This window comes from Absiella sp. AM09-50, from assembly GCF_003433845.1.
Classification (GTDB): domain Bacteria; phylum Bacillota_I; class Bacilli_A; order Erysipelotrichales; family Erysipelotrichaceae; genus Hoskinsella; species Hoskinsella hominis.
Window position 1 is genome coordinate 55,570 of the sequence record NZ_QVFI01000008.1, and the last position, 57,671, is coordinate 113,240.

Annotated in this window: 49 protein-coding genes (2 of these 49 only partly in view); 38 read left to right on the forward strand and 11 right to left on the reverse strand. The window is 41.4% G+C overall.

All coding sequences use genetic code 11. From position 1 onward, the window contains the following. Together DW114_RS09010 and DW114_RS09015 are read left to right on the forward strand one after the other, a co-directional pair. Nucleotides 1-3,322: the 3' portion of an LPD28 domain-containing protein gene (locus DW114_RS09010; protein WP_117453437.1), read on the forward strand. It extends 47 nt beyond the left edge of the window; the window shows 3,322 of its 3,369 coding nt (coding positions 48-3,369); its start codon lies beyond the left edge, outside the window; the stop codon is at nt 3,320-3,322. Nucleotide 3,323: 1 nt separating this feature from the next. Then, on the forward strand, nt 3,324-3,539 hold the full coding sequence (locus DW114_RS09015; RefSeq protein ID WP_003526257.1) for a transposon-transfer assisting family protein: 216 nt from the start codon (nt 3,324-3,326) through the stop codon (nt 3,537-3,539). Nucleotides 3,540-3,905: 366 nt separating this feature from the next. Here DW114_RS09015 and DW114_RS21475 read toward each other — a convergent pair whose 3' ends face one another. After that, on the reverse strand, nt 3,906-4,403 hold the full coding sequence (locus DW114_RS21475; RefSeq protein WP_199483553.1) for a hypothetical protein: 498 nt from the start codon (nt 4,401-4,403) through the stop codon (nt 3,906-3,908). On the opposite strand from DW114_RS21475, the gene DW114_RS09025 reads away from it, so the two are divergent. From DW114_RS09025 to DW114_RS09055, 6 genes are all read left to right on the forward strand, one after another. After that, a complete protein-coding gene (locus tag DW114_RS09025; RefSeq protein WP_117453438.1) occupies nt 4,390-4,746 on the forward strand; it encodes a TnpV protein in 357 nt (118 codons plus the stop codon). The two genes, DW114_RS21475 and DW114_RS09025, sit on opposite strands and share 14 nt — an antisense overlap. Then, a complete protein-coding gene (locus tag DW114_RS21635; RefSeq protein ID WP_394336423.1) occupies nt 4,674-12,512 on the forward strand; it encodes an SNF2-related protein in 7,839 nt (2,612 codons plus the stop codon). The genes DW114_RS09025 and DW114_RS21635 overlap by 73 nt, the downstream gene beginning before the upstream one ends. Nucleotide 12,513: 1 nt before the next feature. Next, on the forward strand, nt 12,514-13,320 hold the full coding sequence (locus tag DW114_RS09035) for a DUF3848 domain-containing protein (RefSeq protein ID WP_117453439.1): 807 nt from the start codon (nt 12,514-12,516) through the stop codon (nt 13,318-13,320). 2 nt (nt 13,321-13,322) lie between these two features. Continuing rightward, nucleotides 13,323-13,661 carry a plasmid mobilization protein gene (locus tag DW114_RS09040; RefSeq protein WP_117453440.1) on the forward strand — a complete coding sequence of 113 codons (339 nt, stop codon included), beginning with the start codon at nt 13,323-13,325 and terminating at the stop codon, nt 13,659-13,661. A 151-nt stretch (nt 13,662-13,812) separates the two neighbouring features. Continuing rightward, a complete protein-coding gene (locus tag DW114_RS09050) occupies nt 13,813-14,115 on the forward strand; it encodes a hypothetical protein (RefSeq protein ID WP_015529855.1) in 303 nt (100 codons plus the stop codon). Then, nucleotides 14,112-14,411 carry a CD1845 family protein gene (locus DW114_RS09055; RefSeq protein ID WP_015529856.1) on the forward strand — a complete coding sequence of 100 codons (300 nt, stop codon included), beginning with the start codon at nt 14,112-14,114 and terminating at the stop codon, nt 14,409-14,411. Before DW114_RS09050 ends, DW114_RS09055 begins: the two co-directional genes overlap by 4 nt. Nucleotides 14,412-14,485: 74 nt before the next feature. Here the strand turns inward: DW114_RS09055 and DW114_RS09060 are convergent, their stop codons facing one another. Then, complete coding sequence (locus DW114_RS09060) at nt 14,486-15,898, reverse strand: ATP-binding protein (protein WP_117453442.1); 1,413 nt, start codon at nt 15,896-15,898, stop codon at nt 14,486-14,488. Between the two features lie 121 nt (nt 15,899-16,019). Between DW114_RS09060 and DW114_RS09065 the strand changes: the two genes are divergently transcribed. Both DW114_RS09065 and DW114_RS09070 read left to right on the forward strand, forming a co-directional pair. Continuing rightward, entirely contained in the window at nt 16,020-17,432 is a 1,413-nt protein-coding gene (locus DW114_RS09065; RefSeq protein ID WP_117453443.1) for a relaxase/mobilization nuclease domain-containing protein, read from the forward strand. Beyond that, nucleotides 17,398-17,613, forward strand: a complete 216-nt coding sequence (locus DW114_RS09070) for a hypothetical protein (protein WP_233511358.1) — start codon at nt 17,398-17,400, stop codon at nt 17,611-17,613. Before DW114_RS09065 ends, DW114_RS09070 begins: the two co-directional genes overlap by 35 nt. A gap of 40 nt (nt 17,614-17,653) precedes the next feature. Here the strand turns inward: DW114_RS09070 and DW114_RS09075 are convergent, their stop codons facing one another. Then, entirely contained in the window at nt 17,654-18,010 is a 357-nt protein-coding gene (locus DW114_RS09075) for a helix-turn-helix domain-containing protein (RefSeq protein ID WP_008728409.1), read from the reverse strand. Nucleotides 18,011-18,371: 361 nt separating this feature from the next. On the opposite strand from DW114_RS09075, the gene DW114_RS22090 reads away from it, so the two are divergent. The 9 genes from DW114_RS22090 (at nt 18,372) to DW114_RS09120 (ending at nt 28,357) form a co-directional block, all read left to right on the forward strand. After that, nucleotides 18,372-19,343, forward strand: coding sequence for a helix-turn-helix domain-containing protein (locus DW114_RS22090; RefSeq protein WP_117453444.1), 972 nt, complete (start codon nt 18,372-18,374; stop codon nt 19,341-19,343). A 148-nt stretch (nt 19,344-19,491) separates the two neighbouring features. Next, nucleotides 19,492-20,433, forward strand: coding sequence for an ABC transporter permease (locus DW114_RS09085; RefSeq protein WP_005344243.1), 942 nt, complete (start codon nt 19,492-19,494; stop codon nt 20,431-20,433). Beyond that, nucleotides 20,434-21,234 carry an ABC transporter permease gene (locus DW114_RS09090; protein WP_097772885.1) on the forward strand — a complete coding sequence of 267 codons (801 nt, stop codon included), beginning with the start codon at nt 20,434-20,436 and terminating at the stop codon, nt 21,232-21,234. It begins immediately after the preceding gene. Further along, complete coding sequence (locus DW114_RS09095) at nt 21,234-22,025, forward strand: ATP-binding cassette domain-containing protein (protein ID WP_117453445.1); 792 nt, start codon at nt 21,234-21,236, stop codon at nt 22,023-22,025. The genes DW114_RS09090 and DW114_RS09095 overlap by 1 nt, the downstream gene beginning before the upstream one ends. Then, nucleotides 22,010-22,741, forward strand: a complete 732-nt coding sequence (locus DW114_RS09100; protein WP_049940617.1) for an ATP-binding cassette domain-containing protein — start codon at nt 22,010-22,012, stop codon at nt 22,739-22,741. Before DW114_RS09095 ends, DW114_RS09100 begins: the two co-directional genes overlap by 16 nt. A 1-nt stretch (nt 22,742) precedes the next feature. Then, nucleotides 22,743-24,356, forward strand: coding sequence for a nickel ABC transporter substrate-binding protein (locus DW114_RS09105; RefSeq protein ID WP_199483554.1), 1,614 nt, complete (start codon nt 22,743-22,745; stop codon nt 24,354-24,356). A 131-nt stretch (nt 24,357-24,487) separates the two neighbouring features. Continuing rightward, the gene (locus DW114_RS09110; protein WP_097772884.1) at nt 24,488-26,227 is read left to right on the forward strand and encodes an ABC transporter ATP-binding protein; all 1,740 of its coding nucleotides are present in this window, start codon (nt 24,488-24,490) and stop codon (nt 26,225-26,227) included. 11 nt (nt 26,228-26,238) lie between these two features. After that, complete coding sequence (locus DW114_RS09115) at nt 26,239-27,969, forward strand: ABC transporter ATP-binding protein (RefSeq protein ID WP_117453446.1); 1,731 nt, start codon at nt 26,239-26,241, stop codon at nt 27,967-27,969. A gap of 19 nt (nt 27,970-27,988) precedes the next feature. Then, entirely contained in the window at nt 27,989-28,357 is a 369-nt protein-coding gene (locus DW114_RS09120; protein ID WP_117453447.1) for a metal-dependent transcriptional regulator, read from the forward strand. A 111-nt stretch (nt 28,358-28,468) separates the two neighbouring features. Here the strand turns inward: DW114_RS09120 and DW114_RS21485 are convergent, their stop codons facing one another. Then, entirely contained in the window at nt 28,469-28,630 is a 162-nt protein-coding gene (locus tag DW114_RS21485) for a hypothetical protein (RefSeq protein ID WP_015529866.1), read from the reverse strand. Between the two features lie 218 nt (nt 28,631-28,848). Between DW114_RS21485 and DW114_RS09130 the strand changes: the two genes are divergently transcribed. From DW114_RS09130 to DW114_RS09150, 4 genes are all read left to right on the forward strand, one after another. Then, nucleotides 28,849-29,262 (forward strand): sigma-70 family RNA polymerase sigma factor, encoded by a 414-nt coding sequence (locus DW114_RS09130; protein ID WP_015518833.1) that lies wholly within the window; start codon nt 28,849-28,851, stop codon nt 29,260-29,262. Between the two features lie 537 nt (nt 29,263-29,799). Beyond that, on the forward strand, nt 29,800-30,030 hold the full coding sequence (locus DW114_RS09140; protein WP_008728422.1) for a helix-turn-helix domain-containing protein: 231 nt from the start codon (nt 29,800-29,802) through the stop codon (nt 30,028-30,030). An 84-nt stretch (nt 30,031-30,114) separates the two neighbouring features. Continuing rightward, a complete protein-coding gene (locus DW114_RS09145; RefSeq protein ID WP_055224659.1) occupies nt 30,115-31,332 on the forward strand; it encodes a tyrosine-type recombinase/integrase in 1,218 nt (405 codons plus the stop codon). A gap of 148 nt (nt 31,333-31,480) precedes the next feature. Continuing rightward, nucleotides 31,481-32,692 carry a tyrosine-type recombinase/integrase gene (locus tag DW114_RS09150; protein ID WP_015518835.1) on the forward strand — a complete coding sequence of 404 codons (1,212 nt, stop codon included), beginning with the start codon at nt 31,481-31,483 and terminating at the stop codon, nt 32,690-32,692. A gap of 350 nt (nt 32,693-33,042) precedes the next feature. Here DW114_RS09150 and rhuM read toward each other — a convergent pair whose 3' ends face one another. Together rhuM and DW114_RS09165 are read right to left on the reverse strand one after the other, a co-directional pair. Then, nucleotides 33,043-33,342, reverse strand: a complete 300-nt coding sequence (gene rhuM / locus DW114_RS09160; protein WP_117453449.1) for a RhuM family protein — start codon at nt 33,340-33,342, stop codon at nt 33,043-33,045. A gap of 244 nt (nt 33,343-33,586) precedes the next feature. Then, nucleotides 33,587-33,925, reverse strand: coding sequence for a hypothetical protein (locus DW114_RS09165; protein ID WP_117453450.1), 339 nt, complete (start codon nt 33,923-33,925; stop codon nt 33,587-33,589). Nucleotides 33,926-34,646: 721 nt separating this feature from the next. Between DW114_RS09165 and DW114_RS09170 the strand changes: the two genes are divergently transcribed. From DW114_RS09170 to DW114_RS21255, 10 genes are all read left to right on the forward strand, one after another. Then, nucleotides 34,647-35,096, forward strand: coding sequence for a hypothetical protein (locus DW114_RS09170; protein ID WP_117453451.1), 450 nt, complete (start codon nt 34,647-34,649; stop codon nt 35,094-35,096). 24 nt (nt 35,097-35,120) lie between these two features. Beyond that, the gene (locus DW114_RS09175) at nt 35,121-35,555 is read left to right on the forward strand and encodes an NUDIX hydrolase (RefSeq protein WP_117453452.1); all 435 of its coding nucleotides are present in this window, start codon (nt 35,121-35,123) and stop codon (nt 35,553-35,555) included. A gap of 462 nt (nt 35,556-36,017) precedes the next feature. Continuing rightward, entirely contained in the window at nt 36,018-36,434 is a 417-nt protein-coding gene (locus DW114_RS09180; protein ID WP_117453453.1) for a pyridoxamine 5'-phosphate oxidase family protein, read from the forward strand. 132 nt (nt 36,435-36,566) lie between these two features. Further along, nucleotides 36,567-37,010, forward strand: coding sequence for a hypothetical protein (locus DW114_RS09185; RefSeq protein ID WP_117453454.1), 444 nt, complete (start codon nt 36,567-36,569; stop codon nt 37,008-37,010). A gap of 140 nt (nt 37,011-37,150) precedes the next feature. Beyond that, nucleotides 37,151-37,738 (forward strand): hypothetical protein, encoded by a 588-nt coding sequence (locus DW114_RS09190; RefSeq protein ID WP_117453455.1) that lies wholly within the window; start codon nt 37,151-37,153, stop codon nt 37,736-37,738. Between the two features lie 513 nt (nt 37,739-38,251). After that, complete coding sequence (locus DW114_RS21490) at nt 38,252-38,389, forward strand: hypothetical protein (protein WP_199483556.1); 138 nt, start codon at nt 38,252-38,254, stop codon at nt 38,387-38,389. Between the two features lie 286 nt (nt 38,390-38,675). Further along, on the forward strand, nt 38,676-39,035 hold the full coding sequence (locus DW114_RS09205; protein WP_117453457.1) for a hypothetical protein: 360 nt from the start codon (nt 38,676-38,678) through the stop codon (nt 39,033-39,035). A 145-nt stretch (nt 39,036-39,180) separates the two neighbouring features. Further along, nucleotides 39,181-39,744, forward strand: a complete 564-nt coding sequence (locus DW114_RS09210) for a suppressor of fused domain protein (RefSeq protein ID WP_117453458.1) — start codon at nt 39,181-39,183, stop codon at nt 39,742-39,744. A gap of 82 nt (nt 39,745-39,826) precedes the next feature. After that, the gene (locus tag DW114_RS09215) at nt 39,827-41,368 is read left to right on the forward strand and encodes a hypothetical protein (RefSeq protein ID WP_117453459.1); all 1,542 of its coding nucleotides are present in this window, start codon (nt 39,827-39,829) and stop codon (nt 41,366-41,368) included. A gap of 255 nt (nt 41,369-41,623) precedes the next feature. Continuing rightward, nucleotides 41,624-41,764: a hypothetical protein gene (locus DW114_RS21255; protein WP_158552222.1), complete on the forward strand. Its 141-nt coding sequence runs from the start codon at nt 41,624-41,626 to the stop codon at nt 41,762-41,764. A 13-nt stretch (nt 41,765-41,777) separates the two neighbouring features. Here DW114_RS21255 and DW114_RS09220 read toward each other — a convergent pair whose 3' ends face one another. The 3 genes from DW114_RS09220 to DW114_RS09230 form a co-directional block, all read right to left on the reverse strand. Then, nucleotides 41,778-42,992, reverse strand: coding sequence for a DUF2812 domain-containing protein (locus DW114_RS09220; RefSeq protein WP_158552223.1), 1,215 nt, complete (start codon nt 42,990-42,992; stop codon nt 41,778-41,780). A 112-nt stretch (nt 42,993-43,104) separates the two neighbouring features. Then, nucleotides 43,105-44,325, reverse strand: coding sequence for a tRNA guanosine(34) transglycosylase Tgt (gene tgt / locus DW114_RS09225; RefSeq protein ID WP_117453461.1), 1,221 nt, complete (start codon nt 44,323-44,325; stop codon nt 43,105-43,107). Then, nucleotides 44,312-44,956 carry a queuosine precursor transporter gene (locus DW114_RS09230; RefSeq protein ID WP_117453462.1) on the reverse strand — a complete coding sequence of 215 codons (645 nt, stop codon included), beginning with the start codon at nt 44,954-44,956 and terminating at the stop codon, nt 44,312-44,314. Before DW114_RS09230 ends, tgt begins: the two co-directional genes overlap by 14 nt. Nucleotides 44,957-45,160: 204 nt before the next feature. On the opposite strand from DW114_RS09230, the gene DW114_RS09235 reads away from it, so the two are divergent. After that, nucleotides 45,161-45,541: a hypothetical protein gene (locus tag DW114_RS09235; protein WP_117453463.1), complete on the forward strand. Its 381-nt coding sequence runs from the start codon at nt 45,161-45,163 to the stop codon at nt 45,539-45,541. Then, the gene (locus DW114_RS09240) at nt 45,542-50,350 is read left to right on the forward strand and encodes a DUF4132 domain-containing protein (RefSeq protein ID WP_117453464.1); all 4,809 of its coding nucleotides are present in this window, start codon (nt 45,542-45,544) and stop codon (nt 50,348-50,350) included. Between the two features lie 25 nt (nt 50,351-50,375). Here DW114_RS09240 and DW114_RS09245 read toward each other — a convergent pair whose 3' ends face one another. Continuing rightward, a complete protein-coding gene (locus DW114_RS09245) occupies nt 50,376-52,418 on the reverse strand; it encodes a sensor domain-containing diguanylate cyclase (RefSeq protein ID WP_117453465.1) in 2,043 nt (680 codons plus the stop codon). A 288-nt stretch (nt 52,419-52,706) separates the two neighbouring features. Here DW114_RS09245 and DW114_RS09250 point away from each other — a divergent pair, with 288 nt between their 5' ends. Both DW114_RS09250 and DW114_RS09255 read left to right on the forward strand, forming a co-directional pair. Then, nucleotides 52,707-54,965, forward strand: coding sequence for an EAL domain-containing protein (locus tag DW114_RS09250; protein ID WP_117453466.1), 2,259 nt, complete (start codon nt 52,707-52,709; stop codon nt 54,963-54,965). A 170-nt stretch (nt 54,966-55,135) separates the two neighbouring features. Then, nucleotides 55,136-55,996, forward strand: coding sequence for a sulfite exporter TauE/SafE family protein (locus tag DW114_RS09255; protein ID WP_117453467.1), 861 nt, complete (start codon nt 55,136-55,138; stop codon nt 55,994-55,996). 82 nt (nt 55,997-56,078) lie between these two features. On the opposite strand, the gene DW114_RS09260 is transcribed toward DW114_RS09255, so the two are convergent. After that, nucleotides 56,079-56,798 carry a Crp/Fnr family transcriptional regulator gene (locus tag DW114_RS09260; RefSeq protein WP_117453468.1) on the reverse strand — a complete coding sequence of 240 codons (720 nt, stop codon included), beginning with the start codon at nt 56,796-56,798 and terminating at the stop codon, nt 56,079-56,081. 132 nt (nt 56,799-56,930) lie between these two features. Here DW114_RS09260 and DW114_RS09265 point away from each other — a divergent pair, with 132 nt between their 5' ends. Continuing rightward, on the forward strand, nt 56,931-57,671 hold the 5' portion of the coding sequence (locus tag DW114_RS09265) for a DUF3100 domain-containing protein (protein ID WP_117453469.1). It continues 93 nt past the right edge of the window; only the first 741 of its 834 coding nucleotides appear in the window; the start codon lies at nt 56,931-56,933; its stop codon lies off the right edge, out of view.

Genomic DNA, 57,671 nt, shown 5'->3' on the forward strand with positions numbered 1-57,671 from the left:
AGAAGCGGCAGAGCTTTATGGGATAAAAGTCAGGCGAAATGGCATGGCCTGCTGTCCTTTTCACGATGATAAGAACCCCAGCATGAAGGTAGACCAGCGATTCCACTGCTTTGGCTGCGGTGAAGATGGGGATGTGATCGACTTTACCGCAAAGCTCTTTGACCTCTCCCCAAAAGAAGCGGCGGAGAAACTGGCACAGGACTTTGGCCTGATCTATGACAGTCAGGCCCCTCCCCGTAGGAGATATGTCCGGCAGAAAACAGAGGCACAAAAGTTTCGGGAGGACCGGCAGCGGTGTTATCGCGTACTGTCCGATTACTACTATCTGCTGAAAAAATGGGAGGCCGACAATTCTCCCCGGACACCGGAGGAAGAACCGCACCCCCGTTTTGTGGAAGCAATCCAGAAGAAAACCTATGTAGAGTACCTGTTGGACCTTTTTCTTTATGAAAGTGAAGAAGAACAAAAGGCATGGATTGCAGAACACACAGCAGAAATCACACATTTGGAAAGGAGATTGAAAATCATGGCTGAGAACAAACCCACCAACCGAGAGCGGCTAAGAGAAATCACAGATGGCATCGAGCAGGGGATCAAGGAACTGTTTGAGAGTGAAAAGTATATGCGCTATCTGTCCGTCATGTCCCGCTTCCACCGCTATTCGGTAAACAACACCATGCTCATCTATATGCAGAAGCCGGACGCTACATTGGTAGCCGGATACAATAAGTGGAAAGACCAGTTTGAGCGTCATGTAAAAAAGGGCGAGCATGGCATTACCATCATTGCTCCCACACCATATAAGAAGAAAATCGAGGAGCAGAAACTGGACCCGGATACCAAGGCTCCGATTTTGGATAAAGACGGAAAGATCGTCACAGAGGAAAAAGAAATCGAGATCCCCATGTTTCGCCCGGTCAAGGTCTTTGATGTGAGCCAGACCGACGGGAAACCTTTGCCTGAGCTTGCTTCCTCCCTTTCCGGCAATGTGCCAAATTATGAGGCATTCATGGAGGCTCTGCGCCGCAGCGCACCGGTGCCGATCACTTTTGAAGCAATGGCCGCCGATACGGACGGCTATTTTTCTGCCGATCATCAGAAAATCGCCATTCGCCAGGGCATGAGTGAGGTGCAGACGGTTTCGGCCACAGTACACGAGATTGCCCACAGCAAGCTCCACAATCAGAAAAAGATTCAGATTGCCAATGACGAGCAATATCAGGAGATCGAGCTGTTTGATAAACCCGGTCTGTTCTCCAATGGGCGGATTGTCCGTGATAATCTGCCGGAGGGCGTTTATTGCTATGACCTGCGCGGTTCTGACTACGACCCCGGAGAGCCGGTCTGTGTAGAAGAACAAGTGGTTGTAAACCATGCAGGTTCCGTTCTGCTGACAGAGCCGCTGGAGCTGGCGGAAGATGGACGCCTGATGCTGACCGAGGAAGAAGGGCTGAATTTTGTTGGCGGCTTTTCTACCCTCACCCAGTTTTTGCAAGAACAGAGGAAAGACCGCCACACGGAGGAAGTGGAGGCTGAAAGCATCTCCTATGCGGTCTGCAAATATTTTGGCATTGAGACCGGAGAAAACAGCTTCGGCTATATTGCAAGCTGGAGTCAGGGCAAGGAACTGAAAGAGCTGAGAGCCAGTTTGGAGACCATCAATAAGACCTCCGGCACTTTGATCTCTGACATTGAGCGCCACTATAAGGAAATCTGCAAAGAGCGTGGGATTGATCCCCATGCAAAGGCAGAGCCGGAAACCGCCCCGATAGAGCAGCCAACCGGCAATCTGACTTACTATGTGGCAGAGTGCATGGAGTTTCCAAACCTCGGAGAATACCACGATAACCTGTCTTTGGAGGAGGCGGTCCGCATCTATCAGGAAATTCCGGCAGAGCGAATGAACGGGATCAAAGGAATTGGTTTTGAGCTGAAAGACGGAAGCGACTATGAAGGACCGTTTCCGATTTTGACCGGGCAGACCATTGACCTGGACACTATTCAGGCAATCGACTATTACCGTGACAATCCGCTGGTACAGAAAGCGGTAAAGGAACTGGCTGCGACCATGCCGGAAATGGAGGTACTGGGGGCGGATGCCAACCAGCAGGAGGCTTTGTTTCTGATCAACGATACTACCTATCTTCATATCCAACCTTGTGACAGCGGATGGGACTACACTCTTTACGATGCTGCGTCCATGAAAGAGCTGGATGGTGGTCAGCTGGATATGTCGGAGCTTTCCTGCATGAAGGCAGTTCTCCAGATTTGTGATGATAACGATCTGGACAGCACTTCGCTCAGACGCGCTCCCTTGTCTATGGCTGAGACCTTGCAGGAAGCGGCCTATCAGCAGATGCAGGCAGAGACCAGTCAGATGACTGCCTCTTCCCAGCTGCCGGAAGCGCAGGAGCAGGCACTGGATGAATACCCCATGCCGGATGAGCAGGTATCCACACCGGATATGCAGGAATATGGCTACACCTATGATGGGATGCTCCCTGTTACCAGAGAACGGGCGCTGGAACTGGATGCCGCCGGTTTGACCGTCTATGTGCTGTATGAGGACAATACGGAGAGCATGGTGTTTGACCCGCAGGAAATCATGGATCATGGCGGTCTTTTCGGTGTGGACCATGAGGAATGGGAGAAAAGCCCTCAGTTCCACGAAAAGGTCATGGAGCGTCAGGAACATCAGCAGGAACGCGAACAGGCATTTCTCTCCCAGAACAGAGATTGCTTTGCCATCTATCAGGTAAGTCGTGACGATCCGCAGAATGTGCGCTTTATGAATCTGGACTGGTTAAAGTCCCATAACATTTCCATAGACCGCAGCAATTATGACCTCATTTACACAGCTCCTCTGAGGGAGTCTGGCACTGTGCCGGAGCAGCTGGAAAAACTCTATCAGCAATTCAATCTGGAAAAGCCCGTGGACTTTCACAGTCCCTCCATGAGCGTCAGCGACATCGTTGCGATCAGACAGGACGGTAAGGTATCCTGTCATTACTGTGACAGTGTTGGTTTTACCCAGATCCCCGGATTCCTGCCAGAAAACCCGCTGAAAAATGCGGAAATGATGCTGGAGGACGATTACGGCATGATTGACGGTATCATCAACAATGGCGCAAAAGAACCCACGGTGGCAGAGCTGGAACAGCAGGCCCGAAGCGGTCAGCCCATTTCCCTGATGGAGTTGGCAGCCGCCACCCATCGGGAGGAACGGGAAAAGAAAAAGTCCGTCATGGAGCAGCTGAAAGGCCAGCCCAAGACAGAACACAAAAAGACAGCACCCAAAAAGAGTGCGGAAAGGGAGATTTGATATGGGAAACTTTACTTTTGAGGAAATGAACCTGATGTGCATTTACAATACCGGCAGCCGCACCGGGCTGATTGACAGTCTGCGTGAGATGCGCGGCGAGCTTTCGCCGGAGGAAACAGAGCTGAGAGAGTTGACCGACAGCGCCCTTACGAAGCTCTGTGCGATGACCGATGAGAAGTTTGCCGAACTGGAGCTGTACCCGGATTTTGACCAGTAAACAACATAACCGCAGGGATGGGGTGGCGATCTGCCACCCCACCTTTTTACCCCAAAACTGAAAGGAGGACAGAACACTATGCCAACCAAAGCTGAACTATATGCACAGATGGCGGACAAAGTGGCAACACAGCTCACGGGGAGCTGGCAGGAATGGGCAGAGTTTCTCACCACTGCTTCTCGCCTTTACAAGTACCCGTTCCATGAGCAGCTGATGATCTACGCCCAGCGACCGGACGCTACCGCCTGTGCAGAGTACGATTTGTGGAATGAAAAGATGGGCCGATATGTAAGGCGCGGTTCCAAGGGAATCGCTCTGGTGGATGATTCCGGGGACAGACCTCGCCTGCGTTATGTCTTTGACATTTCAGACACCGGAACCCGTGAACATTCCCGCACTCCCTGGCTGTGGCAGCTGGAGGAGCGCCATCTGGATTCGGTGCAGGCCATGCTGGAGCGCACCTATGATGTTTCCGGTGATGACCTTGCAGGACAGCTTACCGAGGTAGCCGGAAAACTGGCTGAGGAATACTGGACGGAGCATCAGCAGGACTTCTTCTATATCGTTGACGGTTCCTTTTTGGAGGAATATGATGAGTATAACATCGGAGTGCAGTTCAAGGCAGCCGCCACCGTCAGCATCACTTACGCTTTGATGTCCCGCTGTGGACTGGAGCCGGAACGCTACTTCGACCACGAAGATTTCATGGCGATCTTTGATTTCAACACCCCGTCCACCATCGGGGCGCTGGGAACAGCGGTCAGCCAGATCAACCAACAGGTGCTGCGGCAGATCGGCGTCACCGTCCGAAATGCAGAGCGCGAAGCCAACCAAGAAAGGAGCAAACAAGATGAACAATCCCATGACCTATATCCAGAACGGAGACTATCTGATTCCCGACCTGAAGCTGAGCCAGCAGCCGGAGAAACCCCTGGGCAAGTACGGCAGGATGAGGAAAACCTATCTGAAGGAACACCGTCCCATCCTCTACAACCAGATGCTGCTGAGCGAGAAGCTGTACCCGCACCTCATCGAGATCGACGAGACCGCCCAGAACAGACTGGAGCAGATGATACCCCAGCTGGCGAAGGAAGCGGGAGCCACCGAGGAACTGAAAGCCAGCAATCCCATGAAGTGGGTGGGGCTGATGAATACCTGCAAAGCCCAGGCCGAGGAGATCCTGATGGCGGAGCTTATCAACAGCTGACCCTAAACCTGTTCCTCTCCGAAGCGGAACAGATCCAATCCATAGATGAAGCAGAGAATGTAGCGCATACATCCTCTGCTTTTTCTTTTGCCCAGAATGATATTGACCATGTGCTGCGTTTGGGCGGCAATACAGACCGCCAGAGGGAGCGTGTGGTTGCAGCCTTTGAAAAGCAGAAAACCACCGCTGAGATTGCCGAGATACTGAAAACGCTGTACCACGGCGGCAATGGCCTTGGCAGTGTGAGCGCATGGTATGCCGAGGATGGTATCCATCTTTCCCACGGGAAGTCTGTCCGTTATGACAGGTCTGCCCAGGTCATTTCCTGGGAGAGTGCCGCAGAGCGTATCGGGGAGCTTTTGGAGAGCGGCCAGTTTGCCTCCAATGTGGAGCTTGCGGAAGCGGCAGGCTATGAACGCTCCCTCCTTTCAGAAAAGCTCTGGTATCTGTACCACGATTTCAGCGAGGAAGCCAGAGAAGCCGGATATTTGTCCTGCCTGTCGAGTATCCAGCGCAATGTGTTTCCGACAGAAACAGAATGGCTTGCCGAGCAGCTGAACAGCCCGGAGTTTCGTAAGACCCTCAAGGAAGAATACGCTGCCTTCTGGACTGCCTATCAGCAGGACCGTGACCTGTTGCGTTTTCACTATCATAGACCGAGGGAGATCTGGGAGAACCTGAAGGACCTTGACCTGCCCCGCAGGACCTTTTCTTCAGAGCTTTCCAAAGTGCCAACCGTCCAGCACTTTATTACCGAGGATGAGATCGACGCCGCCATGACCGGCGGAAGCAGTTTTGCCGGAGGAAAAGGCCGTATCTATGCGTTCTTCATGGAAAACCATACGGATAAGGAAAAAGTGAGATTCCTTAAAGACGAGTATGGCATTGGCGGACGCTCTCATGCCCTGTCCGGCGCAACACACAGCGGCGAAGATCACGATGGGAAAGGACTGCACTATAAAAAGCAGGACTGCCCGGATGTTCACTTGAACTGGGAAAAGGTTGCCAAGCGCATTACCTCACTTGTCCAGAAAGGCCGCTATCTTACCGAACAGGAACAAGCGCAGTATGACAAGATCCAGGCTGAAAAGGATCTGGCAAAAGAAGATGCCATCCAAGCCCAGCAGCCGGAGGTGGAGGAAGAAACTCCAAAGCCTACCCTTCGGGAGCAGTTTGATCAGTATAAGACTGTGGTGACTGCCGCCATTTCCGAGGATGCCGCATACCGCAATGCCTGCGGGCATTCTGACCGCGAAAATGCTGTCATCGAGGGCAATGCTGCCATCCGCCGTGCCGTTCTCGGCTCCGGTGATTTGGAGCTGATTCGGCTCTATTCCGATGTGCCGGAGTTCCGCCAACGGCTGCACCGGGAAGTAATTGACGAAACCTACCCACGGCTCCATGAAATGCTGCGTCCTCTCTCGCAGGATGACATTGACGATGCCATCCGCGCATGGAACGGCGATATTCAGAGCAAACACGCCGTTGTCCGCTACATGGAACAGCATGGGCGGGAAAAAGATACCGCCGCATGGCTGGCTCAGGAATACGGCGGCAGTAACAGCAACAGCCTGTTCGTTGTCCGTGCCGGCAGCCCGGAGGAAACGCAGCTGCCCTGGCCGAAGGTACAGCGTCGGATTGCCCAGCTCATTCAGGAGGACCGGTTCTATACCGAAGAAGAACAGAACCGTTTTGACGACATCGACCCAATCGCCATCCGGGAAGCTCTGGAAGAAAGAGGGATCGTCAACGGCCAGGTGGCAGACCCGGAAAAACTGGACAATGATCCGTTTATCCAACAGGTGATGTCGGATGTAGAGCAGATCGCAGCTGCTGAGACAGAGCAGACTTCCGAAGTTGCTATTTCCGATGAGGAATATGATGCAGTTCGCCGCCCAACTCCGCAAAGAACATCCTATGACCCTGCTGCCCCGGTCTATGCCGTGGGCGATACCGTGTATATCGAGGATGACGCCTATCAGATCACCGAGCTGCGGGAGGACACCGTACAGCTTCTGCCCACCGGGATGGTATATCCCATCTACCGGGCAGAGCGCAAAGAACAGTTCGAGCAGCTGCTTCGGGCAGACCGCCGCAATGCTTACTATACCGAGTTTCTTCCTATTGCCCCGGACAAGGCAGATCAAGACTTGCGGGATGTATTGGCTCATGGACTGATGGATGAAGCGGATAAAAAGCAGATTTCCACGCTGCTGCAATCCGGCAGGAGTAACAGCGAGATCGCCTACTGGTTGAGCAGAGTCTATTCCGGTGAGATCGAGACACTGAATCTGGAGACCGGCGATATTGCCGATTACCGTACCACGGCACAGGGCATAGAACTGGAAGTCATGGATGCAGAGGAAAAGCGTCTGGCTATGCTGTATTTCCGCTGGGATGAGGTTGCACCTTTGCTGCGCGGACTGTACGCCCGTCAGCAGGACGGCTTTGGACAGGAACAGCCCCAATCGGCTACCGAATCCCCGACCTTCCATTCCGAGACCATGGCCGTCTATCCGGGCGATAAGAACAATCTGCCTTATGATGTGGTGGTGGAACGACTGCATATCGAGGAGCCAGAGCCACCAGCCCCTGTGACTGAGCCGGAGAAAACCTTTGAGGAAGTGCTGGACGAACACCCGGTTTCCATTCAGGTCAATGGCCAGTGGGAGACCTTCTCCAATGCCAAAGCTGCCGAGGAAGCCTCCTATGAGGAATACAAGGCTAACCTGCGCCGCAATGCAAAAAACTTCCGCATTACTGATGAGCATTTGGGCGAAGGCGGTCCGAAAGCCAAGTTCCAGGCAAATGTCAATGCGATTCGTTTGCTGAAAGAGCTGGAAGCTGCCGGACAGCAGGCAAGCCCCGAACAGCAGGAGGTTCTTTCTCGATATGTGGGCTGGGGCGGTCTCTCTGATGCTTTTGACCCGGAGAAACCGGCATGGGCTTTAGAGTATGCCCAGCTAAAAGAACTGCTGACCCCGGAGGAATATGCCGCCGCCAGAAGCTCTACCCTCAACGCCCATTACACCAGCCCTACGGTCATTCAGGCCATCTATGAAGCGGTGGACCGTATGGGATTTGAGACCGGAAATATTCTGGAGCCGTCTATGGGTGTGGGCAATTTCTTTGGTATGCTGCCGGAGAAAATGCGAAACAGCCGTCTGTACGGCGTGGAGCTGGACCCTGTTTCCGGGCGCATCGCAAAGCAGCTCTATCCCAAGGCGGACATCACAGTAGGCGGCTTTGAGACCACCGATAGGCGTGACTTCTTTGACCTTGCCATCGGCAATGTACCTTTCGGTCAGTATCAGGTCAATGACAAAGCCTACAACAAGCTGAGTTTCAGTATTCACAACTACTTTTTTGCCAAAGCACTGGACCAGGTGCGTCCCGGCGGCGTGGTGGCTTTTGTAACCTCCCGCTATACTATGGACGCCAAGGATTCCACCGTGCGCCGCTATCTTGCCCAGCGTGCTGAGCTGCTGGGAGCTATCCGTCTGCCGAATGACGCGTTCAAAAAGAATGCCGGTGCCGAGGTGGTATCGGACATCATCTTCCTCCAAAAGCGGGACCGCCCGCTGGACATCGTGCCGGAATGGACCCAGACCGGCATTATCAGGGTTCCCGCAAAGTCGCAAGACTTTGTGGGAGAAGGAGGAGCGACGGAGCAAGCGAGCTTTTCGCCGCAAGGCGGAAACGAGCAGGCGCAGTCCGCGACGACGCAGGACGGCTTTGCCATCAACCGCTATTTCCTGGACCACCCGGAAATGGTGCTGGGCCGACAGGAGCCGGAAAGCACCGCCCATGGCATGGACTACACCGTGAATCCCATTGAGGGGCTGGAGCTTGCCGATCAGCTGCATGATGCCGTGAAGTACATTCGCGGCACCTACCAGGAAGCCGAGCTGCCGGAGCTGGGTGAGGGCGAAGCCATCGACACCTCCATTCCCGCCGACCCCAATGTGAAAAATTACTCCTACACCGTTGTGGACGGCACTGTGTATTTCCGTGAAAACAGCCGCATGGTGCGCCCAGACCTGAACTCCACCGCCGAGGCCCGCGTGAAAGGGCTGGTGGGCCTGCGGGAATGTGTCCAGCAGCTCATTGATCTCCAAATGGACGCCGCCACACCGGACAGCGCCATCCAGGATAAACAGGCTGAACTGAACCGGCTCTATGACAGCTTTTCCGCAAAATATGGTCTTATCAATGACCGGGCGAACCGGCTGGCCTTTGCCGATGATTCCAGCTACTATCTGCTCTGTGCGCTGGAAGTCATCGACGAGAACGGAAAGCTGGAACGCAAGGCAGATATGTTCACCAAGCGGACCATCAAGCCCCATCAGGCGGTGGCTGTGGTGGATACGGCAAGTGAAGCACTGGCGGTGTCCATCTCGGAAAAAGCCTGCGTGGATATGGACTATATGAGCCAGCTTACCGGAAAAACAAAAGAAGAACTGGCCGGAGAGCTGCAAGGCGTAATCTTCCGTGTACCGGGACAGCTGGAGAAAGATGGCACACCCCATTATGTGACTGCTGATGAATACCTCTCCGGCAATGTACGCCGCAAACTGCGTCAGGCGCAGCGGGCGGCACAGCAGGACTCTTCTTTTGCAGTCAATGTGGAAGCTCTTACCGCCGCCCAGCCCCAAGACCTGGATGCGTCGGAGATCGAGGTGCGCCTTGGTGCCACCTGGATCGACAAGGAATATATCCAGCAGTTTATGTACGAGACCTTCAACACCCCGTTTTATCTCCAGCGCAGTATCGAGGTCAACTATTCTTCCTTTACTGCTGAATGGCAGATCAAGGGGAAATCTTCCGTATCCTACAACGATGTGGCAGCTTATACCACCTATGGGACCAGCCGCGCCAATGCTTATAAGATTTTGGAGGACAGTCTGAACCTGCGGGATGTCCGTATCTATGACACCATAGAGGACGCGGATGGAAAAGAGCGCCGCGTGCTGAATGCCAAGGAGACCACCCTGGCTGCTCAAAAACAGCAGGCTATCCGGGAAGCCTTTAGGGACTGGATCTGGAGAGACCCGGAGCGCCGCCAGACTTTGGTGCGCCAGTATAACGAAGAAATGAACTCTACCCGTCCCCGCGAGTATGATGGCAGCCATATCACTTTTGGCGGCATGAACCCGGCCATTACCCTGCGGGAACACCAGAAAAGTGCCATCGCCCATGTGCTGTATGGCGGAAATACCCTGCTGGCACACGAAGTAGGCGCAGGCAAAACCTTTGAGATGGTGGCCGCTGCGATGGAAGCCAAACGCCTGGGCTTGTGCCAGAAATCTCTCTTTGTGGTTCCCAACCACCTGACTGAGCAGTGGGCATCGGAGTTTCTGCGCCTCTATCCTTCTGCCAACATCTTAGTCACAACCAAAAAGGACTTTGAGACCCATAACCGCAAGAAGTTCTGCGCCCGTATTGCGACCGGTGACTACGACGCCATCATCATGGGACACAGCCAGTTTGAGCGTATCCCCATCAGCCGGGAGCGTCAGGAAAGGCTTCTCTATGAGCAGATCGACGAGATCACCGAGGGCATCGCAGAGGTGCAGGCCAGCGGCGGCGAGCGTTTTACCGTCAAGCAGCTGGAGCGTACCAGAAAGTCTCTGGAAGCCAGACTGGAAAAGCTGCAAGCCGAGGGGCGAAAAGACGATGTGGTAACCTTCGAGCAGCTGGGTGTGGACCGTTTGTTTGTGGACGAGGCCCACAACTATAAAAACCTGTTTCTATACACAAAAATGCGGAATGTGGCTGGTCTTTCCACATCGGACGCGCAGAAATCCTCCGATATGTTTGCCAAGTGCCGCTATATGGATGAGATCACCGGAAACCGTGGCGTGATTTTCGCCACCGGCACCCCGGTCAGCAACTCCATGACCGAGCTTTACACCATGCAGCGTTACCTTCAGTATGAACGCTTGCAAGAGCTGAACATGACCCACTTCGACTGCTGGGCTTCCCGCTTTGGGGAGACCGTCACAGCATTGGAGCTGGCACCGGAAGGCACCGGCTACCGGGCAAGAACGAGATTCAGCAAGTTCTTTAACTTGCCTGAGCTGATGAACCTGTTCAAAGAAGTGGCCGACATTAAGACTGCCGATCAGTTAAATCTCCCTACCCCGGAAGTGGAGTACCACAACATCGTGGCGCAACCCACCGAACATCAGCAGGAAATGGTCAAGGCTCTTTCGGAGCGCGCATCGCTGGTACACAGCGGAACCGTTGACCCGTCCCAGGATAATATGCTCAAGATTACCTCGGATGGCCGCAAGCTGGGGCTTGACCAGAGGATCGTCAACCAGATGCTGCCGGATGAACCCGGAACAAAGGTCAATCAGTGCGTGGACAACATCATGCAGATCTGGCGGGACGGCAAAGCTGACAAGCTGACCCAGCTGGTGTTCTGCGACATTTCTACCCCGCAGGCAAAAGCTCCTGTAAGCAAGGCGGCGAAAACGCTGGATAATCCACTGCTTCACGCACTGGAAGGCGCTGTGCCTCTGCCGGAGCAGGAACCGGTCTTTACGGTATATGACGATATTCGTCAGAAACTCATTGCCCAGGGGATGCCTGCCGACCAGATCGCTTTTATCCATGAAGCCAATACCGAAGTGCGGAAAAAGGAGCTGTTCTCTAAAGTCCGTACCGGTCAGGTTCGTGTCCTTTTGGGCAGCACCGCCAAGATGGGCGCAGGCACCAATGTGCAGGACCGTCTGGTGGCACTTCATGACCTGGACTGTCCGTGGAGACCGGGAGACCTTGCCCAGCGCAAGGGCCGTATCGAGCGCCAGGGCAACCAGAACCCCCTTGTCCATGTGTACCGCTATGTGACAGAAGGAACTTTTGACGCATACCTCTGGCAGACGGTGGAGAACAAGCAGAAATTTATCAGCCAGATCATGACCAGCAAAAGTCCGGTTCGCTCCTGCGATGATGTGGATGAAACCGCCCTGAGTTTTGCCGAGATCAAGGCTCTGTGTGCCGGAGATCCCCGTATCAAGGAGCGTATGGATTTGGATGTGGAGGTATCCCGCCTGAAGCTGATGAAAGCTGACCACCAGAGCAAGCAGTACCGTCTGGAGGACCAGCTGCTCAAATACTTCCCAGAGGAGATTGAAAAGCACAAGGGCTTTATCAAGGGCTTTGAATCTGACCTGGAGGTTTTGGCAGCTCACCCGCACCCGGAGGACGGCTTTGCCGGTATGGAGATTCGTGGAGACCTGCTGACCGATAAGGAGAACGCCGGTGCAGCCCTTTTGGATGCCTGCAAGGAGGTTAAAACCTCCGATCCGGTGCAGATCGGCAACTACCGGGGGTATGCCATGTCCGTGGAATTTTCCGCTTGGAAACAGGAGTATACGCTCCTGCTGAAAGGACAGATGACCCACCGGGCAACCCTTGGTACAGACCCTCGCGGAAATCTTACCCGTATCGACAATGCCCTTGCTCAGATGCCCCAGCGTCTGGAGGCGGCAAAGGCCCAGCTGGATAACCTCTATCAGCAGCAGGCTGCCGCAAAGGAGGAAGTCGGAAAGCCATTCCTTTATGAAGAAGAACTGAGAAGCAAAAACGCCCGTCTGGTGGAGCTGGATACCCTGCTCAACATCGACGGAAAGGGGCAGGCACACACCGAGTCTGTTGTTGCCAAAAGCACACGGCCTTCGGTGCTGGATAACCTAAAACGCCCGGTGCAACCCCGCAGTACAGACAAGAAACCAAAACAGCATGAGGAGGTGCGATAACATGAATACTAACGATCTGAATACAGCCCTTTATGAAAAGATGGCTGCCGAACAGGATAAGTTCCGGGACTGGCTGAAAAGCCAGCCCCCGGAAGAAATCCTGCACCACACCTATGAATATACTGTCCGTGAGGATATTGTGATGGCGATGGAGGAGCTGGAGCTGACCGACGCCCAGGCCAAGGCACTTTTGGAATCTCCCTCTCCATTGGCGGATGTGTACCGCTATTTTGAAAAGCTGGAGACCGGCTATATGGATGTGATCCGGGACAGTATTGAGAACCGTGCCGATGATGTGTGCAAGGCGCAGGAAGAATTACGAACCGCCCCTCTCTACCCCCATTCTGCCGCCTATGCGTCCGAGCATGGAGAGATGGCACAATATAACCGTTCGTATCAGGCGAACAGCGCCTGCAAAGAAGCCATTGCGCAGACCATCAGCGCCCACTATGCAGAGAACCGGCTGGATACGGAGGCGGCGGTCAAAGATGTGCTGGAAAAGTTCGGGACGGAACGGGTACAGTTTATTCTTGCCAATACCATCCAGCGCAAGAACTATGACGGGCGTATCTCTCAGAACAATAAAGCATGGGCAAAAACCATTCCTATGCTGGAGGACAGCGGCGCTTCTCGCCACTGTGCCTATCTGGTGGTAGATCAGGTCAATCCCGGTTTGACCGATCTGTTCACCAGACAGTTCCGAAAAGTTGCTCAAGAACAGCAGAAAAGTTCTGTCCTGCAAAAGCTCAAACAGGAGCTGCCCGCCCATAAGTCTGCCGCCCCGAAAAAACGGGAGCCGGAGCGATAACCATGGCAAAGCGCAAGCGGGATGTTCCGGTTTTGTTTTGGGTGTCCGCAGAAGAACTGGAGCTGATCCATCAAAAGATGCAGCAATACGGGACAGAGAATTTGAGCGCTTATCTGCGGAAAATGGCACTGGATGGGTATGTGGTCAAACTGGATTTGCCGGAGCTGAAGGAGTTGGTTTCCCTGATGCGCCGAAGCAGCAACAACTTGAATCAGCTGACTCGCAAAGTGCATGAGACCGGGCGGATTTATGATGCTGACTTGGAGGATATATCCCAGCGGCAGGAACAACTGTGGGAGGGTGTGAAGGAAATCCTTACCCAACTCTCCAAACTTTCATAACAGGGATAGATACTCCATTTGCGGAGGGAGGAACGGCGTTTCTTCGCCGCACCTTCCTCCGCTTTTTCTTTTTGTCTGTATCCTTGTCTTTTGCCTGTCCGTACCGGATAATATGAGTAGAATAAGAAGCGTAGCAAAGGAGTGAAAACAGATGCTGACCTTTGAAAAGGTGCTGGAGATTTTTGCGGATTACCTAACCGCAGACGAGACCATAGAAGTTTATATCAGCCGCCATGGATGTGTAAGAGTTGAATTTGACCAAGATTTTCACTATTGCTCTGGCGAGGTGTGCCATACTCCCAAGGAACTGTTCGACCTCTTAGCCGATGATTACCGGACTTATCTGGAGATTGAACTGACCAAAGGAAAACGGGAAGTGACGGAAGATGATGAGAGAGAAGCGGATGCCCTATGCAAACAGTATCTGGAGCGTTGGAAGGAGGAACAGAAATGAAGATTTTGAAATGTCTGCTGATGATCGTAACTGCACCGGTCATTTTGGTGTTGACGCTTTTTGTCTGGCTCTGCACGGGGCTGATCTACATATCCGGTCTGGTGCTTGGTCTACTAAGCACGGTAATTGCTCTGCTTGGCGTGGCTGTGCTGATTACCTATTCCCCGCAGAATGGTGTGATTTTGCTGGTTATGGCATTTTTGATTAGCCCGATGGGGCTGCCGCTGGCTGCGATCTGGCTACTGGGAAAGGTGCAGAGTTTGAAATTTGCGATACAGGATTGGGTGTATGGGTAAATGATGTGAATATAATTTGGAATGAAAAAGAAGCAGGACAATGGGAGATGAGACCCAATGCCCTGCTTCTCTGTTTATTCGGAACGAACTGTAATATATTTTTGATTGCGACTTTTAGGTTTATCGGGAATCGTCATTTCTAATTGCCCGGATTCTAAAAGCGGATTGATATGTTTCAAAGTGAAGTTTCTTAAATCTTTGAAGCCGCAAAATACTGCAAGCTCTTTCTTGGATTTTGGTGTTGTGCAAAAAGTCAAAATCTGTTTGGATACCGTTGATAGTTCAATAACTTGGTGGGTAACTTGGTGGATAACTTGGTGGGCGTCACCCTCTAAGTTGTAGTTTACATTTTTCAAGATGACTCTGAAATCTGTCGCTGTTGAGGAGAATTCAGGCTTATATGCCGCTGTGTATCCAGGCAGCTTTTCAGTTTCACTGACGATTTTGCGTAGGCCACTTCCACGGCGTTCCATGTACTTCATGCGGTGGAACAGGTCAGCAATCACAGGGTTTCGTCGCATGGAACGGATACTGTAAATATCGTATTCCTGAATTGAGCCGCCGCCAAACATACCGCCCGGAGATGTGATTTCCACCCGATCATCAAACATATCAATATGGATTTCGCTGCCAAGCACAATATAATCACGATGGATAAGCGCATTAACAAGAGCCTCTGTCACAGCTCGTTCAGCATAATCCGGCTTGTCTACACGATACTGTGCCTTTTTGACAAAACGGACTTTGGAATTATTGCGAATAAATTCACTGCCGCTGTTCAGTAAATAAATCAAATTTCCCTCGTATTCTTTATCGTCCAGCGCATCATCAAAGATAGAGCCTTTTTCCAAGCCATTCCACCGGGTACAGAACATACGGGAGTTATAAACCGTGTGCTGATCGGTCATGAGTTTTCCGGCATTGGTCAGGAGTCCATTTTTATCAGTCAAACCGAAGGAAACATAATCGGATGGCTCAAAGCGGAGACCGGTCCGTTCCAGATAGGTTGCTTCCAGAAGTGTAAAGCTGTAATCCTTTTTTACCGCGTCTGTTGTTAGGGTATCAAAGGACTGATTGGTTCCCTTTAAGATCAGTTCATTCACAATGTAATCAGGGGCAATTACGCTTTCATTTCCAACACGGATATATGCTTCCATCACGCCGTCTGCCTTGTAATAATATGGGGTGCTGCGGCCGGGAGAAACCTCCAGAGCTAATAGATTTTTACCATCTTCCTGTAATGGTTTTAAGATGAACTGAGGTAATGGTGTGATTCGTTCTTTGATTAAGCGGCTGATCGCTTCAGCATCCTTTTGAACATCTGACAAGCCGATAGGCTCCCGGTCATCAGAGACTCCGAAAAACAGAGTGCCGCCGATCCCATTGGAAAAGGCACTGACACTTTTTAACCAGCTTTTTGGCTTTTTTGTTTCGAGAGCAACTTTGAAATCACATTCCGTTGCTTCGGCAATGAGCTGTTCTATCATAAAATCCCTCCTTTGAGGTTGTAGAATGTTCTTTTTTATTATACCCAGCGGAGAAAGTTATTGCAACGATAGAAGCAAAGAGTTCAGCGAAAAAAAATTTATGAGAGGAGGGCCTTCTATTATGGCAACTACAAGAATCATGCCGCTTCATGTTGGCAAGGGTCGCACAGAAAGTCGGGCAATCAGTGACATCATCGACTATGTAGCAAATCCACAGAAAACAGATAACGGCAAGCTCATTACCGGCTATGCGTGTGACAGCCGGACTGCGGATGCGGAGTTCCTTCTGGCAAAGCGGCAGTACATTGCCGCTACCGGACGGGTGCGCGGCGCAGATGATGTGATTGCCTATCATGTGCGCCAGTCCTTCCGCCCTGGTGAGATTACCCCGGAAGAAGCAAACCGGCTGGGCGTAGAATTTGCAAAGCGTTTTACTAAAGGCAATCATGCCTTTGTGGTCTGCACTCACATAGACAAGTCGCACATTCATAATCACATTATCTGGTCATCGGTCAGCTTAGAATATGACCGGAAATTCCGAAACTTTTGGGGCAGCACCAAGGCGGTTCGCCGGTTAAGTGATACCATCTGCATTGAAAACGGACTGTCCATTGTAGAGAATCCGAAACCTCACGGAAAAAGCTATAACAAGTGGCTGGGAGATCAGGCAAAGCCCTCTCACCGAGAGCTGCTGCGTGTGGCGATTGACAACGCATTATCACAAAGTCCTGCTGACTTTGAAGAACTGCTGAAACTGTTGCAAGAGTATGGTTGTGAAGTCTCAAAGCGCGGAAAATCGTATCGACTGAAACTCTCTGGTTGGGAGAAAGCCGCCCGCATGGACAGTCTGGGCGAAGGATATGGATTGGAAGATTTGCGGGCAGTTCTCTTAGGGAAGAAAGCACATACCCCGCGAAAGAAAACAGTCACACGGGCAGAGCCGCCAAAGATCAATCTGCTGGTGGACATTCAGGCAAAATTGCAGGCTGGAAAAGGTGCTGGCTATACGCGATGGGCTAAAGTTTTCAATCTGAAGCAAATGGCGCAGACCATGAATTACCTGTCAGAGAATAACCTGCTGGAGTATGCGGTTTTGGAAGAAAAGGCTGCGGCTGCCACGGCACATCACAATGAACTTTCGGCGCAGATTAAAGCGGCTGAAAAGCGCATGGCAGAGATTGCTGTTCTGCGTACTCACATCGTAAATTATGCTAAAACCCGTGAGGTCTATGTGGCATACCGCAAGGCGGGTTACTCTAAGAAATTCCGGGGGGAACATGAGGAAGAAATTCTGCTCCACCAGGCTGCTAAGAATGCCTTTGATGAGATGGGAGTCAAGAAACTTCCCAAGGTCAAAGAGTTGCAGACGGAGTACGCGAAATTGCTGGAAGAAAAGAAAAAGACCTATGCCGAGTACCGGCGTTCCCGTGAGGAAATGCGCGAGCTTTTAACGGCAAAGGCCAATGTGGATCGAGTGCTGAAAATGGAGGTAGAACAGGATGTTGAAAAAGAAAAAGACCACGGCCAGCGGTAAGCTGGTCCTGGGCAAAAGCGTTCGCAGAACGCGCAGCCACAGAATGAAATTCTGTGTTCAAAGGGGCTTGGGGGCGCTGCCCTCAACAAGCAAGCAGAGAGGAAAATCACAAAGGGATTTTCTTCTCTGGGGCCTGTGTGTATTAACACAGGCATTGCTTGCCTCTTTTCTCTGGAAATAAAAAGAACCAGTGAGAAAATCGTTAAACTTCACTCACTGGCTCAATTCATTTCAAATTTCTCGGACAACTCTGTTAGCTCTTTCACCGTTTCTTGTGTGTGATGCAACAGGGTGTCGCGCATTTCTGGCGGACAGCTGGAATAAAGCATTTTCATCTGATTGACACCCTCATCCTCCAGAGAAATATCTGGATTTATAAGCGTATCTAAAGAGATGTGCAGGACCTTTGCCAATGCTCTCAAAATCAAATAGGACGGGTTCATTTTCCCTTTTTCGATATTGGCAATTTGCTTTACAGAAACATGGCTTAGATCGGAAAGTTCCTGTTGTGTCAGTTCTTTATTCTTTCTGGCCTCTCTCATTTTCTGCCCTAAAGCAGTTAAATCATCAATCGGCATAATCGTTCACCTCAAATATATTTTATCGTTCCGATTTGCACAAAGGAATAACCTTATTGTGCTTGATAACAGGACTGATTATGCTGATTCCTTTTTGATAACATGGTTGCTCCATGATTATGGCGTTTCCGGCTGCTAATTGAACTATGAGGATGAATTGCAGATTTCAGCTTTTAGTTCGTTGCCAAACGAGAATGATATTGAATGCGGTAAGAGGACAATAATCCTGTGTGTCCAAATGCGTAAGAATCGAGAATCAACACGCATACTTCAAAATTCAAAAAATATCTATGGACTGCGGCCATGAAAAGATGCTATACTAACCGTGGTTTGCCTATGCTAACCCCAGGAGGAAATACAAATGAGCGAACAGCAATTTACAGACTTTTTTGACCCGGAAATTCAAAAAATTGTCAGCGAAGATGGCTGCTCCATTTACAGAATGAAAAATGTAACTGGAGAGGGTGTTATCACTCGCTATGAAATTCTTCCGGGTATTGAATTATTCTATAATGATTTTCACATGAGCGATGGACAGAATCAAAACAAGCTTCCGCACTCTGATGTACTTGAAATCAATCATTGCCGGGAGGGACGTTTTGAATGCGAATTTGCTAATGGAGATTATCAGTATGTCGGTGCTGGCGATCTTGCAATTAACCGCCTGACAAACGAAACTACATCAACTTACTTTCCGTTGTCGCATTATCACGGCATTTCTATTACCATTGATCTGCCTACGGCAGATCAAACTATGAAGCGGATAGAAAGTGTGATTGGAGGTCTGAATATAGATGTCTTTTCGATTGCAGATAAGTTTTGCAAGAATGATACCTGCATTGTATTAAGAACTCAAAGCGAAATTGAACATATTTTTTCGGAACTTTATCGGGTGGAGCCTCGGATGATCGCTTACTATTTAAAAGTGAAAGTGTTGGAATTGCTGATGTTTCTGAATCAGGTTTCGCTTCAGGATTACCAGGAAGAACGAAGATATTTTGCAAGAAATCAAGTACAAACAATAAAGAAAATGCAGGAATATATGACAGCTGATCTTCGCAACCATTATACTTTGCAGGAGTTATCAGAAAAATTTGAAATTCCTCTTACCTCAATGAAGGTTTGCTTCAAGAGCGTTTATGGGTGTTCTATTTATGCTTATATGAAATCCTATCGTATGCAGGCTGCCACGATCTTGCTTCGGGATACTTCTGACAGCATAACAGAAATTGCGGCTAAAATGGGATACGATAATCCAAGTAAATTTTCCGAAGTATTCAAAAAGGAATTTGGAGAACTGCCTTCCGAGTTCCGAAAAAAGTTGTCCAAATAGGGGGTGTTTGGTCTTTTTAGAGTGGCGGCAAAATAGCAGATACAATATACTATCATCTGTGCGAGCAGATGATTTAAGAGCGTCGTGCAGACGCTCTTTCTTTTTACATGGAGGTTAGCTTCCTCTAACTCTCAAAGGAGTCGGTATTATGAAACGGGATATGAGAAAATATATCCTACGGAAACTGGTTGAGCTGATATTTACTTTATTGTTTGTAACTCTACTGTCTTTCTTGCTGATGAGACTGTCATCCGTTGATCCAGCCACAGCTTATGCAAAGAGGATGATCGGAAACCCCACAGCGGAACAGATTGAAAAGATTCGGATTCAGTTGGGGTTTGATAAACCATTGCTTGTCCAGTATGGCCGTTGGGTATGGGACTTACTGCATTTTGATTTAGGCGTTTCTTTGGCAAATGGACATGATGTTTGGACGGATATTGCCACAGCCTTTCCGAAAACGCTTGGAATTGTAGCTCTGGCATCTATCTTTCAGGTTGTTTTCATTGTAATCGTTAGTTGTATTGCCTTTTTACTTCCCTGGAAACTTCCGAAAAAGGCAGTCAGGCTTTTGTGCATTTTGGGTGTGTCCATACCCTCTTTCTATTTGGCAACCGTTTATCTGGATTATTTTGCTGTTCAAAAGTCCTTAATTTCTGTGGCAGGAAATACAACCCTACTCAGCTACATATCTCCGGCAATCTGCATTGGCGTATTCGGGGCTTCTTTCTATACGCCGCTTCTGATGGATGCTCTGGAGCATGAAAGCAACGAGGATTACGCATTTTATGCCCGTTGCCGTGGGCTTTCGGAAAAAAGGCTTTTGCTGTGCCATTTTTTTCCGCGGGCAGCGATGGGTTTAGTTCCAAACTTTTTACAAAGCATTGGTTTGGCACTGGCTAACGCAACGGTGATTGAATCCATTTTTTCAATTCCGGGATTTGGTTATCTGATTGTAAACCATGTGCTTGATCGCGATACTCCCATGATACACGCCGAGGTGTTTTTTCTGGCGCTGGCGATTGCTCTTTGCAACATTGCCGCTGACTTGGTGCAGTGGGCAATCGGGCGTAAAAAGGGGGTGGCGTAAATGAAAACGAAGCGTTTTCGGAAATGGTGTGCGATTTTCATTCCAACCCTTGTGATTATTTTCTTTTTTGCCGGATTTTTATTTGCACCCAACGATCCAATGAAATCAAACTTGTTGGAGAGATATGCTGATCCCAGCGCAGAATATCCGTTTGGTACGGATGCTTTAGGGCGCTGCATTCTGTCACGGATTCTTTATGGTGGCTGGACAACGCTGGGGATTGTATTAGGAGGCTCTCTTATTGTTTTTCTGCTTGGCACTGTTATCGGAATGGTGACAAGCCGGGCCGTTATGAAAGAAAATGCACTTATTGATGGCCTGATTAACGCTGTTACAGCCATCCCCCCGATTGCGTATTTAATTGTGTTTATTGGAGCCTGGGGCAGCGGAGCGAAAACTACTCTTGTCGCGCTCACTGTGTCTTACATTTTGAGATACATAAAACTGGTTCGTACCCGTACCGACATGGAAATGGGAAAAGCCTATGTCATGTGTGCAATCGCTTCCGGCGCTTCAAAGCTCAGAATCATGCTGATTCATATTTTCCCGAATTTGATTGCCGAAATGATTCGCTTTCTGTGCCTTTCCTGTGCGGATATGATTCTGGCTATTACCGGATTTTCCTTTATTGGATTAGGGCTTGGTGATAATGTAGTAGATTGGGGAAGTATGATTTTAGACGCAAGGGGTGCTTTGGTTCTTCACCCGACCATGATTCTCTATCCAATAGGGGCGGTAATTTTATCGACACTCTGCTTTAACGTCATTGGCAGGCAGTTGACAACGAAGGAGGCAGAGTGATGTTAAAAATTGAACAGTTAGATGTCAAGGAACGGTCAGGCCGCTACCTTCTGAAAGACATATCTATGGAAATTCCTGCAGGCCATGTGATTGGACTTACAGGTAAAAGCGGCTCTGGAAAAACAACTTTGCTGCGGAGCATTTTGGGGATGCTTCACACAAGCTGTCATATTGATGCCGGGAAAATTTTGTTGGACGATATAGATTTATCACATCTTTCCCGCAAGTCACATCGTGAGCTTTGTGGGAAGAAGCTTGGATTTATCCCCCAGAACCCTATGACGGCTTTTGACAGCCGATTAAAAATCGGTTATCAGATGCGGGAAACCTTTGTCAATCGTTTGCATTTGAATACAAGTGAAGCAACTGACCTGGCGAAAGAGAAACTGGTTTCCGTAAATCTAAAAGACACGGATCGGATTTTGGGTGCGTATCCGTCTGAACTATCAGGCGGAATGCTACAACGAGTAGCTGCGGCAATCTTATTGGGAATGTCGCCGGATTATGTTTTAGCCGATGAACCAACCGCTGCATTGGATGAAGAAAACAGGGATTTATTGCTTCTCATCATGCAGGAGCAAATGAAGGACAAAGGCATATTATTTGTATCCCATGATGTGGCCGCACTTAAAAACTTATGTCAGAACGTTTATGTTCTGGGAACCGGAAAAATTATTGAGCATGGAACGATGGATAAACTCTTGTCAAGTCCGCAGACAGACTGGATGAAACAATTTTCCGCGTTGAGCCATAGGGAAAGTCGGGGTGAATGGAAATGGGAGAAATTGTAATCCAGAATGTAAATCAGGTATATCATAATGTGAACCAGGGAGATTTTAATGCGCTTTCGGACATCAACCTCCACCTTTGTAAAGGTGAAAGCCTTGCTATTGAGGGAGAAAGCGGATCGGGAAAAAGCACGCTGGCAAGACTTCTGATCGGCATTGAGAAACCAACTTCTGGCAAAATATTACTGGATGGTGAAGATATAACCTGTTGGAATTATCGAACATGGAAACAGCACCGTAAAAAAATACAGGCTGTTTTTCAGGATTCTTCCGGCACTTTAAATCCTGCCAGGTCTGCATACGCAAATGTAGAAGAAGCACTGGTGAACTTAACTGATAAGAAAAGAGCCGAAAGAAAAAAACATATTTTAGATTTGATGGATGCCGTACACATGGATTATGGGCTTTTGGAAACGCCTGTCCGTCAGCTTTCGGGCGGCGAACAGAGGCGGCTCTCTTTGCTTCGGGCGATTGCCGTGGAACCTGATTACTTAATCATGGATGAAGTGACCAGCGGGCTTGACCTGATTTCGGCGGATGCCGTACTTACTTTAGTAGAGAACTTTGTGAAGCTATCCGGCAGCTCCTGCATTTTCATTACGCATAGCAGAAAGGACGCAATGCGTATTGCAAATCGGATTATCATCATGCGGGAGGGACGGATCGCCGAGCAAGGCTATCTAATAGATCAATTATCAAACCAGAAAGGACAAGGATAACATGAAACAGATTTACAAGAAACTTCTCGCCGCTGCATTGGGCGTGAGTATGCTTCTGTCTATGGTCGGCTGTGGTCAGAATGATACCTCCGATCAGACGCAGACTGGCGGTGAAAACGAAGCGAAGGTACTGACGATCGTCACGGCTAAGGAATTGGACAGCCTTACGACACTGACCATGAACAAGGAAAACAATATTGCCTGTGGCCTGGTCTATGAGACTTTAGTCGCCTATGAGGACGGGGAAATTGTTCCCGAACTGGCCGAGGAATGGGGATGGGATGAGACAAATACTGTCCTTACCTTTAAGCTCCGTCAGGATGTTGCTTTTACAGATGGAGCCGCTTTTAATGCGGAAAGCGTAAAGGAAATTCTGGACTTTGACCGTTCCAACCCTAATTTTAGCGGTATCAAGGGCATTTACAACATTGAAAGCGTAGAGGTTGTTGACGAATACACGGTGGCCGTTCATTATGCTGCCCCTTGCTTCTCTTATATCAATGACTTCTGCTTCCAGAATGTTGCTGGTATGATGTCCCCGAATGTGTTTGAAGCTGAAAACTTCCAGACATTCACAGATGTTGTCGGCACTGGTCCATACATCCGCGAAGAAATGATTTCCGGTGACTGCACCCGTTTTGTCAGAAATGAAAACTATTGGGGCGAAGCTCCTTACTATGATGAAGTTGTCATAAAGTATATCCCGGAGGCATCTTCCAGACTTCAGGCATTACAGACTGGTGAGGTTGACCTGATTTACGGTGCTGACCTTCTCAGCTATGATGACTATAATCAGGCTCTTTCTCTGGATGGGATCGAGGGCGCAATCAATGATGGAAATACCCTGACCCGGAACCTGGTTCTGAATGCGTCCAGCAAAATTTTGAGCGATCTTAAGGTTCGCCAGGCGATTGCATACGCTGTCAATAAGGAAGAAATCACCAAGGGCCTGACCTATGGATACGAAACTCCGGCCACCAGCCTGTTTGCACCCGGAGCGCCCTACACAGACATTACTTATAACAGCACATGGAGCTATGATCTGGATAAAGCAAATGCACTTCTGGATGAAGCTGGATGGGTGATGAATGAAAGCACTGGTATCCGTGAAAAAGATGGACAGCAGCTTTCCCTGAATTACACCTATTGGACTGATCTTTCTCTTGCACAGGACATGGCTCTTGCAATTAAGACCCAGCTTGCAGAGGTTGGTATTGACGTAACCACTACCGGCCAGGATCAGATGACCTGGTGGACCGAAGGCGTTGCAGGAAATTATGACATTACAACATGGAATACAGAAGGGTCTTATACTGAACCGCACAAGTTCCTGCAGGAATCCCTCGGTGCTGATCCTCATGCTATTTCCTTGCAGGCACTTGAGGATTTCCAGAGCTATTCGGATGCGGTAAATGCGTTCTCCACCTCTGCTGATCCCGAAGTGGTTCAGAGTGCGATTGCTACTGCACTGAATGTTTCCAACGACAATGTGATTGACCTTCCGATCTCCTATTCTAAGGATCTGGTTGTATATAATTCCTCCAAAATCGCCGGATATACTTTCTCCAGCGTGCCACAGTTCTTTGAGATCGATAACGTACAGCCTGCGGGATAAATATAATCCAATGTCTAAATGGAGGGTTTAACGCCCTATCAGAGTGGCAGAAAATAGCCGAATAGATATAATAGAGGTTGGTTAGAAGCGTTTAACCAACCTCTATTTTTATGAAAAGGAGCGTATGTGAAATGGACAAGAAAGATAATCCCATGTCCAGACTGATGGAACTTGCCGCTCCATATAAGGGTGAATATGTTCTTTCAGTGATTTTGGCAATCCTGGGTGTTGCCGCTGGATTGCTGCCGTTTTTTGCAGTTTCAAAAATTGTGATTCTCTTGATGGATGGAGAGACATCTGTGTCCGTCTATATGGAGTGGTGTCTGATTGCGGGAATTGGTTTCCTTGGGAAAGTATGCTTTGCAAATTTCTCTACTTTAGTTTCCCATACGGCCACTTTCGCAACTCTGGCGGAGATCCGCCTGAAACTAGCAGATAAACTTACCAGGGTTCCGATGGGCTATATGATTAACACCCCATCGGGAGAATTAAAAAATGTCTTGGTAGATCGTGTGGAGGGAATGGAAACGACCCTTGCGCATTTAGTACCGGAGCTGACAGCGAATCTCTGTATTCCGATTTGTATTCTGATTTACCTACTGTTTTTGGATTGGAGAATGGCGCTGGCTGCATTGATTACCCTGCCGATTGGTATGTTGTGCTATAAGGGAATGGCAAATGGATATGAAGAAAAATTCCAGGGTCTTATTATGCGCGTGCGTAAAATGACCAGCACTGTGGTTGAGTATATCGGCGGAATAGAAGTCATTAAGGCGTTTAATCAGTCTGCTAATTCTTACCAGAAATATTCAGATGCCGTTGAAGATAATGCGGCCTATGCTGTGAACTGGATGAAAAGCGTGCAGCTTTACAAATCCATGCTTGTTACAATCTGGCCCAGTGTGTTAGTGTGTGTTCTTCCTATTGGCTGTGTCCTGTACCGGAACGGGAGCCTGAGCGTTCCGGCATTTGTTACCTGTATCGTGCTGTCATTGGGTATTATCACACCAATTTTAAATGCCATGAACTTTACGGACAGCATTTCTCAAATGAAATCAGTAGTCGGGGAATTGTGCGCCGTATTGGATGAAAAAGAACTGGATCGCCCGGAAACGCCGGTGTCTATTCATTCTTCCAATATTGTGTTAGAAAACGTCAGCTTTTCGTATGAAAGCGAAAAGCCGTTGCTAAAAAATATCAACCTTTCTATTCCAGAAAACAGCATTACCGCTTTTGTCGGTCCCAGTGGCGGCGGCAAGTCTACCATTACGAAGCTGATTGCGGGATTTTGGGATGTAACAAACGGAACTGTCAAGTTAGACGGAACAGATATTCGCAAAATTCCGTTGTCACAGCTTATGGATAACATCGCTTATATTTCACAGGACAACTATCTTTTTGACGAAACTGTTTTAGAAAATATCCGTATGGGAAAACCATCCGCAACGGATGAAGAAGTATATCAGGCTGCCAGAGATTGTGGCTGCTATGATTTCATTCTGAATCTGGAAAATGGATTCCATACAGTTGTCGGAGGTGCAGGAGGTCACTTGTCGGGCGGTGAGCGCCAGAGAATTGCGATTGCCCGCGCTGTACTGAAAAATGCGCCGATTGTTATTCTTGACGAGGCAACCGCTTACATTGACGCCGAGAATGAAGCCTTAATTCAAGAGGCAATGGCAAAAGTGATTGCCGGGAAAACCGTTCTGATGATTGCGCACCGTCTTTCTACGATTACCGATGCAGATAAAATTGTTGTCATAAAAGATGGGCAGATTATTGACGAAGGAACACATGAAAACTTATTGACTTCCTGTACGCTCTATCAGGAAATGTGGAAAGCGCACATGGACACAAAAGATGTGGCGTAGGAGGTGCGAAGATGATAAAGACATTAAGCAAGATTTATCAGTTTTCAGGGAAAATGCAGGGGACAATGAAAAAAGCTATCCTTTTTTCTGTCCTGCACTCCCTTTTTGATATGATGTCCTTTGGAGCATTAGCCATGGTTTTTTCGGGTTTAACAGACGGTTTTACTACGTCTATGATCTGGATGATATTTGGAATCACCCTGGCAAGTATGCTGCTTAAAATTTATTGCAGCTACATTTCAGATTTCGGCAAGGTGCAAATTGGATATTTTATGTGCGCGGAGAAACGGATTCATATTGGAGATCGCATGAAATATATGCCGATGGGGTATTTCAACGATCACAATTTGGGGAATTTGACTTCTGTCGTCACTACGACTATGGGCGATATTGAAAATAATGCGTCCATGGTGCTAACCAACATATTAGGCGGCTATATCCATGCAGCGATTATTACTATTGTTATGCTCTGTATCGACTGGCGGATCGGACTGACGATTTTGTGCGGGATTCTGCTTTTTACATGGTGCATCGGCCGGTTACAGAAAAAATCGGAAACGGTTTCGCCACAAAGACAGCAGGCCCAGGAGGCCCTCGTTTCTAATGTGCTGGAATACGTTCAAGGGATGCTGATTGTAAAATCCTTTAACCTCGGTCAAAATTCCAATAGCAAAATGAGACAGGCAATTCTGGACAGCAAGGATAAAAATCTGAAATTAGAGCGTACATTCGTCCCTTACAATATGCTGCAACAAATCATTCTCTACGGAACAAGTATTCTTGTTATAGTGGAGGGGTTGTACTTTTACCTGAATGGAACGATGGCGCTTTCCATTTGCCTGCTTATGACAGTAGCATCATTTATGCTCTTTAGTCAGCTTCAGTCAGCCGGAAATACTTCCGCACTCCTGCGGTTACTGGATGTTTCGATTGACAAAGTAAACGAAATTGACAAAACTCCCGTCATGGACGAACATGGTAAACCCGTAAAGCCTGAAAATTACAATATTGTTTTTGATGATGTTTCTTTTTCTTATGGCGAACACCAGGTTCTGGATCATGTGAGCCTGACTATACCCGAAAGAACCGTAACGGCTATCGTCGGTCCGTCCGGTGCCGGAAAAAGTACGCTTTGTAACCTGATCGCCCGGTTTTGGGATGTTGACGGAGGAAAAATTACAATCGGCGGTGTAGATGTGCGGGATTACACACTGGACAGTCTGCTTACCAATATTAGCGAAGTATTCCAAAAGGTATATCTTTTCGCTGATACCATAGAAAATAATATCAAATTCGGCAATCCAGCGGCTTCCCATGAAGAAGTTGTAAAAGCAGCTCAAAAGGCTTGCTGCCATGAGTTTATTATGAGCCTGCCAGATGGTTATGGCACCGTAATTGGAGAGGGAGGCGCTACATTGTCCGGCGGTGAAAAGCAACGGATTTCGATTGCCAGAGCAATCCTGAAAGACGCTCCTATCATCATTTTAGACGAAGCTACATCAAGCGTCGATCCAGAAAATGAAAATCTTCTGATGAGTGCTATTGCAGAACTGACAAAGAATAAAACGGTTATTATGATAGCTCATCGGCTAAAAACAGTCAGAAACGCAGATCAAATTTTCGTGTTGTCTGGTGGTCACATTGTTCAGACAGGCAAACATGAGGATTTGATAAGGCAGCCTGGTATTTATGCAGATTTCATTGGTATTCGCAAGAAAGCGATTGGATGGAAACTAAAATAGCCGTGGGAAGGAGGAGGCAATGAAACTATATGCGTCAGGCGAGGATTACTTAGAGGCCGTGTTGGTTCTTCAAAGGAAACAGGGCATGGTCCGCTCCATTGACCTTGCCCGGCACATGGGCTTTAGCAAACCGAGTATCAGCCATGCGGTAGGCGTTTTGAAAAATGGAGGTTTTCTGACCGTGGATGATGATGGGTTCCTTCATCTGACCGTCATAGGTCGGGAGATTGCCGAGAAAATCTATGAACGCCATTTGTTTTTTATGGAGCAGTTTATCGCTGCTGGCGTCGATCAGGAAACAGCGGAACAAGACGCCTGCCGGATTGAACACGCCATCAGTGATACATCTTTCCGAAAGCTGAAGGAGAAAGTACAAGGAACCGATTAGCGCACATCGGCTCCGCTCTGCTCTGCATAATAAGTTATCTGCCCCGTCCGGGGAAAGAAAAAAACCGTTGACTGGGGCAGATAATTTCGTGCGCTATTTTAAGGTTTGAACTCAATCGGCGGTTTTGAAGGACAATTTCAGAGCCGCCGTTTCTTTGCGTTTACACAAACTAATGACGACTTGCAGGGACACGGTAGCCGCTTGGAGGTTAATTTGCCGTGTCTCTTTTGCTTTTTCAAAGCTCCCATGATCTACATCAATTAAAAAAAGCATTGCCCCTCCTCCGGGCAAGTATAGCATTGCATCGGCATTATCGTTCCATGTGATTCAGCATAATAATAACTGTTCTTGGTGCGCCAGTTTCCCATTGCGGGAATCTGGCGTTTTTTGTTGCCTTTTTTTCGGAGATAATCCGGCTGTATACCGGTGTCGTTCCCCACCTCCATTCGATTCACTCGTCAATCACCCGTGAATCGAAATGGAGGTACATAATGAAGAAAATTAACCTTCGGGAACTTTATCCTGATGTTTATACAACAGACTTTTTTGTAGATGTGACAGAGGAAGTAATGGAGACTATTCGAGCAGCTGAACGTGCGGAGGCTGCGTATGAGCGAAAGATGTATCGTTATAAAGCACAGTATTCTCTGGATTGCGAGAATGGCATTGAAAATGCGGTGCTGTTGAAGCCGAAAACACCGGAGATGCTTCTGGAGGAAAAGCAGCTTCAGGAGCAGGTCTATTCTGCTGTGATGAATTTACCGGAAAAACAGGCAAAGAGGATTTATGCCCGATATTACCTGGGAATGACGGTAAATGAAATTGCCGGGGTAGAAGGTGTAGATCCAAGCCGTGTTCGAGACAGTATCCGCCGTGGCTTAAAGCAGCTCGGAAAATATTTTTGATAAAGTTTCATTTGATGCGCCTGTTTTTTGCCTTTTTTGTCAGTGTTAATAAGAAGGACAAGTTTTCCTCCTTCATCTGCACATTGACAATCGAATAGACAGCACAACAGGTACATAAACCCATGTATGAGCGAATATGAAACGCCGCGAGGATAGAGCAGTCAGGGAGGTGATGAAAGCACTGCTTCGGAGCGATCTACGATTTCATAAAAGAATGGTGGCAGATTTGGCGCGATGACTACATGGGGGCTTAAAGATACTTCCTCACGGCCCGCCAAAGACTTGGGGGGAACCCTGCGGCACACGTTACGAACGATGCTGCGGAGTTATGACATCCGCGCCAGCGGAGACCTATTGTGTTCCCATCGTCAGGGGGCGTGGCAAATGTGACGAAAGCTGAGAAATATAAATAGGAAGCGTTTGCCGCTTTCTGTTCAAAATCAGATACCATGCGCTGGTGGTTTCGGCTGCCAGCGTATTCATGTGATTTTGAACAAACACGATGACAAACTTGACGGATTGGAGGAAATATGCTTTATGGAAAAACTTATTACGCGAAAAGAAGCAGCAGAAATTTTGGGTATCAGCATTGCAACGCTGGACGCGGCCCGTAACAATGGCCTTATTTCTTATGTGCAATATGTGCAGAATGGCTGTGTGTACTTTACCTCGGCGGGCCTTCAGGAGTATATCGCAAAATGCACCCACAGAGCAAAGCCAGCAGAAAAGAACGCAACATATCGTAAACCTCGCAGAGCTGGAGTGTGAGCCGGTCCGTATCCTTGTCGAAATCATAATGGTCTGATAAAACATAGATACAGCGCTGGAGTATATTCTTAGGAGGTGGAGGAATTGGCAAATAGGAAAATAATGCTTCCTCAATATGGCACAGTTATGAAAAGAGGTGTCCTATATTATAGGACCAGAATCAAAGACACGAATGGTAAGCTCGTAGCTATCTACGCAAAAACACCTGAAGAACTATACAACAAAGAAACGCTTGCGTTGGAACAGATTGAGAATGCCACTTTTCATCGGAAAACGCCCACAGTTGCAGAGTATTGTGAAAAGTGGCTGCTGATGCAGTCGGTTCATGTACGAGCTACTACTTTGACGGATTACACCTCAAAGGTCAGGCGGCATATTATAGCGGAATTGGGAGATAAACGGATGGGTGAGGTTAGCCTGGATGATATTCAGCTTGCCCTTGTTCCGGTTTCCAAGAAATCTGCATCGGTTTATAAATCTGTGGTAATCCTTTACAAATCTATCTTTCGCGCAGCGATGGAAAGCAGGATCATTGACCATAACCCGACGATTTATCTCACGACAAAAGGTGGCGGTGTTCCACAAGAGGATCGTCAGGCTTTGACAGATGAACAGGCAGCACGCCTTTTGGATGCTATCCGAGATTTGCCGCCTTATGTCTTTGTCATGATTGGTTTATATGCAGGGCTGCGCCGGGAAGAAATTCTTGCTCTGCAATGGGATTCAGTATATCTGGATACGGATACTCCATATCTGACGGTAAGGCGGGCATGGCACACAGAACACAACAGACCGGTAATCTCAGACGAATTGAAAACCAAGGCTGCGGAGAGAAATATCCCTCTTCCTGTTTGCTTGGCTGAGTGTTTGAAAGCAGCAAAGGAAACATCGACTTCGGAGTATGTGGTTTCAAACCGGGACGGCGAACCGCTGTCCTACACGCAGTTTAAGCGACTTTGGCAGTATATTGTTACGAGGACGGTCAAGGAGCGGAGCTATTATCGGTATGAAGATGGAAAAAGAGTAAAGCATACTGTCACACCTGTCTTGGGGGAAAAGGCTGCTCATAACGGAAAAGTGGTTTACAGTCTGGACTTTGAAGTAACACCCCATCAGCTGCGGCATACTTACATTACCAATCTCATTCATGCATCGGTAGATCCCAAAACGGTTCAATACCTGGCAGGCCATGAAAGCAGCAAGATTACCATGGACATTTATGCAAAGGTTAAGTACAACAGACCAGATGAGCTGGTCAGATCAATGAGTTGCGCGTTTGCAAGCTGGGACGCAGCACAGTAATAATAAAATAGGAAGTAAAGCAGGAGCGAGGCAAGGATGTCTCGCTCTTTGTTTTACATCAGCCGTATCTTTGATTAAATCGAGGCTTTCTGATAAAAAGAGAGTGTAGATACGGAGACTACACATTATCAAGAAAGGACGATCAAAGATGGCAAAAAAGAAAACACAGATCCCGAAGTATGGGACCATTACATTGAAAGGAATCCAGTATTACAGAACCAGGATTACGGATGCAGATGGCAAAGAGTTGAGTTTGTATGCCGCTACTTGTGAAGAATTGTATGAGAAGCAGTTAGAGGCCCGGAAGAAGGTGGAAGAAATTATCTTTCACCGGCAGCACCCGACAGTAGCTGAGTATGGAGAGAAGTGGCTGCTGATGCAGTCGGCAAAGGTGTCTGCGTCTACACTCAGAGGTTATACGAGGGATATGACAAACTATATCATCAAACCTCTGGGAGAGATGTATATGGAAGAAGTGACTGCTGACGATATTCGGCTGGCTCTTGTTCCATTGTCAAAGAAATCGGAAGGCTTATACAATAAGGTCAATATGCTGCTCAAGTGCATTTTTTATGCGGCAGAGAGAAACCAAATTCTTGAACACAATCCCTGTGCGGGAATATCCGGTAAAGGCGGAAAACCGACAAAAAAGAAGGAGGCATTGACAGATCAGCAGGTAGCCGTGCTTCTGGATACAGTCAAGGGGCTTCCTCCATATTTGTTTATTATGCTCGGTTTGTATTCCGGTCTGCGTCGGGAAGAAATTCTTGCACTGCAATGGGATTGTGTGTTTCTGGACGAGGATACACCTTATCTATCGGTGAGGCGGGCATGGCGTACAGAGCATAACAGACCCGTGGTTTCTACGGTGCTAAAGACTCCGGCGGCAAAAAGGGATATTCCGATACCGAAGTGTTTGGTGGACTGTCTGAGAGAAACGAAAGAAAATTCCATATCAGATTATGTGATCGCTGACAGCAAAGGAGAGCCACTGGCTGCCTCGCAGTTCCAAAGAGTGTGGCAGTATGTCGTTGTCCGCTCCACTAAGCCCCGGAACTATTATAAGTATGTAAATGGGGAGAGTATCAAATATACGGTTACTCCAACGCTGGGTATGACCCAGAAGAATCAACCCCAAATCAAATATACGCTGGACTTTGATGTGACACCTCATCAGCTGCGGCACACTTACATCACCAATCTTCTCTATGCGGGCGTTGATCCAAAGACAGTACAATACCTTGCCGGACACGAAAACAGCAAAACAACTATGGACATCTATGCAAAAGTGAAGTATAATAAACCAGAGGAGTTGTTTGGGGTAGTAAATGGTGCGTTTCATCAGGCTATCGCTGAATGAAAAAAGGCCGTTTTTTATGGTCCGCACACCGGATAACTGAGAAGCAGAAAGCCGGAAAAGCCCGGAATATCAAGGAAAAACAGCTCAAAAACTCGCGCAATACGGATTAAAAGCAGCACGTCGTGCTCCACAGTTCTCTAAGAGATAGTTATTATTGTTTCTTAAGAGAGCAAAAGAAAACTACAAAAACGAGAAAAAGCCTTTATTTAAGGGCTTTTTTTCATATTCAGTGATTTTATGAATTTTCATATGGTCAATAAGCGCTCGACATTCTTTGTAGGTTAGTGTGTATGTTGAAAGAATTCCTTCAGGTTTTTTAATGCATCCATGATCATAATCAACTAGAAGATTTAAAGCATCAGTATATGCCATAACAACATCATAAACATCTTTTTCATCGTTTCTAAGGCATTAGCAATAATTCGAGATTGTATTTCTATAGTTTTATTTAATGCTTCAAGACGCTTTTGATTAATAGTGTAATCTTGAATCATATAATCCTTTAAATTACTAGTAGCCCATTTTCTAAATGTTATACCACGCTTAGATTTAACACGATATCCAACAGAAATTATCATATCAAGATTATAGAATTTTATTTTTCTTTTGATTTTACGTGAACGCTTTGAACTAGTGCGTTTTCCGCACATGTTAAATCCATGGATAATTCATTATCTTTATAGATATTAGAAATATGTCTTGTGATTCTTGTTCTGTCTACTTCAAATAAATAGGTCATTTGATTCTGTGTTAGCCAAACTATTTCTCTATTCTCGCTAACATTGACTTCTAATTCTCATCTTTAAAAATTATAATCTCGTTATTCATGTTCTTCTTCCCCAAAAAAATGAGTATTTTGTTTATACCTATAAACTGGAATTTGTCTATATCTTTTTATACTCCAAAATGTATTATAAACTTATTATTATTAATTGCCATACTTATTAAATTTGCCAGTTCTACCAGATGTGTATCTTCATTTATTCTTTTATCTGAGAGAATAATATCTTGAAATGCTGGTAAAGACTCAGGTGGAATTAAAGTGATTCCCCACCTAGCAAGCGCTTGCGCTGGCCTATCCAAATTATGAAAATAAGTTTTTATTGTTAGAAGTTTATTCCACCAATCATTAATGTACTTATCTTCATCAATATAAATAACTCCGATGGATTCATCTATAACATATTCACCATTATCAAAATATTCTACAATTCCGAATTCAGTTTTAAGCATATCATACCTCCACAAATTCTAATTAGTTTGTTTTTCATAATTATAACATTCTTTATTTCATAGTAAAAGGAGTGCGATAATTAAAAACACCAATAGAAACATATTTTTGAAAATCAAATAGAGTCAAAGGAAACTTGTTTCATCGAGTTACGTAAAATCGCATAGAGAAAGCAACAGTGACTTTGCTCACTATAATTGTGATAGGATAATGATCCCGGATTTTTTTAATGTAAAATGAGTCTTTAAAGCATATAGAAGAATTTGTGGTGGTTTATAGGTTGGTCACCAATAGTTAACAAATTGTTAACAAAGTAAAGTAATTTGTGATGTAAAGTTGACGTAAGATTATGTGATAATTTATTAGACGTATTCAAGTTTCATTCATAAGATTTAATTATTTTTTTTAAACTATTTTTGAATTTAGGATATGAAAAATGATACAAGTTATCCTTGTGAGGATCAATATTGAACAAGCATAGCTTTCATCTGTTGAGTCACAGTATGAAACAAAACGCTAGGTTTTAAGAAAATAGTGATACTATTTTTATAACAGCCTTGCCTTCATCAGAACCGTTTATCCATAGCCAAACCGCAAGCTGTATAGTTTATAGGTGTTCAAAAATGAATACTGTTTTAAAATCTTGTGTTTTCATTCATGAAATGTCATAATGGTATAAGAAAGATGAACTTGAATTTTTATAAAGTCTAGGAGATGATAAAAATGAATTTAGACGCACAAGTTGAACAGCTTGTTTGCACAGATCATAAACAAGCATATAAAATATTGAAAGAGCTGTTGAAAATAAGTGAGAAATGTAATGACGTGTATCCATATTTCGATAAGTTTGTTGAGATGATGAATGATCATACAAATTCATATATTCGTACAAGAGGATTACGATTGATTGCTTATAATGCAAAATGGGATATTGAAAATAAAGTGAATAATATTATTGATGAGTGGCTTAAACATATCGAAGATGAAAAACCAATTACAGCAAGACAATGTATTAAAGATGTGGTTATGATAGCAAAATATAAACCGGAGTTAATAGATGTTATTCTTGAGGCATTGGAAAAATATGAGAAAATATATGATGATAGTATGCAGAATTTAATTTTTAAAGACAGGCAAAAAGCAATACGCACAATAAGACAATATACTTGGTAAATTAGAATTATTGGAGGTAGAAAAATGATTGAAGTGAAATTTTATGATAATGTAGATGATAGATTATTAAAATTTGCAGTTATTATTTCTAAGTCAAATGGGCAATGGGTATTTTGTAAGCATAAGGATAGAAATACTTATGAAGTACCTGGCGGACATAGAGAAAAAGGTGAACTGATTTTAGATACTGCGAAACGTGAATTAAAAGAAGAAACTGGTGCCGTAGATTTTACGATGAAGCCTATTTGCGTGTACTCTGTGAAAGGAAAAACCAGAGTAAATGAGAATGTGAATGATGAAACATTCGGAATGCTTTATTATGCGGATATTTATTCATTTGAAGAAATACATAGTGAAATAGAAAAAATCATTTTAATAGACGATTTAGTGAAAGATTGGACTTATCCTTTCATTCAACCTAAATTAATCGAAGAAGCAAAACGTAGGGGAGTTATATAAATACCGCTAAAATCAAATACCCTTTTAGTAAACTACGGTATGTTTGTAATATCATAGATTGCATATTTGAGTCTACGTATTTAATCATAAAAAGGAAAACACATATGAAAATCAAAAAAATTGTAAAGGGAAGAATCATTTTAGGAAATCATCATGAGGGTTATATAGCCTATAAAAAAAGAGGTAATCTTGTATTATTTTAACCAAAAGCAGGCAAAAGTCCGCCACTTCAACGGTGATAAGTAAGTAGTTGAGCATTCTGTGCACCTTTTGGGCGCTTCATTTAAGCATTGAGGGACTATGCTTATCATGGAATATAGAAAATGTGATTACGAAGTTACTGCAACAGTAAATAAGTTATGCTTTTGGGATAATAAACAATTATCAAAAGAATGCTATTCCAAAATAGATATTTGTCCATATGCAGAGAAATAAATTAGAATTGGTAGAGGAGATGACCTTGTGAAAAAATTGAGTGAAGACGCTGAAAAAATAATGATTGAACGCTTTGGAAAAGATACCATCATTGCATTAGCAACAGTAGAAAATGAGGTGCCTTTTGTGCGTTATGTAAATGCCTATTATGAGAATGGTGCATTTTATATTATTACATATGCACTTTCAAATAAAATGAAGCATATAGAAAGTAACTCTACTGTTGCAATAGCTGGTGAATGGTTTACAGCTCATGGAAAGAGTATAAATTTAGGATATTTCGGGAAAGATGAAAATTATCGAATTGCCGAGAAATTGAAAGATGTATTTTCTGAGTGGATAGACAATGGGCATAATGATTTTGATGATGAAAATACTATAATTTTATGTGTAGAAATAACAGACGGATTGTTACTCTCACATGGAACAAGGTATGAGCTTTAGCTTCTAACTTATAGTTTATGAGATTTTAGGTATTCAAATATGAATGCCGTTTTTTTAATCTTGTTTTCTATTTTAGAAGATGTCATAATAGAGCTAATAATAAAATAAATGGAATAAGTGGAGGAAAATAAGGTGCAGGGTAAAGAAGGAGTGATAGGGTTATTTTTAATCATTATGGGTATATCAATGTTTTTGATGTGTTTAGTATATTATAAAACAAGTAAAATGAAATATGCATGGATGGCATTTGGTTTCCTTTATACTTTAGGAATACTTATGTTGATGACTAACAATCCTATAAAAACATATTTGAATGTATCATCAAATAGTCGATTTTGTTCTATTCCTTCTCTTATCATTCTTATGATAGGTATCATGTTATCTTTCATTTTATTAAGTAATAAAGGTGAAAAATATGTAATTTCAGGTATTTTATTTAGTGTAGGAATACACTTTATACTATTTAATTCAATTTACACCACGATTTTGAGTGGTTTAGTAAGTTTAAATGCTATATATTCTTTTGTTAAAAAAGATAGTTCAATTTATAAGGTGCTTGTGATAGATGCATTATAAAAAACCTTTATGGGGCTTCTGTTATTATTTATATGATTATACATAGAACTGGACAAAGGTATTAACGGTCTAAAACCATGAAAAGAGGTTATTGGTTATGCAAATTTTTAAATCTCAAATAGAATTAGCAGGTAAAAGTTATGTCATCTTTATATAAGCGTATTATATTGATTTTTATGCTCATTTTCGATCTGCTCTTAATATCCGCTGATATTCTGTTATACCATTCACTGAGCATTTCAAAGATTTGGATCATATTGATCATCGCAATGATTGTATTTATGATTATCTTTGAAGAAAAGAGAGAAAGACTGTTAACGATGTCTATCATAGGAATACTATTTGCCACAACGATATTCTCTGGTATGTATACATATAAGACATTCGGTACAGAACAGTCCATCGCAGCAATTCAAGGATATATTGCTATTGTCTATCAAAAAAAACCTTATTACATGATACCGGTTGAACAACTAGGCTTTCGCACTATGAATATAGGAAATTCATTTATATGTCAAAAAGATCAAGATTGTAAATCATTATCAAATATTTTAAATGATTGTTATCCTCGGAAAAAAGTAAAGCAAATTGAAAAACTTAATGATGAAAAAGATATAAAACTCTTTTTAGTAAAATTAAGCGATATTTATAACCAGGAAGATATAGAAATACATTATATATACGTTCATGAAAAAGAAAATTACGCATGGTTTGATACAAAATATTAACAAGGTAATAAAAGAAAGAGGGAAAACTATATGATAAATTATCTATTACCATTAATTTTGATTATTTGCCAGTTTGTATTATTCATCTTAAAGAAAAGTAAAATTGTAATGATACTAATACCTATATTGTTATCTATAATTGCTGTTATAATAGCTGTTTATATTGATCAAGTGATGGTGGAATCCGTTACTAGTGCTCCAATTTATGTACATATTCTTTTACAGATATGGTTTTGTGTTGTATGCGCAATTATGTCAATTATATTATTCGTATCCAGATTAGAAAAGAAATCTATAGGAGGAAGGATAGCATGATTTATATTACATGAGATTGTCATGGGGATTATTTAAGATTTAGTACAGAAAAATTCCCTGAACAAAAACAAATGACGAAAGAAGACTATGTAATTATAGCGGGAGATTTTGGCTTTTGGAAAAACGATAGGGAACAATATACTCTATCGCATCAATCATGAGTTATGGTGGAAAGAGGAATTGCCAAGCTAAGAAGAAATGGATATTGGTATCCGTAATTTAGAAAAGCATCACAATAAAGTAGATTATATTATTACACATTGTTGTGCTACTAGCACACAGGCATTGATGTCAGCAGGACTTTTTAAAGCAGATATATTAACATATTATTTATAAAAAATCAGAATAAATACGGATTTTAAACGTTGGTATTTTGGACATTATCATGATAATAAAGCAATCAACGATAAAGAAATGTTATTATACGAACAAATAATAAGAATGTTTTGATTATATAACTTAGTTTTTTTTAGCTGTCTTAATAACGGATAAGCGTTACTATAGTGATATAAAGAAAATTAGCAATTGTTCGTATGATGAGCAGTCTTGTTTTCTTCGTATAGGATCACCTTATGTAAACAGAATCATAGAAGCTTTTAAAAGCATTCAGGAGGAACTAACTATGAACACGTTTATGGTACCAGCAGGAGAGTATTTGCAGTTATGTAATATGACAGATAGAACAATCAATGATTTGTATTTCACTTATGGAGATTATTCAATAACAAAAGCAAGAAAAATCGAGGCAAATGCTAGAGAAAACTTCATGATTGCGACAGCTAATCTTCCAAAAGATTATGATTTGGTTTTTTACTTCAAAGATGATGTCGAAAGAAAAATGATATTTAAAGAAGCAGTAAAGAAAATGACAAAAGATAACATGTGGTCGTATTTTTTTGGAAAGATTATAGAAAAGGAAGGCATGTTGGTAATTGAAGAAGATCCAGAAGGGAAAGATTTATACTTTTCTTCACAACAATGATTTAAATGAATATTAAGCTGTGATATCCAAAATTGGGTAGTACAGCTTTTTCTAATATGATGGTAATTTTTCTTGTCATTCAAGTATTTAAATGCAATAATTGTAATATAGAAGCGCTTAAATTAATGGAAAGGATACTAAAATAATGAAAAAAGAAATAGCAAATACGCTATTAAATATCGTTGGCGGAAATAAAAAAATTTATAGATTTTATGATGAAGCAGAAGAATCCAGTATAGATATATATTTTGGCATAGACTCTCCACAAGAGGGGGTCACAACTTATGGAACGATTGGATTATCGGATTATTCTCTCGGCTTGAAATTGGATGGAAATCGTGAATTAAGAGTGGAATTTATTGCTGCTTGTGAAAGTGCTCGTCCTGAATTTGGAAATATATTAAGTTCATGCGCTTTTAATATTATCAATACACATTATCCATGTTTTCCAGGGGTGATATATCCTTCTGTGATCAGCGAATATTATAAAAACTCTGATATGAAGCATATTTTATTAACGACACCATTTTTATGGGATGATTTACATCCATTAGATGATGAAAAAAATCATGTTACATGGTTAATGGCTGTTCCAATTTCAGATAAAGAGCTTAAATATGCGCAAGAATATGGCACAGATGTATTAGAGGATGTTTTTGAAAGAAAAGATATTGATGTATTTGATTTAGATAGAAAATCAGCGATATAGTCTAATGTTTACAAATTAAAATCAATTTTTTTAAATCTATGAGAAAGGATTACATCTCTAGGAAAGATATAGGTGATATAAAATGAAATTCTTTAAAAGAAAGAAACCAAATAATATTTTTGAATTGCCAATAGATAAAGCAGCATTGTACGATGCTTGTATTTTATCAACTTTATTTCATTTAGTGGGAGAATTAAAAGATCCTATTTTCTCATATGAGCAATCATGGGATGATAATCATTATCATAGAATCAATGATGAGGGAAGAGGAACCATAACCTTTCTTGATGATGGATTTATCGCTGCATTTAGATTTGAAGGAAGCAGAAGATTAAGAGAAGAATTTGACATAGAAAACAAATTGAAAGAAATGCCTGAAGAGTATAGAGAAATTGCAGAAAGTGAAACACTGCAATTTCTTTTGGAAGATGTAGATGGAGTAGTGCAACCAAGTATTACCACGTTCATTTGGAATATCAATGGGAAAACATACTCTTTTGATGATTTAACTACATTCCAAACAGAAAGCGCAGAGCTGATCATGCCACATATTTCTAATGAAAAGGACCTTATGAATTATTGGATGGAATATCATGAGGATTTAGATAAAAATGAACTTGATTTCGTTAATACCCTGTGGAATTTTTATAAAAAGAATAAAAGTTTCAAAGGACTGAAACTAAATATATCCGACTTGCCCAATTCCTATCAAGATGATGGATTAAGAGAATTTGTTGAAACTTTAAATGAATTAGGAATTCAACATGATATAAAGCTACCAGAAAAGGTTAAAAAACCTCACATTAAAAGTATAGAAAAAACAGATATAAGTTATGATTATCTATATTTAAATAGATATTGTGCTTATATGACAATTCTATATGCATCAAAAAGAGATTTATTTCCTCATAACATAAAGTTAGAATGGAAAGAAAATTGTTTTTATATAAGTAATGTGACTACAACAATTATTCTTTGTTTTCAAAGAGATTTATTTCCTCATAACATAAAGTTAGAATGGAAAGAAAATTGTTTTTATATAAGTAATGTGACTACAACAATTATTCTTTGTTTTCAAAGAGATTTATTTCCTCATAACATAAAGTTAGAATGGAAAGAAAATTGTTTTTATATAAGTAATGTGACTACAACAATTATTCTTTGTTTTCAAGGTCGAACATATATTGGTGCTTGTTTGACTCATCATTCTTATACAAATAGAAAAGAAATCCCTGATTACATTATGGATAGTATTCATAGCGATAAATGTTTTGCATCTATTATAGCAAAACAAAACTATCCTTCTATGTTATATTTTTGGTGCAATTTTAATGTAGAATCAGAAGTACCTTTTAATGAATGGGAACAAAGTGATATTGGATTAGTTAAGTGGTTTTTAGGCTTTAAAGATGAAGTTAAACCAAAATTACAAAAGAAAGAACAGGATTGTTTTGAAAATATAGTAGAAAAATATATAAAATTAGATATACTAATGTCAATTTTTCAACATACAGTAGTTGAAAGTATAGAAAAAAGATATTTGAAATTGAATAAAGCAGATATAAGTGATGTTGATTTTGATGAACAAGTATTGAGTCAAATAAATATTATGTTGGTAAAGTAGGAATGTGAAAAAAATCACAGTAACAGGATAGTAGATATTTCATGATTATATTTATACTTTTCTTCACAACAACAATTCAAATGGATATTAATTGTAATATAGAAGCGTCTAAATCAATAGGAAGAATAATAAAATTAGAAATTCAACATGATCTCGTTATACCAAAAAGCGATAAATAAAGGTATAAGCTTATTTACTATTTACAATAGTTTGAATTTGTGATACCTTTATTTATAATGAAGGGAGAAAATGATTATGTTAAATACTATTATGCTTGCAAGTAGCGCAGAATATTTAGGTGGATTGCTTTTTGATATCTTTAATGCAGGAATATTCTTTTTCATACTGCTTTTGATTTTAAGAAAAATAAAAAACAAAAAGAATAAAATAAAATGATTTACTGAAGATTTTACCAATTTAATTCATTAATGATTTCTATGATTCTATTCTTATGAAAATTATTGTTTGAGGTTAAGGCAATAAGATGATGATTCTTTCGCAATACAAGAAAAGGCTGCCATTTATATTTCTGACTTATGAAACTGTTATCTCGATCAGGAGTATATACTTCCACACCCTTATATTCATAAGTTTTTACGACTTTACGATTCTTTGTTATGGATCTCATAGCTAAATCTGTTATGAAATTGCTTTTCGTATCATATTGTTGGTAATCAAAATAATTATCATCATTTTCTAAAATACATGATTTATATTTTATTAGAATAGATTGATAGTTTTTAGATTCACACGTATTATGATTTAATTCGGTTACATCAGATGAAAAGGTACATGGTGAAGTAACAGTTGGATGATAAACTGTTAGAAAATGACTATAAAAGAAGTCTAGGCTAAAGTACAACAATCCTGCAATTAGTATTAGTTTGATATAAGATTTTTTCTCACCAAGTTGTTGAAAAATAAATTTACCAATCAATAAACAGACAACAGCCCATGACAAGGTTCCTTTAGATGAATCGCTATGATTGAATAATATCAGAATACTAACGATTAAAACCAAACTTATAAAGTCAAATAGCCAAGTGAAAATAGAACGAATTTTGATTTTCCGTATTTTCTTTTTATAACTTGATGTATGCAATGGTTGATTGAATGTTGAAATTATACAAAATGGAAGAGTGATAAATAATAATAAACTAAGAATAATCGAGATATTGTAAGATAATAAAGTTAAGAATAATTGTGGATAACCATAACATATTGTGAAAGAACAAAAGATAATGAATAATGGAAGCCAGCAGTATCTCCAGCGTAAATGATTTCTCTCTTTTGTTAAAGCATCTTCATGAATGAGCGTATTAAAAAACTCACTAGGACGTTCCATCATGTAATAAATATGAAAATAGGCTGTATGGGTTTCTTTACAATGTTGAATGGTTTTTGAAGTGTTTTCATCGGCTATTTTAGCTTCTACATATCCTTTTTCTTTTAAAGTTTTGTAGTTATAATCTACAATATAGTAATATGGTGTATTACTCTTTTCAAATATTATAAAAGAGTTAGATATGCTATCTAAATACCATCCTTGATCTGCCATATTATCTAAATGTTGCTGCAGGATATCTTTATCTTCCAAAAGAAACTTCATCAATTGTATTTTCATAGTCATCACCTTATTTACCTTGATTAATTCTATTATATAAAATAATCTAGTGAATAAGAAGATATTTTTTAATTATGTATCAAAAAGGATATACCCAATACGGATATATCCTTTACTTTGCATTTGTATGATAATAATTCTGTAAGAATTCTGCTTTATATTCCTCAAATGTTCCATTTTCAATCGCAGCACGTGTTTCTTCAGTTAGACGTACGATAAATCGTAGATTATGTATAGAAGACAAGTTATAGTATTGACGTTTCTTTTCTAAATCAGGGGATTTCCAAAGTTCACGCAATGCGCCACGTGTCCATCCAGCTTTACATGTAGGACAATCACAATGTTCATCAATTAATTCAGTGCTATTAGAGAACTTTGCCAGATTAAAGGGACCATATTTGGTGTATAACTTTCCATGTCTTGCTTCACGTGTAGGTGCTACGCAATCAAATGTATCAGCACCCATTTCTGTACCTATTAAGATATCATCAGGATGTGAAAGGCCAAGCAAATGGCGTGGTTTATTTTCAGGTAACTCTTCACAACACCAGCGTAAGATTTCCCCAAGACTTTCCTTTAAGAAAGCACCACCAAGTCCATAACCATCAAAGTCCATTTCCGCAAATTTTTTTGCTGTAGATCGACGTAAATCTTCCCATCGACCACCTTGTAAAACTCCGTACAAAGATTGATGATAACCCAGCTGATCACATAGTTTTTTATGTTCATCCAAACTCCTTTGTGCCCAGCGTTCTGTACGTGCAAGTGCTTCTACATTATATTCATAGCTATCCGCAAGTGAGGTTAATTCATCATATGCCATATGAATATCTGCACCAATTCTGCATTGTATCTGCATAGATTCTTCTGGACCAATGAAATCTTCCTGATCAGTGAAAGGATCATGGAATTGTACGCCATCTTCACTAACATGTGCCAAACGCTCTTTTGGATCAGCATTCACAACCCCTTGTTCTCGTTTCATACTGACAACTTTTCCACAGCCAGATCCTAAAGACATAACCTGAAATCCACCAGAATCAGTAAGCGTTGGACCATCCCAGCCAGACCATGCGGCAAGACCGCCTTTTTCTGCAATTTCAGGAGATATATTTCTTAAGTGATAACCATTGCTTAACATTGCCTGTGCATTTACTGCATTTAAATCTTCCATTGACATAAAACGCACAGCGCCATTGGTACCTACTGCCATGAAGGCTGGTGTTTTTATATCCCCATGTGGGGTGTGGATAATTCCAGCACGACCAAGTTTTCCTGGGATTCTTTTTGTGATTTCAAAACTGAATGTGTTGTTGTTTTTATATGTTGTCATGTTCCAGTTTTCCTCCTAATTTCTTTGCTATGAATGCTTCTATTGGTGATAATACTATTTCAAATCCAATGCCAAGTACATAAGCAAAAATTGCTTGTGCTAGGAATTCCTGAAATGCCAGTACACCAAAGAAGGCAATTGTTTCAAAGATAAATGAATCAATAATATGTGCAAATGCAGAAGAGCCAAGTGCTCTTGCGATAAAGCTTGATGCGAAAATTCCATTACCGTTCTTCAGCTTTGTGAAGATAAAGTTATTAAAGATATTTGAACAAAGATAGGCGATTAGCGAACCAATAATGATTCGTGGTGTAAAGCCAAGAACACTTGCGTAAGCTTCTTGCATATTCCAGCCATCATAAGCCGGTAAGGCGATGACGATATAAAATACGAGAATCGCTAATATATTAACGAAAAAACCTGCGAATATAATACTTTTGGCAATTTTCTTTCCATAAAATTCCACAATCAAATCGCCCATAATATAGGTGATTGGGAATAAGACGACACCTCCATCTACTGCAATGCCAAAAAGGTTCCATAACTTAACAGCTGATAGGTTTGAAATCAGCAGTGTACCAGCTGAAATCGCTGCGAAATAAATCAAAAGCTTCATTTTAAAATTGCTCATGGTGGTATTATATCACAAAATGTTATGGTGGAAACATCTACATATAATTATAATTAGTGGAAAGATTAATAGAAAATATATGAATAAAAATCAAAGTTCATACAGAATTTAAAGCTAAAATTATAAATAGATATACTTTTTACAACTTAATCAAGGTATAATAGTAAAAAGGTATTTTATAAAGAAAATAGAAAGGGAAATTATATGCAGATACAAGTTATTCAAAGAAAAGCGGCAGCACGTAAAGAAATAGGAAGGAAAGTTTATGAAATTTCAATGGTACACACGCTTCGTGATTTATTATTAGCGATGTGTGAACAGTTATATAATCAGCAATATCATGGAAATGTATGTGATATTTACCAACATGAAGATACAGGTAAGATAGTTTTTGGTATGTATAACCAGCACAAAGAACCTTTATCAAAAGCAAAACAAACAATTTTACAAGATTATGAAGATGGTTTATTCCGGGTATTTGTAAGAGGAGAAGAGGTAAAAGAGCTGGATGAAGAACTTCGACTAAAAGATGGAGATGAAGTGGTATGGATAAAAATGGTTATGTTGACAGGGAGGTTATGGTAAATGAATTATCAGGTATGGATCGAGAAGGCGAAAGCATATAATCAATCATTGCAGAGGATAAAGTTAACGCCACTACAGAAAAAATATGTAAATACAGTTGATTCTAATGAAGGATATTATCTTGTTTTTGATTATCGAGAAATTGTAGACTTGATACCAGATCGAGTAGATACTTTTTTGGATAACCAGCATGAATTTCGGGCACTATTAAAAACCCAATCACAATATTTATGTACCTATATCAAAGAAGTACCTTCTTTTGCATATACCAAAGGATATACGCGTATTTCTGCCAGAACCTGTCATTTAAAAGATCATGCAATGCAATTAGTTGAAGATATTGCAGCATTTTATATAACAGATGCTTGTGGGCTTGACATAAAGTCAATGATACAGGGAGCATATGATCATGAATTTCGTTATTCCTTTGCACCTGTTATGGCAGCTGCTTTTTTACAGGAAGATCAAGAATCAATTGCTGCAGCAAAAGAGGTTTTAACAAGTGAAAATAATGTTGGTGTATTAACACGAGATTTAATCTGTGCCATTGCGATGTCACATAATGAAGAACTACAAGATCTTTTATTATCTGTTGTATCCGCAGCACGTCTGCAGGAAGGGTTACGCCAAAGTGTTGCAGAAGTTTGCGATGCTTATCAGCTATCTTTCTTGAATAAAATGATTTCACTGATCATGAAGGAAAATCTTATACGCTATGCATCCATACAGCGTGCAATCATGACGTGGTGTGGTATCGGTTATGAAGAAGTAACGACACGCCAGATTGGTTATTTATTAGAACATATTCATTTATATATACAGGATGAAGCTTCACGAAAACATGCATTATTAAGTGATCAGCCTTTGGATATTTACCTGGCTTTATTTGTCAATGGTATCAAAAATAAAGAAGATGCAATAAAGGAAGGTATCACTTTATTTGAACGTGGACAATCTCATATTACTGCCAGCGTAATTGTTTATCTTATCAATATTCAAAACTTCTCATCTGCAGATTATCTTTATTTATTTCAAGAATATGAACACGATAAGTGGATACTGGCATTATTATATGATCAGCTGAATTTTGCTATCTATCAATATTCACCTTTTCAAAATACGAGGGAAGCTTATGCTTTTGCGAAAAGGATGGAAGCTTTTATACATAATATGAAAGCGCAAGAAACATATCATTGTAAAGGATTTGAATGGTTTTATTTACGCATATCCAAAAATCAAATAGCACATGCTCTTTATGATTTATATCATTTGCATAAAGAATGTCCTGAAATATTAGAGCTGTTTTTACCATATGCAGTAGGTTCCCTATATGGAGATCAATTAAAAGATATGGTGAAATATGATTTATCAATGGTATCAAGAAGTGCACAAAGTAAATATCTTTTAAAAAACATTACAGCGGCAAATGAAACCTTACAGGAAGCCGTTAAGAATCGTTTCTTACAATTGGATTTAACAGAAGATGAAATTCTTCAATTAGAAGAAAAATTGAAAACAAAAAGGGGAAATGCAAGGGGACGCATTGTGGAAATCCTTGCGAATCAAAAAACATCAGTTGTTCAGGCAAGTTATGAAAGATTGTCTAGTGACGCTATGTTGACCAGACAAGACGCCGCTAAAGAACTTGCTGATAAAGTGCCAGGATTAGCGAAGGTTCAATCAAAGGATATTAAAGAAGTTACATATTCTATGAAAGATGGTCTTGGATTATATCATCAAGATCAGATCATCCCATGTGAAGTCAAGGAAAACATACCAACCTGTGAGATAAGAAGTGCTTTGTTTCACAAGAAAATAGTGCCTGATTTATCCTCTGTTTTTGTATGGAACGAGCAGAAACTGTTTGATTATTTCGAAGTATGGTCAAAGCGTATAGAAAAGCATGGAGAATTAGAATATCAACGATATGGAGAATATTATCAAATAAATAATGTACATGGAATCTATAAAGACTGGTCTAAAAATGGTATGGATGCAATGCCGTTTCCCGAAATCTGGAGGGACTACTTTCAACAAGATGCATTATCCATGGAACAATTGTTTATTTTAGTATCTCAGCTGAATGCACCATATGCCAATGAGGATGTATCACTGACAAAAGTGTTTTATCATGCACAAGGCATTGTTGATGTAGCAAAAAGATTAGAAAAAATCCCATATTATAAAACTATAACAGAATTAATAGAAGCATATTATGAAGATATAAAAGAGGAAGCACGAAAGATATTTTTTCATCAGTCAAAAATCGTTTTAACAGCATTACTACAAGATGCCAAAATTGATAGTTATAAACAAAAAGAATCCTATACAAACACAACGTATAGTGTTTCTTTATTATTACATTATCAATTAAAGTTTATGTTGAGTATATTAGAAAACGAATGGGAAAACGAAGAAGAGTTTAAATCAATATGCCCATTAATTTTACAATTGTTTGATCGTTTTACAAGGCAGACAGATATTGAAATTACCAATAAATATATCCCTTCTCCTTTGTTTTTAGCAAAAGCTGTAAAAGAAGGTTTTGTATCAAAGGAACTATTATACGAAGGAATCTTATGTATATATTCAAAAGAAAAAATACATGGATACTATGGAGAATCAAATGAATTAAATAATGCAATACGTTTAACTTATCAAGGGTATGCCTATAATAGGCCAAAAAGATTTAATGGAATTTTGAATAAAAAATATCAGGATGTACAGTCAATATTGGTAGAATGTCTGGATGAAATTACAGATCGTATAATTCAATCAGAATGTACCCGAATCAATCAGAAAACCGATGTTAGTGATTTTGTTCATTCACTAGATGTTGTATTTGGATTATCCCGTTTGATTAAGCTTATTCAGGCAATGGAACATGAAAACTTTGTTCGCCATACAAGAGGGAATGAAAAGCGAGATCATTTAACATGGTTCATTCGTCATTGCTGGCCTCTAGATTCTGATTGTGCAGATATGTTTCATGATACAGGTATAAAAGAGGAACGATTAGTGGAAGTCGCAATGCTTGCACCACAATGGATTTCTTTAATTTCTGAATACTTAAAATGGGATGGTTTTGTTCAAGGATGCTATTATTTTATAGCACATATGAAGGAAGGCGCAGATGATGCAAAGAAAGCAGAAATTGCAAAATATACCAGCCTTGATCCAATTGACTTGCAAGATGGCGCTTTTGATATGGAATGGTGTCGTCAGGTTTATAAACGTTTAGGCAAGAAACGATTCCAAGTATTATATCAAGCTTCAAAATTTCTATGCGATAATGCATGTCATACACGTGCTAGAAAGTATGCTGATGCCTGCCTTGGATTCAGTAAAAAGGAAGATTTATTAAAACAGGCGCAGGAAAAGCGTAATAAAGATGCTTTGAATGCATATTGTATTGTGCCTTTAACTGATGAACAGGATTTATTAGAGCGATATCAGAACGTGCAAACATTCTTAACGCAGTCTAAGCAGTTTGGTTCACAACGCCAAGCAAGTGAAAAACGTTGTGTACAAATTGCTCTCATCAATCTTGCTAGAAATTCTGGTTATGGTGATGTCACACGTTTAACATGGATGATGGAATCAAAGATTATTGAAAGTACAAAGCAATATTTAATTCCTCAAAAAGTTGATGACTACGAAGCCTGGATTGAAATCCTTAGTGATGGCAAAAATAAACTCAGAATCAGTAAAAATGGAAAACTGTTGAATAGTGTTCCGGCAAAAATAAAGAAACATGAAGTAATACTTACAATGAAAGAAATACACCAAGATTTTAATAAACAGCAGCAACGTAGTAAAGCATTGTTAGAAAGCGCAATGGAAGAGCAAACATGCTTTCATAAAGAAGAAATCGAAGTGCTGATGCATCATCCGATATTATCTCCATTGCTTTCTTCACTTGTTTTAAAACAAGCCACAGGTTTTGGCTTTTATAAGGATGGATTGCTTTGGGACACACAGCAATATCATGAATTAAAAGATCAAATCCAGATTGCCCATCCCTATGATTTATATCAAGCAGGAATCTGGCAGGATTTTCAACAATATATTTTTATGCAACAAATTGTACAGCCATTTAAACAGGTATTCCGTGAACTTTATTTGAAATTAGATGAAGAAAAAGATGTATCTATGAGTAAACGTTACAGTGGTTATCAGATACAAGTCAAGAAAGCAGCAGCGGCATTAAAATCTCGTAAATGGAATCTAAGCTATGAAACAGGAATACAACGTATCTTGTATCATAAAGATATTATTGTGAATTTATATGCAGAAGCAGATTGGTTTTCTCCATCCGATATAGAGGCGCCATGTATTGATTATGTAGAGTTTATCCATCGTAAAACAGGGAAACCAGTCTTAATAAAAGATATTGATGATATTACATATTCTGAAATTATGCGTGATTTAGATATGGCGGTCAGTGTTGCATATGTTGGTGGTGTGGATCCTTTAACAACCACCTCAACGATAGAATTGCGTGCAGCAATCATCACATATACAATGGAATTGATGCGTCTTGATAACGTGACTATTCAGGATCATTTTGCGAATATCAAAGGATCGTTAAATGATTATTCTGTTCATTTAGGTAGTGGGATGATACATCAAAAACATGGAGCGAATATTCATATTCTTCCAGTACACAGCCAGCGCAGAGGAAAACAGTATCTTCCATTTTTAGATGAAGATCCAAAGACGGCAGAAATTTTATCAAAAATCATTTTACTTGCTGAAGATCAAAAACTAAAAGATCCAACTATCCTTTCACAAATATACCGTATATAAAAAAGATGGAATCAGTTTCCATCTTTTACATTTGTACACAGTTCTTTCCATTTCGTTTTGCGACATATAAACGCTGATCAGCTTCTTCAAAAATAGCTTTCAAAGTAGTATTGATTTGTGTCTGATGACAACATCCAATACTGATGGTAAATGTGATCTGGTTATCACCACATTTTACTATACAGGATTCACAAGTATAACGGATATGCTCAGCTATTTGATACAACTCTTGTTGAGAAACATTATTAATCAACAGGATAAATTCTTCTCCGCCAAATCGAGCAATGATACCATGCTGTTTAAACTGATCCATAACATTTGTTACCTGGCGAATGACTTCATCCCCCTGAATATGTCCATAGGTATCATTAATATTTTTAAAGTTATCGATATCAATCATCAAAGCACCCAAAGCTTCATGATTTTCTTTAGCCTGTAAAAGCATCTGTTCTCCATGCTGCATCAATGCACTTCGATTATATGTTCCTGTTAGATAATCATAACTGGATTTATCCAGAGCACTTTCAAATTGATAGATATTATGTAACGCAATTGCTACATAATCAGCAAATACCTGTAGTAATCCCTGATCAGTTTGACTAAAGAAATTAATCTGATAAGAACCAAAATAGATAATCGCCAATAGATTATTCTGATAAGTCACAGGCTGTAATAAAATTGAACGTAAACTTTTTTCATATAAAGAACCAAGCTGTCCACAGATTGCATCGCCTTCCTGAATATTGGCATTGACAATAGCTTCCTTATCATTGATACACTGTTGAAGAACTGGGTGTGTGGCAGATAGAAAAATGGTCATATCTAAAGATTGGAATTGATTTTTCTTTTCATTATACAGAAGCAGTCTGCTAACATCAAATTTAAATATCTGAGGCAGACGTTCTTGAATGATTTCAATCAGCTGGCTTCTTGTAAGTGTAGAAGTTACCGTTTTCCCAAAAGTAGTGATATCTAACAAACGCTGATACAATACCTCATAGGAAAGCATACGGTTACGTTCCCATACGTCTTCAATTTCATGGCGATACATATCATCAATGAAGTTTACATATTTAATACTTCGATCATGTGCTTCTTTTAAAGACGTATATGCCTCTTCATATTGTTTTTTTCTAGCTTTTAACAGTGCGATTTCTTCATGTATCTGACGTTTATGCCCCAGCATGTTATTGACGTTTTTTAATACGATTTCATAATAAACTTCAGCTTGATCATACGCATGGATAAACATAAAGTAACGTGCATACGCAAGATATACTTCCATATTATCAATCATATCGTTGGTTTCAAAATTGTAGGTATCTTGTAAGTGGTGAAATGCCCGTTTTGCTTCTTCATAATCTTTTTCCATCATGGCAGCTTCCAGATAGAATTTATTAAACAGAGATGTGTCAAATAACTCTGTTGTTTGTATATGATTTGCATAAGTTTCAATGATTGAACGCAGTTTCTCGATATTTCCTGAACTGACACATAAGTTGCCATAAAGGAATATGGTAACGATAAAATTGCTTTCTCCAATAAATTCTCTTTTTTGTAGAGTTTCTTCTACCTGTTGAATTGCTTTTCCATACAGACCAAATTCTGACAGTATGATTGCGCCATTGTTTAAGAAAGCAGAGTAATAAGACATGCGCTCGCTTTTTTCTGCCATTGGCATAGCCTGCAAGATTTCATCATAAGCAGCTCCATAATCTTCTTTTAAAATATTACCAAGAACCGCATTATTCGCAACTGTCAAGATACCCTCGGTGTTCTCATATCCAGGAATCTGCTTAAAAAGAGCACGAGCTTTTTCATTATATTCAATCGCCAGATCGACATCATTAGAGTATAAAAAATAAAAGATCATAGAGTAGCCAAGAGCTGTAGAATAGGCATAGTGCTGTTCTTTTGCAATCGTTAAAAAACGTTTTAGGATAGGGTATAGTTCATCTGATAATCCTATATTATTCAGAATCAATTGTTTTAATTTCACATTGACGTCTTCATCAACTTCAAATTGTTTAAAATATTCATCAAATGTTCTCTGCAGCTCTATTTTCATATAAGACTCCTTTATGTCACATATATATCTTACACTAATATTTGTGAAGAAAGTATTTTATTTGAGAAAAATAATAAAAAGTACTTCTTTTCTGTTAATTTTAATACTTTTTATATTTTATTCCTAGTATTTTTCATATATTTTCTAATATATTTTAAAGTTTTTCTCATATAAGATATTTTAATGCAAAATATCCATTTATTTATACAATAAGTATGATGAAAAGGCCATATATCATAAAAAGTATGGTAAAATAAATATATTAGGCACAATAAGGAGAAAAAATTTATGAAACAAATGTTTTTTATGGATGGAAAGCAGAAACGCCTGTTTTTAGGACTGATCTGCATGATTATTGCGATTATATCCGTGCTTTCATGGGGATTGATCAAAAAGGGAGAAAATATTGTTGGTAAAGAAGTCAACAGCTATCTAAATGAATTATCCCAACAAACTTCCTTTAAAGTAGAACAGCGTGTAGAAACAAATGTATCTTACATCAGTAATATCGCAAATGAATTAAAATATATAAGCGAAACCAAATATGAAGCATTTGTAAATGATAGTCTATCAAGCAGTGCGTTTGAATGGTTTGGATTTATGGACAACAAAGATATCCTGCATGTTGAGGGGCGAGAGCCTATCCATATTGACGCCTTACATATCACAGAAAAATTGAAAACAAGCGATGTGTACATCAGTGATGAACTTGTTTCATTATATAAGGGAGAAAAGGGTCTGATATATGCAGTTCCTTATCTTGATAACGATGATTATACAGCCATCATTGGATATATTCCTGTGGATACAATGAAACTGTTAATGAATACCGACACCTTTTCAGGAACGGGATTTTCACATATTATTTCTTATGAAGGAAATTATATCAAGCGTTCTACCAATGAAAATGCCTTATTAGATGGTTCCAATTTCTTTACAAGTTTTGAAGAACGGGCAGTTATGGAGTCTGGCTATTCTCTTGCACAGATGAAAGCTGATATGAAAGATGGCAAAAGCGGCAGTTTTGAGTTCAGAGTTGATGGACAAAAAAAGCGTACTTTAACATATAAGCCATTAGAAGGCACAAGCTGGTATCTTTTATCCATTGTACCTTCCACCATCTATGCACGAAATTTATTAGAATATATAAACATGACAATCTTTGTATTAGTAGGATCATTATTTGTATTATTCATAGGATTCATTTTCATTTTAACGTATCGTACTTATAAAGCAAATAAAGAAATCTCAGATCTTGCATATAAAGATTCAGTCACCGAAGGTATTTCTCAGATTATGCTGGAGATTGAATTAAAGAAAAAGTTGAAGAATTTTCATCCTTATACATTTGTTTCGCTGGACTTACGTAAATTCAAATTGATCAATGATACCTTTGGCGCCGATGCAGGCAATCAAGTGTTGGCACATGTTTATAAAACCATCCAAAACAAGCTGCACGCTGGAGAGTTTGTCGCAAGAATCAACGCAGATAATTTTAATATTGTATTCAATTCCACAGATGAAAAAGAAATTGAAGAACGACTACAGGATATCGCACAAAATATCAATGTCTATAACATAAATTCAGATAAACCTTACTATATGCCTATTTCTTGCGGCTGTTATGTTGTAAAAGATGAATCACAGGAAATTGTAGTTATCCGTGATAAAGCAAATATCGCCAGAAAGAAAGATAAGGAAAACAGTGCCCATCATTTATGTACAATCAACTTTTACAATGATATGGAACATGAACAGATGATTAAGGAAAAACGTTTGGAAAATATGATGGAAAAAGCTTTAAAGGAAGAAGAATTTGTCGTATATCTTCAACCAAAAGTAAGCTTGAAGACCGGTCATGTGATTGGTTCAGAAGCGCTTGTCCGCTGGGATAGTCCAACAGATGGTATGATCTTGCCAAATGATTTTATACCACTGTTTGAAAAGAATGATTTTATTATCAAATTGGATTTATATGTATTTGAAAAAGTCTGTCAAACACTAAAAGAATGGATAGATAGTGGAAAAGAGGCATTACCGATTTCTGTGAACTTATCACGTAACCATTTACGCTACAACAATTTCCTTAAAGAATATAAGTATATTCAGGAACGTTATGATATTCCTTCACATTTGATTGAAATCGAATTAACAGAAACCGTTGTATTTGAAAACTTGGAGCTTTTGAAGAATGTCATTGATGAAATTCATGAATTTGGATATTTATGTTCTATGGATGATTTTGGCAGTGGCTATTCTTCCTTGAATGTTTTAAAAGAAATTCCTGTGGATATTTTAAAACTGGATAAAGTATTCTTTGAATATGAAGATGATAAAAAAGCAGAATATATTATTGAATCCGTCATAGATCTTGCTAATCATCTTGGCATGGAAACCATTGCGGAGGGGGTAGAAACCATACCGCAGGTAGAGTTATTAAAAGCTTTAAAATGCGATATTGTGCAGGGATATGTATTCTCCAAGCCATTACCAATTTCAAGCTTTGAAGAACTTCTTGAAAATAATCCAAAACTGATGAATCCATAATATATGCAGTAGATTTTAAATAATTATTATAAGAATGGGAATATTTTCACATGAAGATATCCCATTCTTTTTTAGCTGTTAATCGTTTAATACAAGGAATTAATTGTGGATAGCTTATGTAAATTTTATTGATATGGTAATATAAAGGATGGAAAAAAGGGGTATTGTTTATGGTCGCAACATTGATTTTGTTATTGTTGGTTATTGTTATGGTATTATATATTCTTTATTATGGATATGATGTATACACACATCGTGATGAACTTGAAGCGGAAACATCTTGTGTAAAAGCCGGATGCTTTGGCTTTATTTGTTTATTTTTTGATGTACTTGGCATTGGAGCTTTTGCGCCTCATACGACCCTTTATCATCGATTTCATCAGGTAAAAGATTATTTAATTCCGGGTACATTAAATGTGGGTAATGCAATTCCTACCATTATTCAGGCACTTATTTTTATCCATCTTGTGAAGGTAGATACGATAACGCTTGTCAATATGCTTATGGCATCTGTCATCGGTTCTTATCTTGGTGCTTCTATTGTTTCAAAAATGGATGAACAAAAAATCAGATTAAGCATGGGTATCGCCTTATTGATTACCGCATTATTCATGTTTCTAAGCGCAGTTGGGCTTATGGATATTGGAGGTAATGCCGATGGATTAAGTGGTATGAAACTAATCATTGCCATAGTAGTCAATTTTTTACTTGGTGCACTCATGACTGTTGGTGTGGGATTATATTCACCATGTATGGCACTTGTTTCATTATTAGGCATGTCCCCAACCATTGCTTTTCCTATCATGATGGGATCTTGTGCATTCTTAATGCCTGTATGTGGTGTAAAATTTATCAAAAGTGGCATGTATAATCGAAAAGCAGCAGTATCATCAACAATTGCAGGATCTGTTGGTGTTTTGTTAGCAGCATTTATCGTAAAATCATTACCTTTACAGGTTCTTCGCTGGGGTGTCGTTGTGGTTGTTATTTATACCGCATGTTCCATGTTGAAAGCAGGCATGAAAAAATAATATGTCAAGGATGTTATGTCTATGTGTTAGCTAACATTGACGAAGTGTCATGAATTATGTATATTTCATTATGATGCTTCAATCATTCTGATGATTTTACGCTCATTTGACGGTAATAAACAATCCGGTGTTTTGCGGTATCTAATTGATGCTGGCTCATGGTGATCTTTCCTTTATATATATTGATCAGACCTTCGTCTTTTAGCTTTGATATGGTACGGTTCAATGTTTTGACACTGATACCAATTTCTTCATATAAATCATTTCGTGTCTTTTTTACCGTGATGAATGGTTCTTTTGTGTGGCTGATCAAAGGTTCCACATAACTGATTAAATAATCCAGCAACAAGAACTGTGGTGGATAAAACAGCTTGGCCCCTCGATTATAAGAGGAACGATATAATTTTAACGCAACTTTTGCGGATACTAGACGTAAGAAATGAATATCCTGTGCAATCCATGCTTCAAAGTCAGCTCTTGAAATATATAAAATGATACTTTCACTAATTGTTTCAATCGTGACACTGGTCTTAGGCATACCGGCAAGAATGGTTACCTCACCTATAAAATCAATGGGTTCATTTTTTTCAATCATAAAAATATTACCATTTTCAAATTCATTAATTACACGGTGTTCACCACTTGCGACAATGCCAAAATAATCTAATGGACTATCTTTTTGATGGATGATATATCCTGGTGGATGCACCTTGATGTTCATCCTGTTTTTATATTCTTCTGGCATATGGCGAAGGTAGTCTTTTAAGGCAGGTACCTTCTTTAAAACTTCATCTAATGTCATGGTATCACGCTCCACTTTGATTGTATCATGAAATTAGTAAAATTTTCCTTGAAAATAGCCCAATTGTCCTTTTTTTGAGGCTTATACTTTTGGTACCATTACACTGAACAAAAAGAGAGAAAGAAGGATTTTATGAAAAAAGAGAAAGAAACGTATGTGTATCACTCGTTAAAGGAAAGGATTTTAGGGGAATATAAACTGTACCTGTTGGCATTTGTATTCATCCTGATTGCGGACAGTATCGGACAAATCAAGATTCCTGTCTGGAAGGGAACCTTTATCCTGTTTCCAATATTCTATGCGATTTTAATGGGGATCTGTTGTGGCCCAAATGTATTGAAAATCGTGAAACGTAAAGAAGTAAAAGCTGCCAGTAAATTGGTAATTGTGGCAATCTGTCCATTTATCGTAAAGCTTGGTATCAATGCAGGGGCAAGTATTGAAACAGTTATATCCGCAGGACCGGCCTTGTTGTTTCAGGAAATCGGCAACTTGGGTACTATTTTCTTAGCTCTTCCTGTAGCATTATTATTAGGCTTAAAACGTGAAGCAATCGGCGCAACACATTCCATTAACCGTGAAAGCAATCTGGCATTGGTAACGGATATGTTTGGTCCGGATTCACCTGAAACAAGAGGTAGTCTATCGATTTATATTGTTGGTGGAATGATTGGTACGATCTACTTTGGCTTTTTAGCATCTATGAGTGCTGCGACGGGTATCTTTCATCCATTTGCGTTAGGAATGGCATCCGGTGTTGGGGCTGGGATCATGATGGCAAGTGCAACAGCGTCTTTATCCGCTATTTATCCAGCAATGGCAGATCAAATATCTGCTTTAGCAAGTGCAAGTGAAACGATATCAGGAATCACA

Bases quoted from the DNA above. Each gene is read 5' to 3' on its own strand.
- tgt (WP_117453461.1), bottom strand. From the start codon at position 44,325: ATGACAACATATAAAAACAACAACACATTCAGTTTTGAAATCACAAAA.
- DW114_RS09085 (WP_005344243.1), top strand. From the start codon at position 19,492: ATGAAACGGGATATGAGAAAATATATCCTACGGAAACTGGTTGAGCTG.
- DW114_RS09260 (WP_117453468.1), bottom strand. From the start codon at position 56,798: ATGACATTAGATGAAGTTTTAAAGAAGGTACCTGCCTTAAAAGACTAC.
- DW114_RS21485 (WP_015529866.1), bottom strand. From the start codon at position 28,630: ATGCTTTTTTTAATTGATGTAGATCATGGGAGCTTTGAAAAAGCAAAA.
- DW114_RS09065 (WP_117453443.1), top strand. From the start codon at position 16,020: ATGGCAACTACAAGAATCATGCCGCTTCATGTTGGCAAGGGTCGCACA.
- DW114_RS09115 (WP_117453446.1), top strand. From the start codon at position 26,239: ATGATAAAGACATTAAGCAAGATTTATCAGTTTTCAGGGAAAATGCAG.
- DW114_RS09095 (WP_117453445.1), top strand. From the start codon at position 21,234: ATGTTAAAAATTGAACAGTTAGATGTCAAGGAACGGTCAGGCCGCTAC.
- DW114_RS22090 (WP_117453444.1), top strand. From the start codon at position 18,372: ATGAGCGAACAGCAATTTACAGACTTTTTTGACCCGGAAATTCAAAAA.
- DW114_RS09130 (WP_015518833.1), top strand. From the start codon at position 28,849: ATGAAGAAAATTAACCTTCGGGAACTTTATCCTGATGTTTATACAACA.
- DW114_RS09140 (WP_008728422.1), top strand. From the start codon at position 29,800: ATGGAAAAACTTATTACGCGAAAAGAAGCAGCAGAAATTTTGGGTATC.
- DW114_RS09235 (WP_117453463.1), top strand. From the start codon at position 45,161: ATGCAGATACAAGTTATTCAAAGAAAAGCGGCAGCACGTAAAGAAATA.
- DW114_RS09205 (WP_117453457.1), top strand. From the start codon at position 38,676: ATGAACACGTTTATGGTACCAGCAGGAGAGTATTTGCAGTTATGTAAT.
- DW114_RS09255 (WP_117453467.1), top strand. From the start codon at position 55,136: ATGGTCGCAACATTGATTTTGTTATTGTTGGTTATTGTTATGGTATTA.
- DW114_RS09190 (WP_117453455.1), top strand. From the start codon at position 37,151: ATGTCATCTTTATATAAGCGTATTATATTGATTTTTATGCTCATTTTC.
- DW114_RS09165 (WP_117453450.1), bottom strand. From the start codon at position 33,925: ATGCTTAAAACTGAATTCGGAATTGTAGAATATTTTGATAATGGTGAA.
- DW114_RS09025 (WP_117453438.1), top strand. From the start codon at position 4,390: ATGAACAATCCCATGACCTATATCCAGAACGGAGACTATCTGATTCCC.
- DW114_RS09230 (WP_117453462.1), bottom strand. From the start codon at position 44,956: ATGAGCAATTTTAAAATGAAGCTTTTGATTTATTTCGCAGCGATTTCA.
- DW114_RS21490 (WP_199483556.1), top strand. From the start codon at position 38,252: ATGGATATTGGTATCCGTAATTTAGAAAAGCATCACAATAAAGTAGAT.
- DW114_RS09250 (WP_117453466.1), top strand. From the start codon at position 52,707: ATGAAACAAATGTTTTTTATGGATGGAAAGCAGAAACGCCTGTTTTTA.
- DW114_RS09210 (WP_117453458.1), top strand. From the start codon at position 39,181: ATGAAAAAAGAAATAGCAAATACGCTATTAAATATCGTTGGCGGAAAT.
- DW114_RS09015 (WP_003526257.1), top strand. From the start codon at position 3,324: ATGGGAAACTTTACTTTTGAGGAAATGAACCTGATGTGCATTTACAAT.
- DW114_RS09040 (WP_117453440.1), top strand. From the start codon at position 13,323: ATGGCAAAGCGCAAGCGGGATGTTCCGGTTTTGTTTTGGGTGTCCGCA.
- DW114_RS09215 (WP_117453459.1), top strand. From the start codon at position 39,827: ATGAAATTCTTTAAAAGAAAGAAACCAAATAATATTTTTGAATTGCCA.
- DW114_RS09035 (WP_117453439.1), top strand. From the start codon at position 12,514: ATGAATACTAACGATCTGAATACAGCCCTTTATGAAAAGATGGCTGCC.
- DW114_RS09050 (WP_015529855.1), top strand. From the start codon at position 13,813: ATGCTGACCTTTGAAAAGGTGCTGGAGATTTTTGCGGATTACCTAACC.
- DW114_RS09220 (WP_158552223.1), bottom strand. From the start codon at position 42,992: ATGAAAATACAATTGATGAAGTTTCTTTTGGAAGATAAAGATATCCTG.
- DW114_RS09100 (WP_049940617.1), top strand. From the start codon at position 22,010: ATGGGAGAAATTGTAATCCAGAATGTAAATCAGGTATATCATAATGTG.
- DW114_RS09075 (WP_008728409.1), bottom strand. From the start codon at position 18,010: ATGCCGATTGATGATTTAACTGCTTTAGGGCAGAAAATGAGAGAGGCC.
- DW114_RS09170 (WP_117453451.1), top strand. From the start codon at position 34,647: ATGAATTTAGACGCACAAGTTGAACAGCTTGTTTGCACAGATCATAAA.
- rhuM (WP_117453449.1), bottom strand. From the start codon at position 33,342: ATGTGCGGAAAACGCACTAGTTCAAAGCGTTCACGTAAAATCAAAAGA.
- DW114_RS09060 (WP_117453442.1), bottom strand. From the start codon at position 15,898: ATGATAGAACAGCTCATTGCCGAAGCAACGGAATGTGATTTCAAAGTT.
- DW114_RS09090 (WP_097772885.1), top strand. From the start codon at position 20,434: ATGAAAACGAAGCGTTTTCGGAAATGGTGTGCGATTTTCATTCCAACC.
- DW114_RS09055 (WP_015529856.1), top strand. From the start codon at position 14,112: ATGAAGATTTTGAAATGTCTGCTGATGATCGTAACTGCACCGGTCATT.
- DW114_RS09240 (WP_117453464.1), top strand. From the start codon at position 45,542: ATGAATTATCAGGTATGGATCGAGAAGGCGAAAGCATATAATCAATCA.
- DW114_RS09120 (WP_117453447.1), top strand. From the start codon at position 27,989: ATGAAACTATATGCGTCAGGCGAGGATTACTTAGAGGCCGTGTTGGTT.
- DW114_RS09105 (WP_199483554.1), top strand. From the start codon at position 22,743: ATGAAACAGATTTACAAGAAACTTCTCGCCGCTGCATTGGGCGTGAGT.
- DW114_RS21475 (WP_199483553.1), bottom strand. From the start codon at position 4,403: ATGGGATTGTTCATCTTGTTTGCTCCTTTCTTGGTTGGCTTCGCGCTC.
- DW114_RS09070 (WP_233511358.1), top strand. From the start codon at position 17,398: ATGTTGAAAAAGAAAAAGACCACGGCCAGCGGTAAGCTGGTCCTGGGC.
- DW114_RS09110 (WP_097772884.1), top strand. From the start codon at position 24,488: ATGGACAAGAAAGATAATCCCATGTCCAGACTGATGGAACTTGCCGCT.
- DW114_RS09175 (WP_117453452.1), top strand. From the start codon at position 35,121: ATGATTGAAGTGAAATTTTATGATAATGTAGATGATAGATTATTAAAA.
- DW114_RS09245 (WP_117453465.1), bottom strand. From the start codon at position 52,418: ATGAAAATAGAGCTGCAGAGAACATTTGATGAATATTTTAAACAATTT.
- DW114_RS21255 (WP_158552222.1), top strand. From the start codon at position 41,624: ATGTTAAATACTATTATGCTTGCAAGTAGCGCAGAATATTTAGGTGGA.
- DW114_RS09150 (WP_015518835.1), top strand. From the start codon at position 31,481: ATGGCAAAAAAGAAAACACAGATCCCGAAGTATGGGACCATTACATTG.